We start from the raw sequence: 57,671 nt of genomic DNA, 5'->3' as shown, positions 1-57,671 counted from the left end.
GCCCAGGTCGGCCAGTTCGTTATACAGGAGATTTTCAATGCCTTTCGGGCACGTAGCAAAAAATTGATGTTCGATCATGCGTTATCCTTTGTGTCGCGCGGAAATATGCGCCATCAGCGCGCAGCCCAGTACTCATGCGGGTTTACGATTTGTCAAATCGATTTGCTAGAGTTTTAAGTACTATAGAGCGCGCTGGCTATAAAAATAAAATCGTTCAAAGTACTGCGTTTTTTTGTTGTACTGATCTTCCGCCGTGAACTTATGACAATCGGATGATGTCAACCGAGTACAGTCATCGGCGCCACGGCATGGGTATATGACGTATTACGTCACGGTGATTGTAACTCCTCGTTCCAAACGTGCATTCAACATTCTAGCCATGGAGAGTTGAAAAACGGATGGACACTTCCAACATCTGCAATACAAGGTAAGAAGCATCAAAAAGCGAAACAAAAACTAACCACCGCAACAACCGTTACATAGAGGTGCTATAACTGATGAAACGTCAAAAACGTGACCAAACAGAACGCGCATTCAGTAAAGGGTATAAAGCTGGTATTGAAGGTCGTTCAAGGAGTTTGTGTCCACACGACAGCGGTACCGCTCGACAGCAATGGTTAAATGGATGGCGCGAATCGCGCATTGACCAATGGGACGGTTTAAATCGCATGGCTCAGGTGCAAAAGCTGAGCAATATCCAACAACTTCCTATGAGTACTTGATCAGATACTGACACAATCCCAACCGCGCCCGACGGCTATTCGGGCAATCCTGCCATGACTTCGGTCATGACCAAACGCCCGCTACTCGCGGGCTTCTTTTTTTCAGCCCAGGGTAATCCGATTAATAAAAATACCGGATTGCCGATCATAAAATTCCCTCATTTTTCCATCTGCGCAATAGCGCTGGCAGCCTCGGTAACCACCGCCGGACCACGATAAATAAACCCGCTGTATATCTGCACCAGACTGGCGCCTGCCTTGATCTTCTCTACCGCGCTGGGACCATCAAAGATGCCCCCAACGCCGATAATCGGCAGCTTGCCCCCCAGGTGGCTGTGCAGGCCAGCAATCACACGTGTGCTCTTGTCGCGCACCGGCAAGCCACTCAGGCCACCGGCTTCTTCACTGTTAACGCAGCCTTCCACGCCTTCACGTCCAATGGTCGTGTTTGTAGCAATCACCCCGTCCATGCCCTGCTCGGCCAAGGCAGTTGCTACCTGGGCAATGGCGATATCATCCATATCCGGCGCGATCTTCACCGCGACCGGCACATAGCGTTGATGTGCTTCTTGCAGGGTTAACTGTTCTTTTTTCAGGGTCTCCAGCAAGCGATTGAGGCTGTCACCGAATTGCAGATCCCGTAAACCGGGCGTATTGGGAGAAGATACGTTGACCGTGATGTAATCCGCATGGGCATAGACTTTGCGCATACCGATCAGGTAATCATCCGCTGCATTTTCCACCGGGGTGGTGGCGTTCTTGCCGATATTAATCCCCAGAATGCCCTGATAGCGGCGCTTGCGTACCTGGTCAACCAGATGATCCACGCCTTTGTTGTTGAAACCCATACGGTTGATGATCGCTTCCCGCTCAGGAATGCGGAACAGGCGCGGCTGGGGATTACCCGGTTGCGGGCGGGGTGTCACGGTGCCAATCTCAACAAAACCGAATCCCAGAGCACCCAAGGCATTGAAATAATCGCCATTTTTGTCGAGCCCTGCAGCCAAACCCACGGGATTAGGAAAGCGCAACCCCATCACCTCAACCGGGTTATAAGCCGGTGCAGAGATAAACAACTCCAGCAACTTCAGGCGTTCGGCGGCACCCAGCATATCGAGGCTGAATTCATGGGAAACTTCGGGGTCGAGGCGGAACAGGAGGTTTCTGAGCGTTGAGTACATAGGCGTCATTACAGGCTATTGGAAGGGCTGAAAACTGCGCGCAAGGATACTGGATTCACCCGCCCTAGTCGATTTTTTCAATGCCCTGGAAGCGGTGGTTTTCATCAAACAGGATGCGAAAACGTCCGCGAATCCCCAGATGCGTCACGTAAGGTCGCAGAATCATCGCCGGGAAACGAACCCGTCGGCCATCCACGCTGGTGGCCAGAACATCCCGCACTGCTCCCTGATATAGCCGTTGATATTCATCAGGGGAAATCATGAGGTTGACGATGAGATCGCGCAAAGACATTCCTCGCTACAAAAATAAAAAGTGCTCACTACCAAAACACAGGTTCATCCCCTAGGATAAGGCGAACCCGACGAACAACAGGAAACACATCATATTATGGACGCTGCCCTGCCGCGAAAACTATTACTCGCCATCGCTCTGATTCAAGGCTTTTTGCTGCTTATCCTGCACCAGTCCATCGAATTTAGATTCTGGCCGCATCAAGAACCGCAATGGCTGTTTTGCCTGTACAGCATGGTCATCATCGGCCCCTGGATGTTGCTGTTGTCGTTAGAGTCGGACAACTGGCGAACGATTATTCGTTGGATCTTGCCCTTCACCCTGCTCTGCGGCCTCACAGGATATTATGTCGGCAGTCAGGTGATTCCTCTTGAGCATCTACGCTTCACCGGTTCCTTGGTCGCTTTTGTTTCCACGCTGGGCATCGCCAGCTTCAAATTGTTGATGTATGCCCAGCAACGTGCCACCGGAAACCCTTTCAACTACGCAGATCTATTTCGTTTTTCCTGGCGAAACTTTTTAACACTCGGTCTTGCGCTGTTATTTATGCTGTGCGTCTGGGGCATTCTTAATCTGTGGGCAGAATTGTTCAAGGTGATCAAGATTGACTTCTTTGATGACCTGTTTAAAGAACCCTGGTTTTATTATCCGGCACTGTCACTGGCCCATGGCTTCGGGGTACTTATCTTTCGCAGCCAATACAAGGTTATCGACACCATCACGCGCATCCAGCAAGCCCTGATGAAATTTTTGTTGGTGATTCTGACCCTGGTTTCCATCCTGTTTCTAGTCACCTTACCCTTCACCGGCCTCGACCCTTTATGGGAAACAAACAGCGGCAGCGCATTGATTTTGTGTATGCAGGCATTGATGTTATTTTTCCTCAACGCCGTCTACCAAGACGATCCCGACACCCAACCTTACCCGCTGTTTATCCACCGTTTTATTTATCTCGGCATTGCCCTGTTACCCATCTACAGCGCCATTGCTTTTTATGGTTTGAGCTTACGAGTACAACAATATGGATGGACGGTAGATCGCTGCTGGGGCTTTCTGGTCTGGGGCTTTCTCGCGCTGTTTTCCGTGGGTTATCTCTGGGGCATTATCAAGCAACGCGATGCGTGGTTGCACAGGCTAAGTTGGGTCAATGTGCGGATGGGAATTTTATTGTTGTGCACCATGATACTGATCAATTCACCGCTGGTGGATTTTCGCAAGATATCTGTCAACAGCCAGCTGGCGCAACTGGAGTCAGGCAAAGTGAAGCCCGAGGATTTTGACATTCATTATTTTCGCCGCGATTTGATGAAACCCGGCTATGAAGCCCTACAAAAACTTAAGCAGGATTTTAACGAGAGTCACCCGGCCGTTGCGATTGCCATCGACAGCCTCTATCGCGACCACACGAACAAAACAAATCCGATTGATAGAGACCAGCTTTTCAAAGCCATTCGCGTTCTTCCCGAACACACCATCCCAACCGCACTGGCCGATGCCATCTACGCCGACCTGATCAGCAACCCCTGGCGTTTACGCAATATAAAAGATTACTACTTGATGCCAGTTGATCTGGATGAAGACGGCAGCAACGATTATGTGTTGGTGGATATCACAGAACATTTCCCGAATGTTTCACTGTTCACCCAGCAGGGAGATGTGTGGGAAAAACTCACCCTTAGCCGACTCGACAAGCAAAAGTATGATGCGAAAAAACTGATTGATACCTTGCAGCAACAAACCATCAAAACCGTAACGCCGCGCTGGAAGCATCTACAACTGGGTGACTTCACGTTGCAAGTGAATCAGGACGCAACGCCGTAGGCATAATGCGAGTGGCGCCAGGGTTTTAGTTTCGAACCCCTCATGGGTTCGTTTTGCGACCTAATCATTGTTTAATCAAGTCACGCAATTCGCGCAATGCCACAGAGAAAACCGCAAAATCAGTGTGACTGCCTGCTTGCAATTCATTGATCATCGCGGTCCAGCGTTTAACCTGTGCATCGTTTTGTTCACCCCAGGTGGAAACAACCGCATCGATAGAATCATCACCGGTGATTTCCGGAATCAATTGTGTTGCGAGTGTGCGCAATTGCGTTTCGAGATCATCCATAAAACTTTCGCGCGCCATGGCTTGCCAGTAGTTTTCTACCTTGACCTCCGATAATTGCTCAGCAAACCACGGCAACTCCAGATATTCACCCAGGGTTGCGTATAAGTCGGCTACCGCGAGCAGATCGGTGCCGCTCGTTTGCGCCGCATCCACTACGCTGAGTCCGGAGAATAAATAACCCGGCATGGCCGCACGTTTGGCCAAGGATTCCGGCAAGCCTTGCTCCTGCAAATAAGCGCAGCGTGCTTGCCAATTCTCTAGCGGTTGGCCGCGCAATAATTGCGGCAGATGGCTGGTAATGTCCTGCATACCGCGGGTGAAAATTTCCACTTCTTTGCCGGGATCGAGATGACCGCGTCGATTGCGCAAAAACCAGCGCGTTGCCCGCCGCACCCGGCGCATCATCTTGATCATCAACTCAATTTGCAGCGCTGCCGGTATGTGGTAATCAAGCTGTTCCAGTTCCCGCCAATAACTATCCAACTGAAAAATATTGCGCGCGGTAATGTAGGCAGCGGCGAGCTCGCCCACACCAGCGCCAGTGGACTCCATCAAGCGCTGCGCAAAGCTGATGCCCATATTGTTAACAATATCGTTGGCAATCTGGGTCGCAATAATTTCGCGCCGCAGGCGATGGCGATACAAAGGCTCTTTAAAATCCCGGGCAATTTTCTGTGGGAAAGCGCCTTCGATAAAACCGGCAATATAAGGATCACTGGCGATATCCGTCTCCACCAGATCCTCCTTCAGCGTTGCTTTTGCATAAGAAATCAAAATCGCCAACTCCGGCCGGGTTAATCCTTTGCCGTGAGATTGCCGTTCTATCAGGCTGTCATCGTCGGGCAAAAATTCCAGCGCACGATCAAGTCGGCCTGCGGCCTGGAGCCTGCTCATAAAGCGACGATATTCGGCCCCGCGTTTGAGGGCATCGGCCTGGGCAATGCTGATCGCCTGGGTTTGTCGATAATTATTGTGCAAGACCAACTGCGCCACGTTCTCCGTCATATCCATCAGCAATTGGTTGCGTTGTTTTTGCGTGAGATCGCCTTTGGCAACTACATCATCCAGTAAAATTTTGATATTGACTTCGTGATCCGAACAATCCACGCCGCCGGCGTTATCAATAAAATCTGTATTGCAGGCACCACCGTTCAGGCAATACTCTACCCGCCCCAACTGGGACATACCGAGGTTGCCGCCTTCACCAAATACTTTGCAGCGCAATTCATTGCCGTTAACACGCACATTATCGTTGGCCTTATCACCCACGTCGGCATGACTTTCCTCGGAGGATTTCACGTAAGTGCCAATACCGCCGTTCCATAGCAAATCTACGGGCGCCTTTAACAGCGTATGAATCAATTCACCCGGTGTCAGCTTTTCTTGATCAATCGCCAAGGCTGTTTTCATCTCGGGTGTGATTGCAATTGATTTCAAATCGCGCGGGAAAACACCGCCACCTTTACTGATATGACTCTTGTCATAATCCATCCAGCTGGAACGCGGCAATTTAAATAATCGCTCTCGCTCGCGAAAGCTGCGCTTCGCATCCGGTTGTGGATCGATAAAGATATGCTGATGGTTGAACGCAGCAATTAAACGGATGTGCGGCGATAACAACATGCCATTACCAAACACGTCGCCCGCCATATCACCGATACCAATCACCGTAAAATCCTGCTCCTGAATATTGATATCTTTTTCCTTGAAGTGCCGTTGCACCGAAATCCAGGCACCGCGCGCGGTAATGCCCATAGCTTTGTGGTCATAACCCTGACTGCCACCGGAGGCAAAGGCATCGCCCAACCAAAAGTTATACTCAGCGGAAATGCCGTTGGCAATATCGGAAAAAGTAGCGGTGCCTTTGTCCGCAGCAACCACTAAATAAGGATCATCCTGATCGAAGCACAACACATTCACGGGTTTAACTATTTCGCCACCACGCAAATTATCGGTGATATCCAATAAACCGCGAATAAACATCTTGTAACAAGCGATGCCTTCCTGCTGAATATCGTCACGGCTCGCGCCCACTGGCATTTGCTTGCACACAAATCCGCCCTTGGCACCGTTAGGCACGATGACGGCATTTTTTACCTGCTGTGCTTTCACAAGGCCAAGAACTTCCGTGCGGTAATCGGGCAGCCGATCTGACCAGCGCAAACCACCGCGCGCAACCTTGCCACCGCGCAAGTGCACACCCTCCATACGCGGTGAGAAGACATAAATTTCATACAAGGGTCGCGGTGCGGGAATATCGGGTACCTGGCGCGGACTGAACTTCAAGGACAAGTATGCTTTTTCAGCGCCCTGTGCATCGCGTTGAAAATAATTCGTGCGCAGTGTGGCATCCATCATCGCCAGATAACGACGCAGAATGCGGTCTTCATTCAGGTTGGCAACACCGTCCAACTCCTCCAGGATTTTACTGCGCAAACGATCGATACGTTCACTGGAATCGCGACTCTCGTTAAGGCGCGGATCAAATTTAGCCTTGAACAAGGCAATTAAATTGCGCGTAATGGCCACCTGATTTACCAAGGTATTCGCAATATAACTTTCGGTAAAGTTAAACAGGGTCTGGCGCATATAACTGGCGTAGGCGCGAAACAACATCACCTCGCGCCAATTGAGTCGCCCACTCAAAATCAGGCGATTAAACACATCATTGTCGGTACGTTTGTGCCAAATGGCTTCAAAGGCTTCCTGAAAACTTTTCCTGACCGCATGCACATCAACCGCTTCGGACAAATTATGGGACAAGGTAAAGTCATGCAGCCATACGCTGGAACCATCACGGCGCCGAATTTCATAGGGATTCTCGGTAATAACCCGCAACCCCATATGCTCCAGGATGGGAATCACATCGGACAATTCCAGGGTCGTATTCAAGTGGAATATCTTGAAACGTAAAACGTGATCTTCCGCACCTGCCGGTTGGTAAAAACTCATGGCAATATCGCGAACATCGCGCAGCTCGGCAATAGAGTCAATGTCGTGTACGGCGGTGCGCGAGTCATAGGTTTCCTGATAGGCGGAAGGAAAAGCTTCGCGGTATTGTTGCAGCATTTCCATGGTTTTTTCTTCGCCATGGGCATCGAGCAAGGCATCCTGTAAATCGTCGTCCCAGGAACGGGTAATGGCCACGATGCGCGCTTGCAGTTCCTGCTGGTCGTAATTCAATGGCTGATTCGGGTCGACCTTGAACACCAGGTGCACGCGCGCAAGGATGGACTCGGAAAACCAGGTAGTAAACTCACATTCCTGTGTGCCCAGTGCCTCGCCGATCAAGGCCTGAATCTTCAAGCGCAAACGCGTGGTAAAGACATCGCGCGGCACGTACACCAGGCAGGTAACAAATTTGCCGAATAAATCCTTGCGCATAAACAGGCGTACCATATAACGCTCGTTGATGCGTGCAACGCCGGTGACCAGTTCATATAGCTCGGCGCTGGTGCTGAGAAATAATTCATCGCGCGGAAAATTATCAAGGATCTGCTGCAAGGCTTTGCCGTCGTGGCTGTCGGGGTCCAGTTCACTGCGTTCAAAGACTTTCGCCACCTTGGCACCGATCAAGGGAATCTGGCGCGGACTCATGGTGTAAACCGCTGAGGTATACAATCCGAGAAAACGCGCTTCGCCGCAAATTTCCCCGGCCGCGTTGAAGCGTTTCACCACAATGTAATCCGAGTAGGCCTGGCGATGTACACGGGAACGCACGGACGATTTGGAAAAGGTCAGCACCTGGGGTGCTAAATGAAAGCGCGCCATGCCGTTGTTGAAATGGTGCACATCGCTGACGTTAGGCGCACCGCCTTTGAGCCCGAAGACACCCAGGCGTTTATCTACACGCTCACGCAATAATTTAACGCCATCCTCCTCGCCAAACTCGTATTCGGCGTAGCCGAGGAAGGTGAAATGGTTATCCACAATCCAGCGCAAAAAAGCCTGGCTCTCTTCTACTTGCGCCGCCACCACAGCATGACGCGCCAGGTTGAGATTTTCCTCAGCATCCAGTGCGCATTCGACCAAGGGTTGGTAATCCGCCACCACCACATCGACTTCGGCCAGAACGGAATCAATGCTGGTCACCAGATCGTGCAAGGTATGCTCTTCGGTGCGCAGGCTGATCTCCAGCACGATCAGGGCTTCTTTATCCAGCTCATCGTCTTCGGCCAGTGAGCGGTGCGCGAGTTTCTGTAATTGATGGTGCGCATCGCGCGCGACGGCAACAACCGTACTTTTGATGGCGTGGATGGCGATGTTTCGACGATTCAGTTCAATGCGGATAGAGTCGACGAGGAATGGCATATCGCGCTGCAAGACCACCAACACGGTATACGGACAAACCCAACCGTCTTCTTCAAGATTGGGATTGAATGCACGAATCTTCGGCGCCTTTCGATCATACTGCTGCAAAAACCGCCAATACTGAAACACCGCACCGAATATGTCGCTGAGGTGGCGGCCGGCGAGTTCCTCCAGGGGATAGCGATCAAAGAACTGTTCAGCAAAGGCAAAGAGCGCTTGCTCTTCAGACGGTGACAATTGTTGCGCAGCGTATTCGCGCAGCTCGTGAAAAAAAGTGCTGGAATCTTGCGTACTGGTTAATCGTCTGTCCACAGACACCTCCCGGTGAGTTCAAAAAATAACCACGGGTTATGGGACCGCAAAAATCCCGTTAAATTTTGCGTGCGCGCATTTGCGCTAACACATGTCAGCCCTGTCTTTAAGATTAGCTGAACTATTTGAAGAAAAATTAAGCGGGGCTGAAGATTAACTGAGCAGGGCCAGCGAAGCCGTTGAAAAATCGGGGAACTGCCATCACTATGACAGGTCTATCCAGCGTCGCATGAATCGACCGACGGTCAGCCGACAGGCTGTTAACCAAAGCGCCGCTCGAAGGTGAATAATAAACAACACCGGAATTTTTATTACATCCCTATTCAAGTAACAAACCACAGTAAAAGGTGACCCCTATCCATGCAGGCTTATCAGCAGATCCAAACGCTCTACACCTGGCTCAACAATCAGATCATCGGCCAGGAACACCTGAACCAACGACTGTTGATTGCACTACTGGCCGATGGCCACCTGCTGGTGGAAGGCGCTCCCGGTCTGGCCAAGACCAAAGCCATCAAAACCCTGGCCCAGGCGATTGAAGGTGACTTTCACCGCATTCAATTTACGCCCGACTTATTACCCTCTGACGTGACCGGCACGGATATCTACCGCCCGGAGCACGGCACCTTTGAATTCCAGTCTGGCCCGATTTTTCATAACCTGGTCCTGGCTGATGAGATCAACCGCGCCCCGGCCAAGGTACAGTCTGCGCTGCTGGAAGCCATGGCCGAGCGCCAGGTGAGCGTGGGTAGCCGGACGTATCCGCTGCCGCCCCTGTTTATGGTGATGGCCACCCAGAACCCGATTGAACAGGAAGGCACCTATCCATTGCCGGAAGCCCAGCTCGACCGTTTCCTGCTGCATGTGATGGTGGATTACCCCAGCGTGGACGCGGAACGCCGCATCCTGCAACTGGCACGCAATGAAGCAGCAGCTATTGCACCGGAAGTACCGGCGACCGTCAGCCAGGCAACCCTGGAGCTGGCGCGTAAGGAAATCCTTGCTATGCACATGGCGCCGACGGTTGAGGAATATATTGTCCAGTTGATTAACGCCACCCGCCGTCCCGCACAATACAACGAAGACCTGGCCAACCTGATCGAATATGGCGCCAGCCCGCGTGCCACTATCGCCCTGGATCGCTGCGCCCGTGCTTATGCCTGGCTGCAAGGTAAGGATTTTGTCAGCCCCGATGATGTACAGGCGGTCATTCACGATTGTCTGCGTCATCGTTTGATTCTCACCTTCGAAGCCGAAGCCACTGGTGTTAACAGTGACCAGGCGATTGATCAGTTAATTGCCGTTGTTCCCCTGGCGTAACCCATGAGCAACGCGTTATTGGACAACCTCAACCCCGCCGGAGCCTACAGTGATCTCGCGCAACTGCTGCGCCTGCGGTTTGCCGCACAGGATCTGAAACTCTTCGCCAAACGGCCGGTGCGCAGCCTGCTGACCGGCGGAGAACGCACCCGCTTTCGCGGGCGCGGCATCGACTTTGAAGAAGTGCGCTTGTATCAGCCCGGCGATGATATTCGCACCATCGACTGGCGCGTCACCGCGCGCACTCAGGTGCCGCATACCAAAATTTTTCGCGAAGAGCGTGAGCGCCCGGTGTTTATGGTGGCCGACCAACGCGCCACCATGTTCTTCGGCAGCCAGCGCTGTTTTAAATCCGTGCTGTGCGCGCACATCTGTGCGCTACTCGGGTGGGCTGCGCTAGGCAACAGCGACCGCGTCGGCGGTCTGGTATTTGGCGATCACACGCAACGGGATATCCGCCCGCGTCGCAGCAAGCACGCCATGCTGGAGTTGTTGCATCAATTGCAGGATTACAACCACCGCCTGCAATCCCCGGTCCCGCCCGCTGATAGCGTGAAACTGGTGGATATCCTTGCGGATACTCGCCGCATCGCCAAACCAGGGTGCGCACTATTTATCGTCAGTGATTTCCACGACTTTGATGCAGCGTGCGAGCAACAATTGTTTGAGCTGGCGCGGCATGCTGATGTCACCCTGGTGCATGTGTTTGATCCGCTCGAACGGCAACTGGCCAGCAATTCCGTTTTAACGATTAGCGATGGCCAATCCCGCTGCCGTATTCCAGCTAACGAACGGCGCTTCCAGCAGGCTTACCATGAACATTACCAACAACATCTGCAGGACTTAACCCGCCGTTGTCAGCGCCTGAATCTGTCCCTGCTGTCTTATGCCACCAATGACGACATCCAACATTTGCTGCGCGAGCGCTTCGGCAAAAATAGCCCGCGCCGCCGCTAGGTTTTAGACACGATGGAAAACATGGACCCACTTGCTCAACTGAAAGATATTCACTTGCCCGACGCCGTTGGCCTTTGGCCTTTAGCCTGGGGCTGGTGGGTGTTGTTAATCCTGCTGGTGCTCGTCGCACTGACCGCGTTCCTGATGTTTCGCCGTCACCGGCAACACAACCGCTACCGCGCCGCTGCGCTCGCCGAATTGCAGCGCGCCACGCTCTCTGTAAAAGCAGGGGCCGTAAATCAGGATCAACAAGTCGCCACGTATTTACAGCAACTCAGTATTATTTTGCGCCGCGCGGCGTTAAGCGGTTGTGGCAATAGCTATCAGGCAAACCTCAAAGGTGAAGACTGGCTGCGCTGGCTTGATGATCAATGCCCGGAAGCCCGCGGCGGTTTCAGCAGCGGTGCTGGCCGCGCGTTATTAACCGGTCCTTATGAAGCCAACCCACAAGCGGATATCGATGCCTTGCAACAACTGGTGAGTTTATGGCTGCAAAAACATCGCAACCAATGGCAGAAAACACCGGTCAGAAAAACCGCTGCAAAAACCTTATTGCCGACACGCGCGCAACCAGAAGCCCCCGTTGACAACCAACCTGCTGATAAACACCCCGTGAATAACAAGGAGACCCGCAATGCTTGAGTTGCAATGGCCCTGGTTATTACTGTTGCTGCCTTTGCCGCTATTTGCCCGCTTGCTGCCGGCGCAGCAGCGTCAGGAAGCGGCGTTACGCGTACCTTTTTATCGCAGTGCCGCCGCCTTGCAAGATGCCACCGGTTTGCATACACGCAAAGGCCCGCTGAAGATCCTGTTGTTGTGGTTAATCTGGTTGTGCAGTCTGCTCGCCGCGAGCAATCCGCAGTGGGTTGGCGAGCCGGTGAGTCTGCCCGGCAGCGGGCGCGACCTGCTGATGGCCGTGGATATTTCCGGCAGTATGCAAATTGAAGACATGACCTACCTGGGTAAAAACATCAATCGCCTGCAAGCCATTAAAATTGTCGTCGGTGATTTTGTGGAGCGGCGCAAAAGTGACCGCCTGGGTTTGATCCTGTTCGGTAGTCAGGCGTATTTGCAAGCACCGCTCACCTACGATCGCAACACCGTCAATCAACTGTTACAGGAAACCCAGATCGGTTTTGCCGGCGAGAAAACCGCCATCGGTGATGCTATTGGTCTGGCAGTAAAACGTTTGCGCGCACGTCCGGATGCAAGCCGTGTGTTGGTGTTATTGACCGACGGCGCCAGCAATTCCGGCGAGCTGACACCGCAGCGTGCCGCCGCGTTAGCGCTGAAAGAAAATATCAAGATTTACACCATCGGTTTCGGTGCCGAAGAAATGATTGTGCCCGGATTATTCGGCGCGCGCCGCGTCAATCCGTCGCAAGATCTTGATGAAGACACCATGCGCGAAATCGCCGACCAAACCGGCGGACAATACTTCCGCGCGCGCAATCTCGAAGAATTAAGCAATATCCATCATCAACTGGATTTGCTGGAACCTATCGAATTCGATGAAGAAACCTTTCGCCCGGTGCAGGCATTATTTTACTGGCCGTTAGCTGTGGCGTTTGTGTTGAGTTTATTGTGGGCCCTGGCGAATTGGTGGCAACAACGCGCCACACCGTTCTATGCACAGGATGGCACATCAACAACACGTGGGGAGGTTTCCCGATGAACACCTGGGAGATGATCCTCACGCAATTTCACTGGCTGCGCCCGCTGTGGTTGTTAGCGCTGGTTCCCGCAATTTTATTGGGCATTGCCTTGTGGCGACAAAAGCGCGGCGCGCATCAATGGCAGCAGGTTATCGCACCGGAACTCTTGCCGTTTTTGATTGATGGCGAAACCACGCGCGCGCAGCGCTGGCATATCTGGGCAATTATCGCGGCCTGGATTATTGCCACTCTGGCCTTGGCTGGCCCGGCGTGGGAAAAACGGCCCATGCCCGTGCAAAAAAATGAAAACGCACTGGTGTTAATCCTTGATCTTTCACCGTCGATGTTGACGGAAGATATCAAACCCTCGCGCCTGATTCGCGCGCGCCTGAAGATCGCCGATATCCTGCGTGAGCGTAAAGATGGACTGACCGCGTTGATTGTTTACGCTGGCGAATCCCATGTGGTGACACCGCTCACTGACGACACCGCCACCATCAACAGTTTGTTGACGTCGTTGCATCCCAACATCATGCCCCTGCCCGGCAGCAATACGGAATCTGCCATTACACTTGCGTTGCGGCTATTGCAGGACGCGGGTTTACAACGCGGCGATGTATTGTTGATTACCGACGGTGTGGTGAGCGATGCCCAGTCCGCGATCAAACAGCAGCTCGACAATAATGTGCGCTTATCCATCCTCGGCGTCGGTAGCGATGCTCCCGCGCCGATTCCCGGCAGCAATGGCGGTTTTGTACGCGACAGCAGCCGTGCCATTGTCACCACACAATTGAATAGCAGTGAGTTGCGTTCACTCGCGCAGCAAACCGGCGGACGTTACAGCGACCTGACCAACGACAAACGGGATATCGAAACCTTGCTCGCCCTGCCCTCGCCGTTAGTCGACGAAAGTCGCGCTGTGGATCGTGAGTTTGATACCTGGCATGACAATGGTCACTGGTTAGTTTTTTTATTACTGCCGGTTGTGTTTTTCTGTTTCCGTCGCGGTGTATTGCCGGTGCTGTTATTGGTCCCTGCGCTGTCACTGTATACGCCGAACAGCCAGGCGTTTGAGTGGCGCGATCTTTGGCTCACCCAGGATCAACAGGGCCAGCGCGCGCTTGAACAAGGTGACGCCGCCAGCGCGGCGGAGGAATTTGAATCGCCCGAATGGAAAGGCAGTGCCCAATATCGCGCTGGCGATTACGAAGCCGCCGCCAAAAATTTTGCACAGAGCGATACTGCCCAGGCACATTACAATCGCGGCAATGCCCTGGCCAAATCCGGTAAGTTGGATGAAGCGCTCAAAGCTTATGATGAAGCCTTGAAACGCAATCCCGACCTGGCAGATGCCGCGAGTAATCGCGCACTGGTGGAAGCGTTGAAGCAACAGCAGGAGCAACAAAAAGAACAACAAGACCAACAAAATCAGGACGGCGAGAATCAGGAAGATCAGGACAGCGAACAAAAGCAGGATCAACAACAGAATTCGTCCGAGCAAAACAACGAACAGAAAAACCAGCAGGACCAACAGCAGAATCAAAGCGACCAGCAACAGGACAGTGAGTCCGAACAAGAGCAGGATCAGCAGCAACAGGACCAACAAGATAGCGAACAACAAAACGGACAACAAAGCAGCGCTGCTCAAAGCTCGGCGGCGGGCGACAGTGGCGAGCAGTCCAGCGAGCAAGCCGAGCAGCAGGAAGAGCAAGCCGCCCAACAAAGTTCAACACCCAGCGAAGAAGAGTTGGAAGAAATGCGCGCAGCTTTGGAAGAAGGCTTGAGCGATGAAGAGAAGCAAGCGATGGAACAGTGGTTGCGACGCGTTCCTGATGATCCGGGCGGTTTGCTGCGCAACAAATTCCGTTATCAATATCAACAAAAGCGTGATGAGCGGCATCGCAATATGTGGCAGACACCCACTGAGCAGGAAAATGATCGCTGGTAGCGGGCAATTGTCTTAACAGAACACGCAGAGCGTTACACCGATAAATGAGAGTCAAGGTATGAGCCGATTATTTTTTTCCCCACAGATGATGCGCAGTTTTTTGGGCGGATTGTTTATTCTGTTGGCGTTCAGCGCCGGCGCTCGCGCCGATACCTTGTCGGCCAGTGTGGATCGCGACACTATCAGTTTGCAGGAAACCCTGACGCTCACTCTGCGCTTCTATGCACAAACCAGTGATTCACCGGATTTGACGTTACTGCAAAAAGATTTCGATATTCTCAATACTCAACAAAGCAACCAGATGCGCGTTATCAACGGTGATATGGAATCCTTTACCGACTGGCGCATTGCGCTCGCCCCCAAGCGCGTCGGCACCCTGGAAATCCCTTCGTTTACGATTGAAGGTGCAAGTAGTGATGCGATCCCCATTACAGTGGAATCCCAGAATCGTGCACCACAAAACGCCAGCAGCGACGTCTTTGTTGATGTGAAAGTGAGTAAAGACAGTGTGTACGTGCAGGAACAGATCCTGTTCACGATTCGCCTGTATACCTCGGTGAATTTAAACGGTGCCGAAATGACACCGCTGGAATTACCGGATGCCCTGGTCGTTGATCTCGGTGAGAATCAATACCAGACCAATATCAACGGTCGTCAGCATATTGTGGTGGAACGGGTGTACAGTATTTTTCCACAGCATAGCGGTGAGTTGATTATTCCCAGCCTGACCTACAATGTGTCGGTGCGCAGCGGGCAACGCGATCCCTGGAGCGATCCGTTTGGCAACCGCCGCAATAATCTGTTGCGATTACGCACGGAAGAACAACGCGTGAATGTGAATGTTGCGCCGGCACAATTCAGCGGCCAGGATTGGTTACCCGCTAAAGATCTGCAATTAACTGAACACTGGAGCACCGGCACTGAGCGCTTGAAAGTGGGCGAACCGGTTACCCGCACCATCACGATTACCGCCGATGGGTTGACTGCCGGCCAGCTAACGCCGTTGTCATTACCCGCCGTTGACGGATTAACCTTTTACCCCGATCAACCGCAGAACGATGATCAAACCAGCAACAAAGGTGTAAAAGGTTCGCGTATCGAAACCCTCGCGATTATTCCCAATCGCAGCGGTAAATTTACATTGCCGGCGATGCGTGTGAACTGGTGGGATACCGAAAGCCAGGAGATGAAAACCGCTACCCTGCCAGCGAAAACGGTTCAGGTGGAAGACGCGTTGGGCAACATAACACCGGACCCATTACCCGTGCCCCCTGTGGAAAATCCTCCTGAAACCACACCGATCAATACCGATATGGAAAGCACCACGCCGGATATTCGTGTGGTCAATGTTGCGCCGGTCTGGCTGATTGTTACTGCATTGGTTCTGGGTTTTACCACTTTACTGTTTGCGTGGCTCTACTGGCAGGCGCGCCGTGAGTTGCGTGCGATTCATTCATTCTATATTGCGGAGAAAACCCAGGATCACGCCAACGAAACAGCCGCCTGGAATGAACTCAAACGCGCCGCTGCCAACAAGGATTATCCTGCTACCCGCACGGCAATAATTCATTGGGCCCAAGCTCACTGGCAAGATCCGCAACTGCAAAGCTTGCAGGCTATTGCGGAGCGATCAAACAATGACGCATTGCGTGCACAACTGAAAAAACTGGATGAAATTCTGTATCGCGGCGATGCCGGTAGCGATTGGGACAGCAGTGAATTAGTTCAGGAGATTAACAATTACCGCCGTCAGAAACATCACCGCCAGAAGCAACAGGATAGTTTGGCGCCGCTGTACAAATCATAGCGGGAACGACGAAGCCAGGGATTGCTTAACGACCCTGATAACGCAGTCCTTCGATATATTGATCAAACTGTTCCATAACCCGCTCCAATGAGCGGGTTGCTAACTGAAAATACTCTTTAGGGCTGATGGTGGGCTGGTCTATTACCACATCCTTTTCTATGCAGCGAAGCAACTGCTCAATCTCGGCACAGGTCTGCGGTGAAAGGTGCTCTCCGGTATGAGAAGCAATTTTATTGCGTAAATGATTCAGTTGAATTCGCAACACACTGCTGCACTCGCCTTTTGCTACCACACCCGTACCCAGCGCGCGCGCCTGACCAATCGACTCCGCAATAAATAACAGCGACCGCCACTGGTGTGCAGACGCCGCAGGCGCCTTGCTGTCCAGATGATGGGCATCCGCAATGTCTTCGATGAAATACAATAAATTGGCAATCAATTGATTGTGCTGTTTGAGATTATTCATCGCTTCGCCAGACGCATAATGACTGCTCAGACGCGACCAGTGATCGAGGATGCTTTTCCATTTTTCGTTTGTCTGTACCCACGCACCCAGGTTGCTGACCTCGACAACTTCCTTGCGAATTTTATTCTGTAATGCCTGGATATCTGCCTTGGCTTCATGATTGCCATTGAGGAAACCCGTAGTCAAACCACGATGTTGCTGGATGTGAGTCAACAGAATGCGCATCACCCGCACGTAGTTTAACCCTTGATCCACCAGCCGCCCGATTACAACCCGTCGACGATGCAGACAATAAAATACAAATACAATAAAGGTCAGCGGCAAAAGGATAAATAGCAGCGACAATAAATCAACCATGATCTACTCCGTTAACCGTGTCAGTCGATGCAGGTGCTCGGCAATTTCAGCAGCCTGTATTGCACGCCCACTGTTCTCATTGGCCAGGTTCGCCACAGTTTCAATGTGACGTGAAATCTCATGCGCGGCCTGACTCTGTTGTTGTGCCGCTACCGCAATATCATCAATCAAACTGAATACGTCGCGCGTGCGCAGGTTAATTGAGCCTAATGCTGTTTCAGCACGACCAACCTCCATCATACTTTTACCGGTTTTTTCCACCACTGAACCCATACTGCCGCGCACTTGTTGCATGGTGGTTTGTACTTGCAGAATGTTGGTGGCAATGTCTGCCGCCGAACCCTGGCTGCGCTGCGCCAAGGCACGTACCTCGTCCGCCACCACGGCAAACCCGCGCCCGTGCTCACCCGCGCGCGCCGCTTCAATCGCCGCATTCAATGCTAACAAATTCGTCTGCTCGGAAATCTCACCAATGATGCGCGACATGGCTGTGACCTTAACCATCAATTCTTCCAACGCCGTAATACGTGTTTCCGTTTCCTGCGCAAGCGCGGCAACCTGCTTGACTTCATCACTGGCTGAGACCAACGCCTGAGAACCGCTTTCACTCAACTCACACGCCGCCGTTGCCGCCTCGCGCGCCGACACAATACGCTGACCGACATCATCAATACTGTGGCTGATCTCCGTAATTGCTGCCGCACTGGATGTCGTTGCCTTGGATTGAAACGCCGCACTGCTCGATACGTCGTTGGCATTACCTGCCAGTTCTGACGATGAATAACCCATTTCCTTCACCGCATCGCGAAACTCGGCATTGCGCCGCTGGAAATGTTTGAAGGTTTCGCGCGTGTCTTCAATCAGGGTCGCAAAAGATTTGGAAAGATGAACACCCGAGTCCATCGGCTGCGTCTGGCGAATTGCCAATAAACAGGCACGCATTTGTTCAACGCCGGTGTGGTAACTACTGACCAGTCCGATCAACAATATGGCGGTAGCCACCAAGGGAATAATCAACCAGATCTGATGATAATCAGCTAGTAACGCGAAAATGGGGATGGCAATAAATGCGAGCATCACGCCGCACAATAATTGAATATTGACCGCACTTACCCAGTGCCCAAGCAAACGTCCCATCACTTTCCCTCAATTGCACATTTACCGTGCAAACCAACAATTCAACTTGGTCGAAATGCCCCACACCGGGGCGCAAAAAATTTAGAAAACAAAGGCGGTATCAACAACATCACCTCCCTGCCCTTAAATGGGTAGGTTTAGTGTGTTGTGTTTCAACTTTTGTGCCAAGAACTGGGGAGATATATGTGGAGAGGTATTACGGGTATGAATGAATGCACTTCGTAGTGCGTTTGTCATTAGGGCCTATGTTTCGAAAACGCATGAATACATCCCTGTAGCTCCCTCAAGTCGTCCCTGACTTGAGGGTTTCGAAACATAGGCCCTAACGCCAAACTCGTATTGTGCCAACATCAAGTTTTCATAAACTTTCCGTTTGAAACGAGAAGACCTTGATAATTTCTCTATTCATCAAGCAAGACTTTTACTTACAACCTCATATACATCCTTCGATAATTTAGGTTCAGCAAGGATTCTTTCCAATTCAGCCTTCATCAATGTCTGGCGTTGTGGACTGTATTTTTTCCACTTCGTTAAGGGCACCAGTAAACGAGAAGCGATCTGTGGATTCTGGGTGTTCAAGCGAACGACTTCATCGGCGAGGAAGCGATAACCCTCTGCCTTGCCATCCTGCAACGCGTGGAAGTTAATCGCGTTGGCGTTACAAAAAGTTGAAACAAGCGCGCGGATTTTATTGGGATTTTTTTCATCGTAAGCCGGGTGTTGTTGTAGTAGTTTGACCTTGGCCAAGGTATTGGGCAACGAACAGCTTGCCTGCACGCTGATCCATTGATTGACCACCAGGGATTCGTCTTGCCAACGTTGGTAAAAATCTTCCAGGGCTGATGTAGCGAGCGCTTGCGCGGTTTGCGAACGGCTGTTGACCAGTTGCGCGAGCGCATCCATACGGTCGGTCATGTTGTTTGCCTGACGATATTGTTGTTCACAGGCGTGAATCCATTGGTCGTCTTCCAGGAGCATCAGATAGGCCAGCGCGACATTTTTTAAACTGCGCGCGGCAATCGCCTCTGCGGTGGCGGCGTAGGCTTGTTGGTTGTCGTAGCGCTGGTAGATGCTGGCAAATTCTTCACGCAGTGATTCGGCGATGGCGCGGCGCACGCGTATTCTGCCGTAGTGGATGGCTTCTACATCGATCACATCTGCCAGCTCGCTGAGGTAGGCTTCCGAGGGTAGCGACAACATATAGGCGACCATGGCCTGATCGAGACTTGTGTCTTGCAAGAGGCTGCGGTAGGCGTCGATCAGACGGGCATCAATCGCCATTGAAGCGATATCATCTTTGCGTTGCCAGGCTTGTATAACATCGCCGATCACTTGCAGGGCCAATTGCTGGCTGGCGTCCCAGCGGCAAAAGCCGTCGTCGTCGCGGCTCATTAATAACATCAGCGCTTCGCGGGAATAATCGTAGTGTAATTTCACCGGTGCAGAAAAACCGCGCAACAGTGACGGCACCGGTTTTTCATTGACACCTTCAAAAACAAAGGTGTGTTCTGCGTCGGTTAATTCCAGCACGGTGTGCGTGTTATCTGCGGTTTCAAAATCCGGCACCTGGCCTTTGATTTTTAAGGGCAGATTACCGCCACTGCCTAGCAAGCCCATGGCGACCGGAATATGGAATGGTAGTTTGTTTTGGCATTCCGGGGTCGGTGGACAGCTTTGTTTGATGTGCAAGGTGTACTCGCGCGCATCTTCATCGTAGCTATCAGTCACCTGTAAACGCGGGGTGCCCGCTTGTGAGTACCAACGTTTGAATTGCGTCAGGTCGCGCCCTGATGCATCGGCCAAAGCGGCGACAAAATCTTCGGTAGTAACGGCTTGACCATCATGGCGGTCGAAATACAAATCGGTGCCTTTGCGGAAATCTTCTGGCCCCAATAAATTGGCCAGCATGCGAATCACTTCCGCACCTTTCTCGTAGATGGTCAGCGTATAGAAATTGGAAATTTCAATGTAGGATTCCGGCCGGATCGGGTGCGCCATAGGTCCGGCATCCTCGGCAAATTGGGCGGTGCGCAGCAAGCTGACGTCTTCCACTCGTTTAACCGTGCGCGATCCCATATCTGCTGAAAATTCTGCATCTCGGTAAACGGTAAAGCCTTCTTTCAAGCTCAACTGAAACCAGTCACGGCAGGTAACCCGATTGCCCGACCAGTTGTGGAAATATTCGTGAGCGACCACACCCTCCACACGCTGAAAACCGGCGTCAGTGGTGGTTTCCGGTTTGGCCAGTACACAGGAAGTATTAAAGATATTCAGGCCTTTGTTTTCCATGGCGCCCATATTGAAATCGTCTACCGCAACGATCATAAAGATATCGAGATCGTATTCGCGGCCATATACGTCTTCATCCCAACGCATGGCATTTTTCAGTGAGGTCATGGCGTGGTCACACTTATCGAGATCCTTGGCTTCCACAAAAATCTTTAAAGTCACTTCACGACCAGACGCCGTGGTAAAACGGTCTTCGATGTGTTCAAGATCACCTGCCACCAGTGCAAATAAATAACAGGGCTTTTTAAACGGATCGTGCCAGGTCGCAAAGTGACGGTCACTTTCCGCTTCGCCCTGTTCAATTAAATTACCGTTGGAAAGTAATACCGGGTAGCGTGTTTTATCGGCAACGATGGTGGTAGTAAATTCACTCATCACATCCGGTCGGTCGAGGTAATAGGTAATCTTGCGAAAGCCCTCCGCTTCGCATTGGGTACAGAACATGGTGCGCGATTTGTACAAACCTTCCAGCGATGTATTCACGTGCGGTTTTATGTCGGTTTGAGTTTGCAATACAAATTCTGCCGGCGGGTTGAACAAGGTCAGGTGTTCTTCATCCACCTGATACTCATCCTCCGATAAAGCGCGACCATCTATGCTGATGGAACGCAATTCCATCTCGCAGCCGTCCAATACCAACTGCGCGACGCCGTTGCCAGCGGCAGAGTTGCGACGCAGATGCAAGCTGCTGGTCACCGTGGCATGTTCTTCATACAGATCAACATGCAGTTCGGTTTTATCGATAACGTAATCGGGTACGCGATAATCTTTCAGGTGAATCGCTTGGGGTTGTTGGCTGGCATTCATAGAAAATTCCTGATTAGCAGCTTGCAAAAATAAGGTGGATAAAAACTCTTACAGCCATTTCAGCGGCTTGGGTTCATCCGGATGATCGTGGTCATGATCATCCGTACCGCAATGGGTATGCGGTTCCGGCTCGATATATCCGGTGTGTTGCTCCGGCGGTAAATGTTTCTGCTCGTAGGCAATCATGGCCTGCATGCAAAGCTGACGTTGTTCTGCTGACAATCGATTGCCATCGGGCCACTTGCCCAACTCAACGGCGCGCTTCAAACCGCGATAAATATCCGGCGTTAAACTGGAGAGAAGTTGTTGTACATCCATAAGGCATTCCAAAGAAATTTACGAATCGTGCAAAAAATTACAGGGTGATTGAATCTGTGCGCTTGCCGCGCGCCAGGATGCCCGACACAGCGCCCAGAATCATACCGGCAATCAGCCCGCCGAGATGCGCGGCATTGGCCACACTACCGTCAATAAATTGATCGACAATGCCGGTCATACACAGCACCAGCCAAAACAGCATAAAGCCAATAATACTGGCCGGCACCGCAAACAGCGGATGCGGTGCAAGTTGCTGGCGAATCCATAAAAAGCCCAATAGCGCATAAACCACACCGGACATGCCGCCAAACCAGGGCGAAGCTTCCCAAAAATATTGAGTGAGATTGGCGGCAATAGCCGTAATCACAAAGAATAATACGTACCAGCCTTTACCCAATCCCAGTTCCAACCGGCGGCCGAAATCCCACATCCACAAACTGTTAAACAAAAAATGAAACAACCCGAAGTGTAAAAACGCCGGAGTGACCAACCGCCAGACCTGACCGCCAGCAAGGGTTTCATTCAACGACATAAAGCTGCGTAAATCCGGCGCAACATCGAGCAACAAAAACCACATCGCCCAGACCTGACCGGTTTCGGTATAGATTAACAAGGCACCGACACCGCTGAGCAAAATTAACACCAGCGTAATCGGCGTCATCCAGAAAGGAATACCTCGGGGTTGCGGCTCTGTTTGTTCCATAGCGGAATCTTCCGCTGGCAACTGAACTTCACCGCGCAGGAAACCATCCACCAGTTGCCCCAGAGGTTCGACAAGCTGCGGGTCCTGCACGGCGACAACTTGCTGCCCATCCTCTTCGCTTACACGAAAAGGGAGGCCGCGATGTTCCAGGAAACGGGTCAGTTCGCTTAGATCCTGATCCAGCGGCAAATGTCTTACAGCAATCCAGTTCAACATTCAGTTTTGATACCAAGGTCAGTGTTGTTAGTGGCGCGTGAGTCGACGCAAGATTCCATCAGGGGTCCACATATTCCCACACATATTTGTGCGCACGCAGATGGGCTTCGCCGTCCATTCGATAGGCCACCAAACGCCCGTATTTCACCGCACTGTAATCCAGGCAGGCCACGTTGGGCGCAATGGGTTGCGGTTTTCCCTTGAGCCAGTAGTGCCCCACAAACAGCGGCGGCTGATCTGCGCCGTAATTGACCATCTGCTGGCGATGCTCCTGACTGATAGGTGCCACAGCAATATCCTCTGGCAAGGGATCAGGCTGAAACAGTAATTCCCCATAAGTCTTCGGCCGGGACACCCAAAATTTGGTGCGAAACGCGCTGCGTTCGTAACCGTCGTTGGACACAATTTTCACGCCGGGCGGTAAGGGGAGATCGACGCCGCCGGTGAGCCGTTGCTTGGTGTATGACGCCAGCGTACCGGGCTCGGCGGACGCATGGATAAAGTCCACATCAAAGTGACCACTGCCATACCGTTCTTGATGAGCAGCAATCAGGGCCTCATCCCAGCAGGCATGGACCACGCGAAAACGGCTGAAATCTGCACCCCCATCAATCTCAAGAAACAGCGGCAATGTCTTGAACCAGTCAATGAAGGCGCTCCATTCCTGCGGGTAGTTCGCGAACTGCTCCAGGGTTTCTGCTATCTGGCGTGTGTTGCGCGGCACATGGGGTCGCAGGTAATCGCGGCCACTACCGGACCGCCCCGGCGTACAGTAAGTGATGGCATTGAACTCGTGGTTGCCGATAACCATTTGCGCCTTACCCTGCTCCACCATGTCGTACACCAGATGCAGGGCTTCGCGAATGCGCGGTCCGCGGTCCACGATGTCGCCGACAAAGATAGCCCGACGTTTATCGTGTTGGTAGACGCCGCCGACTTTGTGATACCCCATCCGCTCCAGCAAACGCCCCAAGGTGACGGCACAACCGTGCACATCGCCGATCAGGTCATAACCTGACACGGGCGGTAATCTGTCTGTGGCGGTATCACTCGACATAAATCAATGGTTCAGCAAATGGCCACCCCAGCCTAACTTGGAGCGACAGCGTTCATAGAAATTGTGGTTCAGCGGATGAATCAGTTTCAGTGTGTGGGGTTTCTTACGGATATGGATTTCATCGGACGCGCCGATCTCGACATGCGTCTGACCATCACAAGTGACCATGGGCACGGCAGTATTGTGTTCGCCGACAATAATCTTGATCTCGCTATCCCCGGCGATCACCATGGGCCGACTGCTCAGGGTATGGGGGTTCATGGGCACCAGGACAATCGCATCCAGTTTGGGGTGCATGATGGGTCCACCGCCGCTCAGGGCATAAGCGGTAGAACCTGTAGGGGTCGAGACGATCATGCCGTCCGAGCGCTGGCTGGTAACAAAATAACCGTCGATATACAGCTCGAATTCAAGCATGTGAATAAACTGACCGGGGTGCAGTACCACGTCATTAAGCGCATCGCCACTGCCAATGGCCGCCCCCTGGCGCATAACCGTCATATCCAGCAGGAAGCGATTATCCACCACATATTTACCGTTCATGACTTCTTCCACGCGGGTTTCGATATCTTCCGGCGTGATATCAGTAAGGAATCCCAGACGACCGCGATTCACCCCCAGCAAAGGCACATTGTATTTCGCCAATGCCCGCCCGCTGCGCAACAGGCTACCGTCGCCACCCACCACGATCACCAGATCGCAGGTTTGGCCGAGCTCGTCGATGCCGACAATCTGCTGTGCACCTTCGACCAAATGCACATCGGTAATCAGGGCCGCCGTCTCGGATTCCAGCACAAACCGTTTGCCACGCTGCTGCAAAAAGCGGATCAACCGTTTGATGGAATAGATAGCGCGTTCACTATTGAGGTGGCCGATGAGTCCTACGGTCGAGAAGTGTGTCATGGGGTATCCATTTTCAGGTGTTCTTACAAGGCGGCCATTATAGCGGCTTCGTCGGTTGTGACGATTGAAAAAAGCGGTGGTTCCCGCCCTGAGGATCTGAACACAAATGCGGCTCCGATCACAGAGCTGCAAATTGTCAGACAAATCAGCAGGCAATATGTCACACAATTAATACCGTCTACCAGGGCAGCCGCTACTTTGACGCAGTTAATGCTGCCATCAATAACATGGGCAGCGGTACCGTCAACATCCGCAACGCCGGTGACAGCGGGCCGGACGGCGGTAATGTCTATGCCATCCGCCCGCGCGCAAATCAAATCCTGGACTTCCACGGACACCAGATCAACGCCAATGGTGGTGAACTGGTGGTGCCGATCCATTGTGACCGACGCGACAATATCACCGTCAGAAACCTGAATATTATCGGCAACCCGCGCTACGGTATGTGGTTTCGCGGCTGTTCCAATAACGGCTCTGCCGTGCGGCAATAATCCGGTGTTGTCATATAGATGTTAATGGCTAGCCGTTGTATCACGGGAACGTTGCTCACATAATCTCCGGTATCTGTAAAAGTCATCGGAGATTATGTGATGCGTTTTCAACACCAGGTTATTCGAGATCTCGCCTGGTGTTGTTCCAGCGCACCGCTATTGGCTGACCTGCCCGACCCACACATTGCCATCTGGCCGACCGACGCCATGATGGATATGGCGTGGTTAGTCGACCTCGACCAAAACCCTCAGGCTTTACTCACCGAACTCGCACAACTGAAAAGCACGCGCCTCGGCATCTATTACGAAACCCTCTGGCGGTTTTATTGGCAACAGCATCCGCATTACCACTTGCTGGCGCACAATTTACAGATTACCGATCAAGGCCAAACCCTGGGTGCGTTCGATTTTATTGTGCAAGCTGATGATGCCGTCTGGCATATCGAGACGGCGGTTAAATTTTATTTGGGTATGCCGACGAACGTACATTCCACGAGTGAGTGGGCGCAGTGGATTGGCCCCAACTGCAACGATCGCCTCGATATTAAACTGGCGCGCCTGCTAAACCACCAGCTGCCCTTGCGCTTCAATACAGCGAGCCAGAACACGCTGACCACACTCGCACCACCCGGCAGTAACTGGCGCAGTGCGTTATGCCTGCAAGGTTATTTATTCTATCCAGCCCATCAGGCCATGCCGAAACCACACAATGCTCACATGCACCATCAGCGGGGCTTGTGGTGGTATTTACGATATTTTTTGGATGAAGTTAAGGCACTGGATTATTGGATGGTGTTGCCGCGTCACCAGTGGTTGTCCGCCGCGCAAACCGATGACATCCATGCGCTGCTGTCGCGGGATAACCTGCGGGACTATTTGAGACATTGGGTAGGCGATCTGCATCGGCCGCAGTTGATTGCGGCCATGGAAAAAAACGACGGAATCTGGCAAGAAAAATGTCGCGGCTTTGTGGTGCCCGATCACTGGCCCTGGACTGAGACACCATCCCGCAACACATAATTGTGATGATCGTCCAACAGCGATTCCCAACGGGATTGGCCGAACAATTGCGCGCAATCTGCCAGCGCCAACGCCTTGTATCCCTGTTGTACCAACAAGTGCGCCGCCGCGCGACTGCGCCGCCCAGTGTCACAATAAAAAATATACAGCTTATCCTGGGATAACAAACGCGACTTGATGCTTAACACACGCAAAGGGATATTTACGGCGCGAATTAAATGTTTCTCGCTGTATTCTTCTTCACTGCGCACATCGACTGCCACAGCACCCTCGGCAATCGCTGCTTCAAATTGGTTAAGTTCCAAGGTCGCCACTACCGGTTCTTTCAACAACCGATAAAAATCCTGTTTGTCGAGACGCATCAATACACCATCACTGCGCATGGTGACCGACGCATTGCGCACGGTTTCGTTAACCAATGCGTCCTCCCCGAAGCAGCGCCCCACACTGATGTCGGCAATGTGTTGCCATTTGCCATCGATGTTACGTGTCACTTCAGCGTCGCCTTCCTTGATAAAGTAGCATTGATCGCCCACTTCACCCTGACGAAGAATCACATCACCGGAATACACCACCTGTGGGATCAGGCGCGCGAAAATATGTTCAACGCTGTGCGGAGGAACTTTGAAGAACAGGTTGGATTTCAATACCGTCATCATCCAATCCACGTCTTCATCCAGATCACGCTGGCGGGAAATAATCAATTGGAGATAGTCGGCAACTTCACTCCAGGTCAGCAGCTTATCCAACCGCTCACTGTCAATGCGCAACAGATTGCAATCGGTTTCCGCCACGGCGGTACATAAACGGGGTTGGTGGTGCGCAATGGGCATGAGTGAGGAGCGCCCTTTGATGAGCGTCTTGCTGCCGTCTTCTGCCACCAGCGCTACATCGCCGTGCAGAAGATAAATATGCTGATTGTCGTATTGGCCGTTGGAAAACAAGGTCTGGCCGGCAAACGCGACATCCACGGCGGCGTCATTTAGCAAAGCGAGCAAATGGCTCTCACTCATGTCTTTAAGCGGCACCAGTGTGCGAGTCAAATTCAAATCGAATTCGATGCGGGCGGGTATAGTGTTTTTATGTGCGTGCATGATACGACCTTGCCTCTCACTTCCAGTCTTATTGCTGACTGGCTTTTTTAACATCCGGATAATCGCCGACGGCTTATGGCCTGAATTTCATTTTTACCTGAAGTATTCAGATTTGTAAAAAACACGAGATTACACCAGCTGGCTTTGAAAGCCGCGCCGACCTTGCAGGCCACCGGTATGCACCACCACGAGGCGTGTCTCCGGTGCCCAATAATCCTGTGCAGCCAAACAGGCAATACCCCAAAACATCTTCAAACTATAGACGGGATCTAGCAGTATGCCGGTTTCAGCTTCAAAGTCGCGCCAGAAATCATTCACCCTCGACGGCAACTTCCTGGCATAGCCGCCAGTGTGATAGCCGCTGATCAAGCGCCAACGTCCACCCGATGTAGCGTCAGCGCTCGGAGATAAGCAGCACCGATAAAGGTGATTGATCTCACGCCCTAATGTGCCATCGCCCTTTAACACCGAAAAACCTATGGCAGTCTTATCATTCGGTAATGCGCTGGCCAAGCCCGCCAGGGTACTGCCTGTGCCGCAAGGCACGCAGACGACATCAAACGCATCGCCGAGCTGTTGAGTAATCGCCCAACCCATTACCGCTGCGCCGCGCGCGCCATTGAGATTGGCTCCGCCCTCCGGCACCAACAAGAAGTCGCCATAGCGCTCGCGCAATCGGTCCAACAGCTCATCGTTGTCAGAACGATATTCAGCACGCGGAACAAAACACAATTGCATATCCCAGGCTTCAGCATCCCGCAAGGTCGGGCTTAACTGGGTGGGGCGCTCTCCACGCACGACACCGACAGTGCGTATACCGGCTGCATGGCCTGCCGCGGCCAGCGCGTAAAGGTGATTGGAATAGGCTCCCCCAAAACTGAGTAACTGATTGACGCCCCGTTCGTTAGCCGCACACAGGTTGTAGAACAACTTGTAAAACTTGTTGCCACTCTGGTGCGGATCGATCAGGTCATCGCGCCGCACAATCAACTCAAGGCCATTCTGGTTGAGTGCCGGCCACGCTACCTTCTGCATAGGCACATCCAGCGCGCGCTGGTGCAATACATCGAGGTCCACACCTGCTTTTACCGCATCAATCATCAATCGTTAGCTCAACGTCGTTCAGCAACCAATTGATGCGGCAACACCTGGTGTTGATCACAGCGATCATGTTCACCTTCATGGAACTCCGAGGGCGTAGCCACGCGCGCGAGTGGTTTGTTACAACTCTGTCCGCGATGGTCAACGCCGGTACAGCGGGGTGTCTGGTAATGGGCAAGCCAGGCGGCATAAAGTGTTTCCGTTACACCACATTTGGCGGCAACGTAAGCTTGGGGATTATCGAGGTAACGGCTCATGTCATCCAGAGGTATGGCGATATTGCCGGCCCCCGGGTGAAAGGCCACAAAGTTGATGCCCGCGCGGGCCAGCCGGGCGAGTAGTTGATCACTGCCGTTGTTCAGCAGCGCCTGATTTTCGCGCCGCAGATGGGCAATCTCATCACGCAGATTTTTCTCTTGCTCGTGGCGGTAGAACAGCTCTACCTCACGCATGTCCAGTTTTTCCTGCAGTTCTGCGGAGACTGTTTTAAGCCGGGCTTCCAACTCCAGCGCAAAATTCTCCTGCATCGCCTGAATCTGGCTGTTTTCATCCATCTGCGCCGCTTTCAGTTTGTGACTGAAATATTCGCGCACACCGTCAAGCTTTTGCAGTTGCACATCCAGATCTTCTTTGAGGCTACGATTGCGCTCATCCAATTCCTGTCGGTTTTTTTGTACCTCCAACAACTCCTGCTGATAAGAATGCAAACGCTTTTGGTGTTCTTGCTGGATGCCCTGGATCTTGAGCTTTTGCTGGTTTTCGAGGGTGGCAATACGCAAACGCTGCTCTTTGATGACGTGGGCAAGCCGGTCGCGCAATTCCTTGGAGTATTGTTGATGCAGTTTTTGCTGAATTTTTTCCTGGATTTTCTGCTCGCGCCGTTGCTCCTGTGCGCGCTGCTCCGCCTCGACAGCAGCAGCCTTGTCGGCAGCAGCGGTTTTAAAGATCAGGCCCAGGCGATTGCCTTTAACTGCCTTGCGCATTAACACGAAACTGTTACAACCCGGCTGCATCTGCGGGTCCCACAAATTCTTGCGTTGCCATTCAATAGGACACTGACTGAAACAGGCCAGGCGAATGGTACCAGCGCCCAGATCCGGGCCGCGCGATGCCGCCTCCGCCAACTGCTGCAAAGGCACATTCCAGCGGCGGTCAATCATTCCCTTCGCGTCAAACTCAAGTACAAAGAATACGGCAGCGGTAATACACAGGCGGGAATTAATCCGCACATACACAGCCTTGGCCAGTCGGCCTGCGTAATCGGGCACCGGGATAAAGCCATCGAGAATCGCTTCAAACTCCGAATAAAGCATTTCACGAGTAATATGATCGCCGTCGAACAGGAATACCGCTTCCAACTGTTCCGAGGATTGGGTTTGCATAAAATCGATCCAGCCTGGGCTGTAAGGGGAGCTGTGGATGTTTACCAGTATAAGTCAGATATTAAATCCGCGCGGTTGGGCAAGTCAGGCGGAGCCATATTCCGCAGAATTTGCGACTTGAACGACGGAATTATGGTGCGCAGGTCAGGTTTTTGCTGTGAACCGCTCGGCAGTTATTGGCTTCGCTTATAGATGAAAAATCAGATGGGAGAAAATCAGCGGGAGATACAAGGGGGGAGGTAAACAGGCGAGCGCGCAGCACCAGGCTGCTTCACTCGCATCAGATATCAGAGTAATCCTCTGTTATCTCATCGTCGCCTTCGTCATAAATGACATCCAGCAGGTCTTCGATATAGTCTTGCATGATGATGCTCCTTGGTTAAAGTTCACCGGTTGCACTTCTTGCAGCCAGTGGTCATGTGACATCTCAGAAACTAAAGGATTCCTTTCCAAAAATCTACTCCAGTGATCCCAGATTAATGGCCGATGATGACAATTCTGTGTAACGAGGGAAAGTTTAGCCGCCAAAATGAAGAAAAGAGGAAAATCGGGGGGACCGGAAAAGCAAAAGCCCCGCATGAGCGGGGCTTTTGAAGGGAAATTCGTGGCGGACCGGACGGGACTCGAACCCGCGACCTCCGGCGTGACAGGCCGGCATTCTAACCGACTGAACTACCGGTCCGCAAAACTCTCAATCTACCTTCGTTGTTCAGTAACGAAGTGGTGGGCGGTACAAGACTCGAACTTGTGACCCATGCCTTGTAAGGGCATTGCTCTACCAACTGAGCTAACCGCCCCCGTTGAGAGGTGCGCATTCTACCGAAATCAGATGCCTTGTCAAACACTTTTATGCAAACCGCTATCATGTGCTACAAGCCGCTGATTTTTCTCGCAATTCATATCGCCGCGGACTATGTAATCAAGGCGGCGCACAGCGCTCGCGACGCTCATTTACCCCCTCGACAATTCCCACCGCTTTCCGGTTAGTTTTATTCGAGATTGCTGAGTAGAATGTGCCTTCTTATCTGCCCATTTCTGCGTGGTGTCATGCCCAAGCCTATCAATAACATCAGCGGTATCCTGCTTGCTCATCCTGTTTTTATGCGGCTGGGCGCGGTGGTGTGGCTTTACCTTATCAGCCCCCTGCCCGCGCTGGCCCAGCAAGAAAGTCGCGCTAGCGGCTATAGCAATATCCTGTGGCTGGTTATCACCCTGATGTTCCTGTTGCAAAGCTTGCTGATCATCGGCCTGCAACGCAGCCGCCTTAACAACAAACGGGCGCGCAAGGCATTAAAGGAATCCCAGCGGGAACTGGAGCGCAAGATTGCGGAGCGAACCGAAAGTCTGCATCAAACCAACAACCGCTTGCAGGATGAGATTGCCCGCCACGAAGCCACGGTGTTGTTATTGCGCGAAACCCAGGATTACCTGCACAGCATGATTAACTCCATGCCTTCGGTACTGATCGGTGTTACCCATCAAGGCTATGTGACTCACTGGAACGCTTCTGCTGCATTTAATACCGGCATCTCCGCCGATGAGGCATTGCATCGCCACTTGAACGAGGTTTATCCCAGCCTGCCCATTAGCCTTGCAACCATCAAGAAAACCATTGAAAGCGGTGCACCGCTGGTTAATGAAAACATGCAACAGGGCCAGGGCACAGAGGCACGTTACATGGACATGACCATTTATCCGCTGATTGCGGCCCAAGGCATAGGCGCGGTGATTCGAATCGATGACGTGACCCTGCGGGTCAAGATGGAACACGTGATGATCCAGAATGAAAAAATGTTATCACTGGGAGAGTTGGCGGCGGGCATTGCCCATGAAATCAACAACCCCATCGGGGCGATCCTGCACAGTGTGCAAAATATTTATCGCCGCACGTCCCCTGAGTTGGCATCCAATCACGAGGTGACAAAAAACCTGGGTATCAATGTGGAGCAAGTGTATGAATATTTGCGTGAGCGCAATATTTACAGCTTTCTCGAAGACATCAAAGAAGCCGGCGAACGCGCGGCCAAGATTGTCACCAACATGCTGGAGTTTTCCCATGTAAGCAATCGCAACACCAGCCTGATGGACCTGAAAAGTGTGATTGATCACAGTGTTGAATTAAGCATTAACACCGGTGAAGCAAAAGAACTTAAAGTTAAACCACCGAAGATTGTCAAAGACATTAGCACCGATTTACCTGGCGTGATGGGCTCGGCGCCCGAGATTCAGCAAGTCATTCTCAACCTGTTGCGCAACGCACGACAAGCGCTGGCCAGTGACCTGCAAAATAACGCTGAGCCGCAGTTCAAACCGACCATCAACATTCGCGCCCACGCGGAAGCAACACATGTGGTGATCGAGGTGGAAGATAATGGTCCCGGTATGCCGGACAGTGTTAAAAGTCACATCTTTGAGCCTTTTTACACCACCAAAGAAGTGGGCAAAGGGACGGGCCTGGGGTTGTCGGTGTCTTACTTCATCATCACCGAGCACCACAAAGGAAAGATTGAAGTGGATTCGACGCCGGGCAAGGGAACACGCTTTACGATTCGCCTGCCTTTACCCGATAAAAAAATGTGACCCGGGAGCATCCGTCATGAAAAAAAAGATTACTCGCCTGTTCTCACCGCTGTGTATGGCCGTCCTGTTCTCCGGCTGCGCGCAACAACCTGTTGTGACGCCCACTGAAGATCCGACTCAACTGATTCAACTTGCCACCGACATACTCACCAAAGCGGTTTATACCAATAGTATTTTTAATCAATGCACGCCTTTGGGAGATGATGCCGAACTTGAGGCGGTCACCGTGCAGCAGGATTGGATCGATAAAAATTGGCCCGCCATCCTTGCCGCCGATCACTACTACACGACACAACTGGGTCCACAAGCCATAAATTATGACGGACAAGCTATTTCATTGAACGCCGTTATGCTGGCACACAACGCCAGGAAGCGTGCAATTGATGAATTGAACCTCAAACAACGCACCCTGACTAATCAGCAGAAGACCTGTGTGCGGCGCATTCAGACCATCGCGCAACAAGAGATGGCATTAACCCAGGGCGAGCAGGCACACGTGGATCTGCAAGCACTACAACAACAATATACCGGTGATACCACTAAAATTGTTCCGGTACCCACCCTGGCTGGCGATATAACCACTGAACGGGAAAATGGCCGCTCTTACTTTTTATTATTTGAAGAATTTAAAAAGGAATGTCCGGATGGGCAGTTTATTGTGGTGCATAACCAATGGCCGCACGAAGCCTATGCCTCTTATTGCGGAGAGGCTCCCGTTTCACTGATCAGTTGCGAATGGGGTAAGTGCACCCAGCAACGTTAATGTGTCAAGCCACAGGCTTTCATCACCAAACTCGCGTATCATGGCGGCTTAACGCCGCCTTGTGCAAAATGCTGATTTGCACGCGCTTCAACACCCTTTTATGACCTGACTGCATGACTATTGATTCCTTCTCCCCCGACGCTTACGAACACCAACTTACCGATAAACTCGACCGCTTACAGCAGGAGTTTGCTGAATTTTCATTGCCCGCATTGGAAGTCTTTCGTTCACCGTTAAAACACTACCGGATGCGCGCCGAATTCAAGATGTGGCACGAAGGCGACACCGTCAGCTATGCGATGTTCAAACCGGGTGAATACCGCAAACCCTACCCCATTGAAAATTTCCCTGTGGGTTCCGAACAAATTAACCAGTTAATGCCGCTATTGTTGGCCGCCATTCACCGGGAACCGGTTTTGCGACAGCGACTGTTCCAGGTCGAATTTTTAACCACGCTCAGCGGTCAGGCATTGGTCACCCTGGTTTATCACAAAAATTTGAAAGACGACTGGCGTAAGGCTGCACAACATTTACATCAGGCTTTAGATATCGCTATTGTCGGTCGCAGTCGCGGGCAAAAAGAAATTATAGATCGGGATTACGTCACTGAAACCTTACAGGTAGGCAATAAACCTTTTCATTACCAGCAGGTTGAAGCCAGCTTTACCCAGCCCAACGCGAAAGTGTGCGAAAAAATGCTGACCTGGGCGGTAGAAAAGAGCAACAGTTTTGGTGGCGATCTGGTGGAGTTGTATTGCGGCAACGGCAACTTTACCCTGCCACTGGCACAGAACTTCGGCCGCGTACTGGCCACTGAAGTAGCCACAACGTCCGTGAATTCGGCGCTTTACAATATCAAGCTGAATCAGGTGACGAATGTGGCTGTTGCGCGGATGTCGAGCGAGGAATTTTCTCAGGCATTGAACAAAGTACGGGCGTTTTACCGCCTGAAAGATATCGACCTGGACAGCTATAAATTCAGCACCATCTTTGTCGATCCACCACGGGCCGGTATGGACCCACTGACTACCGGCATTACCCAGGGCTTCGACAATATTATTTATATCTCCTGCAACCCTGATACCTTGCGTGACAATCTGCGGACAATTACCCAAACACACGAGATCACCGACTTTGCGGTGTTTGATCAATTTCCCTATACACACCACCTTGAATGTGGTGCCATCTTACGGCGAAAAAATCTTTCAAAGACTCGCTAAAACTCGCGCCCTTTGATACGCACCGCCGCATCCAGCACGAAGTCGCGATAACTGGCTTCGTGCTTCATGCGCTGTAGATCAAATTGCATCTGCTCCTTGCGGCTCAGTTTTTTCCAACCATCCAGAATCGGAATATGCTCAGTGAGGCTGCGCAGCTGATAAAACGCGGAGAACTCTTCACGCACGCCATCATCCACACCAAGGCTGTCGAGTAAAACCGAGATTCGAATGCAGGCTTCTGTCAGGGTCAAATCTTCGGACTGGGAAGCCTGGGCCAGAATTTGAATACTGCGGTTGATATTCGCACGCTGTTCCTTTATCGCCTGCTCCTTCTCAGCCAATAAAGCGCGCTGCACCTGATTTTTCTGATGTACCTTGTACAAGAGCACGCCGGCAATAGCCGCCAGAATACTCACAATAATCAAACCGATAACCAACAGGATTATTTCAAGACTCATGGGTAAACCTCAATATCAGGTGTTGTTTTCGGGGAGCACATCAGTTGAGTTTTCAACTGAGTCTTCAGGTAGCTCCTCCAGCAATTGTTCGTCGTCCAGCGGCGTATCATCAATCAGTTCACGATCAATACGTTTTTTGGTTTTCGCTCCCAGGCGGCGGATATCGTCCACGCGCTTGACCAGGTTGCCGCGCCCGGTCTGCAAACGTTTGCGCGTTGTGTCATAGGCTTCGCGGGTTTTATCCAGATAGTTGCCGAGACTGTCGAGAGATTCCAGCAACAGCACGAATTGATCGTGTAGCGCACCCGCATCGCGAGCAATACGTTCAGCGTTGCGATTCTGTTTTTCGTATCGCCAGATATTTTCTACCGTGCGCAGAATCGCCAATAAGTTAGTGGGGCTAACAAGGATAATACGCCGATCATAGGCCTCATGGGACAAGCCCGGTTCATGTTGCAAAGCCAGCAGAAAAGCCGCTTCAACCGGCACAAAGATAAACACAAAGTCCAGTGACTTAACGCCATCGAGTTTTTCATAATCCTTCACACTGAGTTGCTTGATGTGGCTGCGCAAAGACGCCACATGCGCGGCTAAGTAGCGCTGGCGTTCCAGATCATCATCGGTATTACAATATTTTTCATAATCGACCAGAGAGACCTTGGCGTCGATGATGATGTCTTTATTCTCCGGCAAATGCACGATCACATCCGGCATACGACGGCTGCCGGATTCGTCGGTAAAACTGATCTGGGTATCGTACTCACGTCCTTTCTGTAGACCGGATTGTTCCAGCAAGCGCTCCAACACCACCTCACCCCAATTACCCTGAACCTTGGAATTGCCTTTCAATGCCTGGGCAAGGTTGATCGCATCTTCACCGATCTTCTGGGTTTGTTTTTGCAGTTCCAGTACCTGTCCCGCAAGGCGGTTGCGGTCAGCGGTTTCTTTTTCGTAAACGTCTTCTACCTTGCGACGAAATTCATTGAGTTGCAATCGCAACGGATCAAGCGTCGTCTCCAGCAAACTCTTACTGCTGCTGGAAAACTGTTGTTGTTTATGGTCAAAAATTTTATTGGCAATATTTTCAAACTCCTTGCTCAAATCCAGCTTTGCATCCTGCAAGAGCTTAAGTTGTTCCGCAAAATTTTGTCGCTCCTGTTCGAGTCGGGTTTTTAATTCAGTCAGTTCATTTTGTGCTGTGTGAGCTGCCTGTTCACTCCGGCGCAACTGTAGTTGCACATCACCCAGAAACTGCAGTTTCTCACGCGCCGCTGCAAATTCCTGCCGTACTTCACCAAGCTGATGCTGCAGTTGCGTTCGCTGTTGGTCGCCATCTCGCAGCACCGACTTCAATTCCTCTTGCTGGCTGCGCAGGTAATCGAGTTCACGAATCAGGCCGGCCTCGCGCAGATCCCATGCGCTCTGACGGCTCGCCAGTTCGGTTTCCAGGTCACGGGTACGGCTGAATACCGCCTCATCCGTGCGTCGGCGCAGTAGCAATGCGCTAAGTATAACGCCCAACAATAGTCCCCCCAGCGCAGCGGCCAGCAGGATGATAGTGTGATTATCCAAAAGTCGTTCCTATTGAACCGGCCGATGAATTGCCGGGTTATTGACCGTCGATACGCCAGCGAGGCGCGCTTTGGTGCGGTAGTTCACCGAATCCGTGGTTGTACTTGTATACCGGGTGAAGGCCCCAATACAATCGCCATCCCACGAACCCGTTTGTTCAAGGTATCATGTCTTCCACTAATCCCGAGCTCACCCGCAAGATCCGTCAGCTTTGTGCTACCGGATACCAGCATTACGATGCCGGCGATTACAAGGCTGCCTTGCGGCTATTCTATCAAGCCTGGCTGCTTCTGCCCAAGCCGCAAACAGATTGTGTTGAAGCGGGCTGGGTGTTGACAGCCATCGGCGATAGCTATTTCCGTTCCGGCCAATACCAGCCGGGTCGCGAGGCCTTGCAGTCGGCCTTATGTTGCCCTCAGATGTCGCAAGCGCCTTTTATACATTTGCGCCTGGGCCAGTGCTTATGGGAATTGGGCTTATATGACAGTGCACGCACAGCTCTTTTATGCGCGTATGACATTGCCCGGATGGATATTTTTTCTGCTGAAGATCGCAAGTATTATTTCGCCATCGCCGGTTTGTTGTCCCGCCAGACGTTAAATGAGCCATCACCGGGAATTTCCAGCGAACAGCACCAAAAACTTTTTCAAACCCGAGGGAATTGAATCGTTACATGAACACCATACAGCACACTCCACGCATCCTGGTCTTTGACTCCGGCGTGGGGGGCCTGAGTGTTATGCGCGAAATCCAGCAACGCTTGCCGGACTGCCAATATCTCTACGCCTCTGACAATGCCGCCTTTCCCTACGGAACAAAATCTGAAGACGAGTTGATCGCACGCGTCGATAAAGTGCTGCACGCATTATTGCAGCACATTGAGCAGGGGTACGGTCCGGTGGATATCATTGTGGTTGCCTGCAACACCGCCAGCACCCTGACATTGCCCCATATCCGCAGTCACTTTACCCAACCCATTGTCGGTGTGGTGCCGGCGATAAAACCGGCTGCCATACACTCTGCAACCAAACTCATTGGCTTATTGGCAACACCGGCCACCGTGGCTCGCCCCTACACGCACGACCTGATCAGGGAATACGCTGGAAACTGCACAGTCATTTCTGTCGGCAGCAGCGAGCTGGTTCACCTGGCAGAGCAAAAATTGCGCGGCGAAACTATTGCGCTGGAAAAAATCGCGGCGATTGTTGCACCCTTTGCTACCGCACCGCGCGCTGCAGAGTTGGATACGTTAGTCCTCGCCTGCACCCACTTTCCGTTGTTACAAGATGAGTTGCGCCAATGCCTGCCAGGCACGATTCAATTCATTGATTCCGGCGAAGCCATCGCCCGCAGGGTTGCGTTTTTATTGCACCAACCACCACCCGTTTCCCGCACAGATTTACGTCATTGTCATTTGGCCTTGTTTACCAAAGCCACCCGTGAAGTGGAATTACTGCGCGCAGCATTGAGCAATTTTTCATTGGAAAAAGTCGACATTGTGGCGTGTTGACATTGTCGATAACCAAGCCTCAGACATAGCCTTAACGATACCCCTGTGCGATGATAACGCCACTTCAATAACCGATTATTTACACAGGTTTCGGCATGGTCGCTGCATTGTTTGATATCACTCCCCTGCTGCCCGCCTTGTCCCAGGGCGATTTAATTCTCACGGCCAATAATCGCCTGCGCAACCACATACTGCGCGCTTATGGGGTTTACCAGCAAACACAAGACAAGAGCGTATGGGCAGCACCAGCTATTTACCCGTTGAATCAATGGCTACGGGAATGTTGGCACCAATTGCAAGATCAAGCCTATGAGCCTAGTCAGGTGATGATTGCCAGCGCCTTGCAACGCCAATACCTGTGGGAAGATGTCATCACCCATTCCAGTGTCAGCGATGCGTTGCTGCAACCGGAGTCGTTGGCCCAAAGTGCAGACAGTGCGTTACGCAATCTCGCGTTATGGCGTTTGGATGAAAAGGCACTGCACGGATTTGAAAATCAAAACACGCAACATTTTGTGAGCTGGCTACAGGAATTCAATACGCGTCTCGCACAAATGCAATTGATCACCGAGGAGAAATCTTTCGATATTGTTGCCGATGCCTTCGCTAGCAATATACTGGCGCGCCCAATGCGCATTTACCTGCAAGGCTTTGATGATATTCCGCCGCTGATTAATCACGTGTTAAATCTGGCCAGCCTGGACATTATTCCGTTGCCACCACAACGCGTTACCCACAATAAAATCGACCGTGTCAGCGCAACAGATGATGAAACGGAAATCAACGCTGCTGCGCTCTGGGCAAAACAGATATTGGAACATGATGCGGATGCGGTGATCGGTATTATTGTGCCCAACCTCGGACAATGTCGCGATCAAGTAGAGCGCTTATTTACCGATGTCTTTGAACCCCTGGCAAAGCTGCCGGATAAACCGCGTTACACCTTGCCATTTAACTTCTCCGCCGGTACGCCGCTGGCAGCGACGCCGATCATTTATGCTGCATTGGAATTATTGAACCTCACGCGCGGTCCCTGGGAATTGGACAGCTTGTGCGATCTGATGCAATCCCCGTTTTTCAGCGACGCTGATAACGAATGGACGTTGCGTGCCAGCATTTGTGAACGGCTGCGCAAGCAAGGCAAATTTATGATCAGTGCAGCGGATTTGCATTACCACTCGCGCAAAATCTGCGATGCCTTGAAGATAATCTCAACAGATAATCTTGCTACACGGCTTATCGCACTGGAAAATCAACGCCGCGCCAGCCTCGGCCAACACGCGGCAGGCTATTGGGTGGATTTTTTTCAACAACAATTAAACCTACTGGGTTGGCCTGGAACGCGTCGACTGGATAGCCAGGAGTTCCAGCAAGTCAAACTCTGGCATCAGGTGCTGGATGATTTTGCCACCCTGGACAGCACCGGGTTGCGACTTGATCATCATCAAGCGTTGAAACAACTGCGCAACCTCGCCGGTAAAACGCCGTTTCAGGCACAGACACCGGATTCCCCCATTCAAATCCTGGGTGCGCTGGAAGGCGCCGGCCTACATTTCAGTCATTGCTGGGTCATGGGCCTGCATCATCGCCAATGGCCGCCGGTACCCGCACCCAATCCGCTGCTGCCGATGGCCTTACAACGCGACCATCAAATGCCTCACGCCAGCGCTGAACGTGAACTGGTTTTTGCGCAGGCGCTGACGGAAAATTATCGCCACTGCGCAGCGCAGGTGGTGTTCAGTTCAGCTCATAGTGATACGGAAAATGAATTGCGTCCCAGTGCCTTAATTCGTGCTATTCCGGAGACAGCGTTAACTGATCTGGTGCTCACCCGTGTCAGCTGCACGCAACACAATGCACAGACCATCACAGCGGTAAAACAATGGCAACTGGTGCAGGTTTCACGCGGTCCGCAATTATTACTGAATGACAAACCGGTGCGCGGCGGCAGCAATGTATTTAAACAACAGGCAGCCTGCCCCTTTAATGCCTTTGCGCGCTTGCGCCTCGGTGCAGAACAGATCAACGAACCAGTGGCCGGTTTCTCTGCCATTGAACGCGGCAATATTCTGCACAATGCGCTGGCCATTATCTGGCGCAAACTGAACAACTCTCACCAGTTACTCGCCTTGTCCGATGATGAATTGCACAAACTGATCAACACAGCGGCAGCGGAAGCCATTCGCCCGGCACAGCAACAACGCCCGGCGGAATTAGGGCCTTTTTATTGCTCGCTGGAACAGGAACGACTTGTGCATTTATTACATGAGTGGCTGGAGCAGGAAAAAACGCGGCCGCCGTTTACCGTGATAGCCATCGAAGAACAACGTACCGTCAATTTTGCGGGCCTGACATTGCAGCTACGCATTGATCGCATCGATCAACTGGAATCCGGTGAATTGTTATTGATTGATTACAAAACCGGTTCACCCAAAATCAAAAGCTGGCTCGGCGAACGTCCCGATGAACCGCAGTTGCCGCTCTATGCTGTCAGCCACCATGAACCAGTGGCCGCCATTGCTTTTGCGCAACTCAATGCCAAAGCCGTGCAATGGCTCGGCACCGGGCATTTGTCGGTATTCCACGAAGGCATTCAGCCACCGCCCATGGAATGGCCTGAACAACTGGCGCAATGGCAAAGTTGCTTGCAACAACTCGCCCAGGATTTTATCGCGGGCGATGCGCGGGTCGACTTTAAAGACCCATCCGCCATGCAATACGCAACGGATTTAATTCCGTTAAACCGATTGTTGGAAGCCGATACCATCGGTGCGTTGGTTGATGCCGGAAACATATCGGTCGTGAGGGAATTGCCATGAACCTTGAGCAATTACCGCACGCCAGTTTTTCGCCCGACTCACCACCAGACATCGACGCCCGTCGCGCCGCATTGGACCCCACCCAATCCTTTGCAGTGTCAGCGCCAGCCGGTTCAGGTAAAACCGGACTATTGACCCAGCGAGTATTAACCTTGCTGGCGTACTGTGACGCGCCGGAAGAAGTTCTCGCCATCACCTTTACGCGTAAAGCCGCCGGTGAAATGCAGGACCGGATATTACAAGCCTTATGGCAGGCAGCAGAACAGCCGGAACCGGACAACCCTCACGCACGCCTTACCTGGAAACTGGCGCAAGCTGTACTGCAACGCGATCGTGAATTGAATTGGAATTTATTATCCAGCCCGCAACGTTTGCGCGTGCAGACTATCGACAGTTTATGCCGTTCTATTACCAAACAGTTGCCACTGGCCAGTGGTCTGGGCGCGCAACCCGACACCCTGGAAGATGCCAATAAAGCGTATCGTCTAGCCGTGCGCGAATTTTTTGCGTTGTTGGAACAGGATTCACCGTTACGTGATGACCTCGCCCGCCTGCTGCGCCATCTCGATAATAATCTCGCCAGTATTGAAAATTTACTGGTAGCGCTGCTCGCGAAACGTGAACAGTGGTTGGAAGTGTTACTGCAAGCGCGCCAGCAACATGCGCGGGATTATCTTGAACAAACCTTGCACCAGGTGATTGTCGAACACTTGCAACAGGTGCAAGCCTGCTTGCAACTGCACGCCAGCGAGTTATGCGCGATCGCCGATCAGGCCGCAAAAAATCTTGAGCAGGAAGCGCCGCAGAAACATCGCATTCGCGAATTATTAGGTATTACCGGCTTACCCTTATGTGAACCCAATGCTGTTGAACAATGGGTTGCGTTTACTGATCTATTACTGACCAACACCGGCACCTTTCGTGCACGCCTGACAAAAAACGAAGGCTTTCCTGCAGGCAAGGAAAATACGCTGTTAAAAGAGCGCTTTGCAAAGTTGATCGATACATTGCAGGAAACCCAACCAGAATGCGCCGCGCTACTCCAGGGTATTCGCGGCTTGCCAACATCAACGTATGAAGACCAACAATGGCAATTGCTCGATAGCCTGACCCGATTGCTGCCCTTGCTAGTTGCACAATTAACACTCGTGTTTAAACAACTCGGCGCAACGGACTACAGTGCAATTTCGCAAGCTGCTTTACTGGCGCTGGGGGATGAAGATGCGCCCACGGATATTGCCCTGCAACTGGATTACCGCATTCGTCACATCCTGGTGGATGAATTTCAGGATACCGCCAGCCCACAATTGCGCTTGCTAGAAAAACTCACGGCGGGCTGGCAGCCCGATGACGGACGCACACTGTTTATCGTGGGCGACGGTATGCAATCCTGTTACGGTTTTCGCAATGCCAACGTCGGCTTGTTTCTCGATGCACGTCGACGCGGGATAGGCAGTGTTGATTTGCAAGCCCTGGACTTGCGCGTTAATTTTCGGTCGCAGGCGGGGATTGTGAAGTGGGTAAATCATACCTTTCATTGTGCATTTCCAGCGCAGGATGACATCAGTCGCGGCGCGGTAAAATATTCGCCGTCTATCGCCTTTAATCAGGACTTACCTGACCCTGCGGTGAGTTTTTTTGCATGCGCTTACGTTAACGACACCAACAACGCGAAGGGCGAGAAAACCTTTGACGAAAATGGTGATAATGACAATTATCCGGGCAAACAAACGGCGCAGCACAATGAAGCGGATCAGGTCGTGCGACTCGTGCAACAAGCGCGTGCTGAAGATCCCGAGGGCACAGTAGCGATCCTGGTTCGCACGCGTTCACATCTCGCACAGATATTACCGGCATTAACTGCAGCAGGCTTACGTTGGCAAGCCACCGACATTGACAGCCTCGCCAGTCGTATGGCAATTGTGGATTTAATGTCGCTGACACGCGCATTGCTGAACCCCCAGGATCGCATCGCCTGGCTCGCGATTCTTCGCGCGCCCTGGTGCGGTCTGGATTTACATGACCTTCATGCACTCGTCAATGTCGATGTAGGTGAGCGTAGTCCGCGCGTGAAAGAAAATGGCTATCCCGTGATCTGGCAACAATTGCAGCACCATATCCATATCGACGCCTTAAGTGCTGAGGGAAAAAAATTAATCGCACGGTTGATGGCAAGGTTACAGCCCGCCTTGCGCCAGCGCCGCCGCAAGCCCTTGCGCCAGTGGATCGAAGGCGTGTGGTTGGCGTTGGGCGGACCGGCTGTTTTACTGGACAGCAACGACAGCGATAACGCAGCCAGTTATTTTGCGTTGCTCGAACGCTATGACGAAGGCGGCGGTATCCGCGATTGGCAAGGGTTTGATACGGCCGTACAAAAACTGTTTGCCAAACCGCGCGCCGATGCCGATCCGCGTTTGCAGGTGATGACGATTCATAAATCCAAAGGGCTGGAGTTTGATACGGTCATTATTCCCGGGCTTGATCGTTTGCCGCGTCGCGACGACAACGAACTATTGATGTGGCAGGAACGACTGGATGCCCAGGGCGAAAACCAGTTGTTGCTCGGCCCGCTTGCCGCCACTGGCGAGGACCACAGCGCTATTTATCGTTTTATGCGTGCCGAAAAAGAAAAACAACAACATTACGAAGCCACACGTTTGCTCTATGTGGGTTGTACCCGCGCCATCAAACGTTTGCATTTGCTTGCGTGTGTAAAACAAAAAGATGATGCCCTTACTACACCCAATAAAAATTCGCTGCTATCCAGTATTTGGACGGAGGTAAAAGAAGATGTACACGTATCCTCCGCAAAACCAATGGCGCCTGCCCCGCAATTAGCGCTGAATATTGAGCAACCGGGTCTGCAACATATCCTGCGGTTGACGCCGGATTGGCAGCTGCCCGCCTTAGCGGACGTTGGTTTGCTCAAGCAGTATCGCGGCCACGAATACGATGATGAAGAGAACTTACCGGAGTCGGAAACACGCAGCAATCGCCTGGCGCGCCACACCGGCACGCTGATTCATCGCACTTTGCAAGTCATCACCGAGAGCAATCAGGTGCATGAATTAACCGGAGAAAATATCAATATCTATTTAACAAGCCGGACGCCTTTTTGGCAGATTCAATTGCGCCAATCCGGTTGGCAGGACGCCGAATTGAATTTGGCTATTGAAAGAGTAAACCGTGCATTAAGGCAAACACTAAGTGATTCGCGCGGCCGATGGTTGTTGGATAATTCCCATGAGTACAGTGCCTGCGAATTGGCACTCTACCAGCACAGTGATCGTTTGCGGGAATCGATTGTTGACCGCACATTTGTTGCCGAGGGCGTGCGCTGGATTGTGGATTACAAAAGCAGCGAACCTATGCAAAATCAGACCGAAGCGGAATTTATTGCGCAGGAAACCGAGAGTTACCGGGAACAATTGGCGCGCTATCGGGAATGGTTTGGTGTGATGGATGGGCGTGAAACGAAGACGGCGTTGTATTTTCCGTGTTTGAAGGATAACCGTTGGGTTGAGGTGTTTTGGTAATTATTGTGGGGAATGTATTGCTGGAAAAATAAAGTCGGATTGTGTGGGGCAATCCGACTTGTATTTTTTTGGCAGGACAGTGTCGGATTACGCTACGCTAATCCGATCTACGGGTGTTTATTAATAGGCTTGGGATTGCTTTTCCAGTTTTTCGCGTAGCTTTTTTTCCTGCTCAGCGATTTCCGGGGTGACGACCTCACCGAAATCTTCCAGTTCATACACCGGGCGGATGTCGATATCCGAATCTTCCAACATCGGGTTCGGGCAGCGCTTTACCCACTCGATGGCTTCTTCCATGGATTTCACTTGCCACATCCAGAAACCAGCGATTAATTCTTTCGTTTCCAAAAAAGGACCGTCGGTCACGGTGCGGTTGTTGCCGGAAAAATGTACGCGCACGGCTTTTGAGCTGGGTTGTAAACCGTCGCCTGACAACATGATACCGGCGTCAACCAGCTCTTCATTAAATTTCCCCATGGCTTCCATCAATTCTGTGCTGGGCATGATGCCGGCTTCGGAGCTGGGCGTTGCTTTTACGATTACCATGACTTTCATTGTGTCGTCCTCTTTAATGGATTATGGAGCTAATTGTAGTGCGCATCAGCACGCAATGACAAAACTCATAACCTAGTCGAATGGTAGATGCTGGATTCGACAACCGGTAGGAAATTTTTTAGAACGAATACGTCACACTTGCACCGAACTCCTGCTCCGGATAACCGGCAACATCGAGATAATCATTCACATAAGCGCGCACGCGGAATTTTTCGAACATTCGCACATTCGCGTAAGCCGTCAGCCACTCCACATCCTCACCACCGGGAATGTAGGCTTGTTGCGTGTTGGCACTGGCGCCCAGAGTTAACCAAGGCGTGAATTTGTAGCCGCCATCAACCGTGGCATAGGCGTAATTATCGTAGCCGTAATTAATCACTTCACCCTCTTCATCACCGGGCTCCGAGTAAGCCACGCCACCGGAAATCCATACATAACCCACGGCAACATAACCCAACCAATTACCTTGTAAACCACTAAGGGTCAAATCCAGCGTCGTGTCCCGGGTGCCGCTGCCGATGCCGGTGTCTTCATCGCCGTTGTCCCATTTGTAACCTAGCCCGATACTGCCCAGCCAAATACCTGCGTCATCCAATTGCGTCGTACGGCGAGCGAACAGGGAGATATCGCTCATGCCCGACACCGAATCACTCACCGTTTCCGGCTCCGTCGTTTGCTGGTCACAATAATCCAGTTGCTCACCAGTCACCCGACCGCGATTGATCAGTAGTTGCCGCTGCAAATCCGTCAGCGAACTTAACCGCTGACAAATGCGCGATGGCGTCGGTTGAAAGCCGTTAACAAAATATTCACCTTCGATACTTTGCCAGGGCAAGCTCAGGCTGATGTCCCATTTGCCCGCCTGCACGTAGGGCAGCAGGCTGATGGTGTTCAGATCGGCGTCGCTGTTGTCGAAGCTTTGGTGTTCGCGTTGTGCACGCACGTCCATACCCCAATGCACAAGGTCATCGCTTTGTGCCAGTGTCGGTGTGCTTACACAAACCAAACCCAAGGTTAAACAATATTTCCAGGAAGTGACTTTGTTATTCATGGTGAAACTCCTGTTGTTATACAAATTTAAAGCAAACGGGTTCTGTGGGAGTGAACTTCCACTCCCGTTTTAATGTGATGTTCGGGTTATTGCCGCAGACGCGGCAGGTTCAGCAAGCGTTCGCGTGTCAATTGACGCTGCTCGCGATTGAGATCGCGAAAGCGCTCACGCAATTGATCGCGCTGCTCCTGGGTCAGGGATTGCCAACGGTTACGCAAGGCATCCTGTTGTTCCACCGGTAATGATTGAAACCATTGGAAACGCTTGCGCAAATCCTCCTGTTGCTCCGGCGACAGATTTTTAAAGGTTTCATAGCGCGCCCGCAGCGTTGCTTTTTCTTCATCCGACAGTTGTTGCCAGCGCTGGAAGCGGTTCATGAGGTTTTGTCGTTGTTCCGGTGACATGGTCTCGAATTTTTCCGCGCGCACCAGTAATTGCTGGCGCTGCTCAACCGAGAGTGAATCCCAGCGCGGTTGCATCGCCTGCAACAACTGTTGTTGTTCTGCGCTCAGGTTTTTCCAGTCGGTATCCTCAGCCGCCCAGGCGCAGTTGATACCGGTTAACACGATAATAATCAGCATAAAAATTTTCATGATGGTCATTCCTCCGCAGCAACTGATGAGTGCGGATTGCTGGTTGAAGAGTCTGCGGTTCGGGTTGCGTCCGCGTTATCCGGTAATTGTTGCAATTGGGCAAACTCCATGGGGTCAATGACCTCACCTTTTTCGTTGCTGAATTCCAGCATGTATTGCCAGAATTCGGCGGAAGGTGCTTGCACATCTGCCGCGTAAACGACGGAGCCGCTTAAACACAAATAAAAACCGATATGCAGGTAATTAGCTTTCAATGTCACTCTCCCCGATGGCTAATAACATCTCCATATCGAGCAGCATTTGCGGATCTTCCTGCAAATAACTCATGCTGAGATCCTGTGCATCCGGCTGGGGATTTGCCTGATCAAACTGGCCGACCATCGGCACCACAACCAACGCCGCCACACTGGCCGCGACTGCCAGGCCGCCCATCCATTCCCGTTTATAGGAGCGATGGTTGACCGCCGTGCGGCGCGCTCGCGCCAATTGCGCCAGGGTGTGCTCGTCCAGATCATCAAGACTGCGCTCCAGCGAGTCAGCCACCTGGCGACTGAGTTGCTCGTCGCGCTCGCTCGTGGGTTGATGAGGATCGTTAGTCATGGTTTTTCTCCGCCGGGGTTGTTCTGCTGTGATGCTTCATCGTCACTCAATGCGGCGCGCAGACTTTGCAGCGCACGAAAATAATGGGTCTTCACACTGCCTTCGCTGCATTCCATTGCCTGCGCCGTCGCGGCTACATCAAAACCTTCCCAGGCGCGCAGTGTGAAGGCTTGTCGCTGCCGCAGAGGCAAGGCTTCCAGCAAATGGATAACCCGCTCCACATCCCGCGCCCGGGCCAATAAATCCGCCGGATTGATGTCCTTTTCATCGGCGACTGCCAGCATAGGATCATCGGATTCGTCATCATCCACCCGTGCTGATTGCCAAAACCATTTACGCTGCCGTGTTTGCTGCCGGTGCCAATCCATCAGGCGGTTATTCAGAATTCGTTGAAACAGCAAGCGCCACTCTTCCTGCGGGCGGGTGCGGTAATACTGCACCAATTGCAACATTGCATCCTGCACAATATCGAGCGCATCCGCCGCGCGTCGGGTTGTCATCAATGCTGTGCGATACGCGCGACGCTCTACCTGAGCAAGAAAGCCATCCATGGTTTGCGGTTGTCCTTCCGGTTTAGCGGCTGCCGCATTGATGGGTGTTATTCTGGCAAGCATTCTGGTTCCGTAAGTGAGATTGAACTAGCACTATTGACCGACAGTTTAGCGACTATTTCTGTTGCGCGCGCCGCACTGTTTCCCCAGGTATCCGGGCACGACAGCTGCCTGCCGTGCCCCGTGTTTTACTCGGCCGCGTCTACACTGCGTTCACGTTTGACGCTGGTGGTGGTGCTGGCCTGGCTGTTGGGTCCGGAAGCCATCACCGTTTTGGTCAAACTCCTCTCGTCTTTATTGACGCTGACATCGGCCGAGTGAGTGCGGGTATTGCCATTGGCGTCGGTATGGCTGGAATTGCGGGTAAACCCGTCCTCGGTGCGCGCCAGCAGACTTTCGCCAGACACACTGGTGGTTTCTCCCGCACTATTGGTGCGTGTTGCCGACATTTCCTTGCTGATGGTGCCTGCCTCTTTATCGACGGTTAGCGAACCTGAACCGGAGCGGCTATTGCCGTTGGAATCGCTGTAGGTGCTCACCCGTTCCAGGCCATTTTCCGTGCGGCTTATTACCCGCTCACCAGCATAGGATGTGCCGTCAAAGGCAACACCGGAGACTGTACGTGTGGCGACGCCGGCTTCATTGTCACGCACGATGGCGCTGCTGTGGGTGGCGGTTTCGCCTTGGGCGTTGGTGCGCGTGACTTCACGGGTTGCACCGCTGTCGGTGGGGCGGCGTTCGATCTGACGGGTGATGCTGCCATTGGCGGTGGCATTGATGACGGTGCGGTCGAGGATATTGCGTCGCTCAGCCTGGGCGCTGGTGGCGGCGACAGTGAGGACCAATGCAATTGATAGGATGGACTTGTTCATGGTGATTCTCCTGGTGGTTTCGGTGGATGCGCGAGAGGTTTTTCGCGCTTTCAGGGGGATTAACGAAGTCGGGGGGAATCGGTTGACAGGGAAGTGAAAAAATTTTTGCGGGGCAGGAGTATGGGGTAGAGGGTTCGGGACACGCCGTGAATACTTCCCTGTAGGCTCAACGTCGGCATCCATGCCTCCGATGGTCCCGAACCCTCTACCCCATACTCCTTCAGTGCCATCGAATAAGCGTTAGTTTTATGTGTAGGTCCGGAGGGAAAGAGCAGGCAAGACCCACAGCAATGACTATTAAGAACTTTTATTTGATTGCTACTCCCTATATATTCCATTGATAAAAACATCCACAATCAACGCCAGTTTTTCAGTAGAATAGCCGCGTACTTACCTTTTTCGACGGACGCATGTAATGACAGACGCACAAGTAGACGATCTCAACGTGGTATCTCAGGAATTGTTAATCTCGCCCGCTACACTCAAGCAGGAACTCCCTTTGAGCGATAAAGCCCGTGCCGTTGTGACGCAAGGCCGCGCTACTGTTCGCAATATTCTGGATCGCAAGGATCACCGTATTTTTGTGGTGATCGGCCCCTGCTCTATCCATGATGTTGAGGCGGCGAAAGATTATGCCCAACGTTTGCAAAAGCTCGCTGAGGAAGTCAGCGATACTATTTATATCGTCATGCGCGTCTATTTTGAGAAGCCTCGTACCACCGTGGGCTGGAAGGGTTTGATCAATGATCCGTATCTGAATGATTCGTTCAAGATTCAGGAAGGTTTGCATATCGGCCGCAAGTTGTTGCTGGATATTGCCGAAATTGGTTTGCCTACCGCTACCGAGGCGCTGGACCCGATTTCGCCGCAATACTTGCAGGATTTGATCAGCTGGTCAGCTATCGGTGCACGGACGACAGAGTCCCAGACACACCGCGAGATGGCCAGTGGCCTGTCGTCGGCAGTAGGTTTCAAGAACGGTACCGATGGTGGCCTGACGGTAGCGATCAATGCCCTGCAATCCGTATCCAAACCGCACCGTTTCCTGGGTATTAATACGGAAGGTCAGGTGTCGATCATCCACACTAAAGGCAACACCTACGGTCACGTGGTGTTGCGCGGTGGGAATGGCAAGCCGAATTACGATTCGGTGAGCGTGGCGGTGTGTGAGCAGGAGCTGGCGAAGGCCAAACTGGTGCCGAATATTATGGTGGATTGCAGCCATGCCAACTCCAACAAGAACCACGAGTTACAGACCCTGGTGATGGAGAATGTGGCTAACCAGATTCTGGAAGGTAATCAGTCGATCATCGGTTTGATGGTGGAAAGTAATATCGGTGCGGGAAATCAAAGTATTCCGGCGGACTTGTGTGATTTGAAATACGGCGTATCGATTACCGATGCCTGTATTGATTGGGAAACCACTGAAAAAGCCGTGCGCAAGATGCGCGATACCATCAAGGATGCGTTAAAGAAACGTACCGGTGTTTGATGGGTAAACGGTGATAAAAAAGCCCTCGCTTGTCGGGGGCTTTTTTATGAATCCAGCATGTAGGTCGTATTAGCCAAAGGCGTAATCCGACATTCGCCAGTGAAATATAAATCCGGTTTATAAATTTAGGGTGGCGCCAAGTTTCAACAAGGTTCTGGTTAGCGCATCAAGCGCAAGCGCCACATCTTCCACCATCACCGATTCATCCGGGTGATGACTGACCCCGCCTTTACAGCGAACAAAATACATGGCCACGTCAGTAATCTCGGCCATAGCCATGGCGTCGTGACCGGCACCGCTCATCAGCCGCACCGGTTCGAGATTCATGTCTTCCAACACTTGAGCCTGCACACCCTGAATCCAGTCAGCGCATAACACTGCCGGCGCGTTGTGAATTTCAGTCCAATTGCAAGCCAGTTGCCGGCTTTTACAAATATCGGAAAATTCATGTTGAATTTTTGCGAGGGTTTCATCGCGCCGATCATCATCACCCGAGCGGATATCAATCGAAAAACGGGCACGACCGGGAATCACATTTACTGCACCGGGCCAGACTTCCAGTTGCCCGACCGTCGCCACCACACCGTTTTCGCGGGCAAGTCGCTCGATTAATTCCACACCCAATGCCGCACCCAACAACGCATCTTTGCGCATATGCATCGGCACCGTGCCTGCATGACCGGCATAACCTTTTACATCAATATGAAAACGACGTGCGCCAGCAATGGAAGTCACAATTCCCAAGGCATGGTCCGTGTCTTCCAGCACCGGGCCCTGTTCAATATGCACTTCAAGATACGCGAGTAAGTCCGCATTTTTTAACGCTGCTGTGCCGATGTGGTCCGGCTGTAAACCAAATTCCTTAAACGCATCCGCGAGCGAAATACCGTCGCGATCAGCGAGCGACCACCAGGCTGGATTCCAGGTACCCGCCAGGGCGCGACTACCCAACAGCGTGCTACCAAAACGAGTGCCCTCTTCATCACCAAAGCCGACAACTTCGATAGCAAACGGCAATTTAATATTGTCCGTGTGCAACTGTTCAACAGCCGCAATCGCCAACAGCACACCGAGGATACCGTCGTAACGACCGGCGTTGGGAATGGAATCCAGATGGGAGCCCAACAATAAAATTTTTGCATCATCCGTTGCACCGGCGTAATGCCCGAGCAAATTACCCGCCGCATCCGTCCAGGTGGTCATGCCGGCCTGCTCCATCCACTCCGCCACTTGCTCATTGCAACGGCGATGTTCCGGCGTCAAATAAAAACGGCTGATGCCGTCCGGGCTCGCACTGATCGCGGCCAATTGATCGCACCAGTTCATGACCCGCGCAGCAAGGATATTGATATCAAGCATGAATTAACTCTTAATGCGTTACCGCATAATCCCGAAGCTGTTTAATGAAGTGTGTTTTTTCAGCATCGCTGATAAAACTGGCCGTAAAACTGTTATGGGCCAACTGCAATGCCTGTGCGCGCGTCATCGGAAACGCATCGGCCAGTGCAAAGAAATTATCATTCAGATAACCGCCAAAATAGGTGGGATCATCCGAATTCACCATCACCCGCAACCCCGCATCCATCAAGGTAAATAGATTGTGATCCTGCATCTTGTCGTATACACATAAACGAACGTTAGACAACGGGCAAACCGTCAACGGGATTTGTGTTTCGCGCAGATATTCCATCAACGCCGGATCTTCATCCGAACGTACACCATGATCAATGCGATCCACCTTCAGCAAATTAATCGCCTCCCAAATATACGCCGGCGGCCCCTCCTCACCCGCATGAGCCACCACCCGAAACCCCTCCTCCCGCGCACGGGCAAACACCGCAGTAAACTTACTCGGCGGATGCCCCATTTCAGAACTATCCAGCCCCACCGCAATAATCTTATCCTTCCACGGCAACGCCTGCTCCAGCGTCTGCATCGCATTCTCTGCACTTAAATGCCGCAGAAAATCCATCACCAATTTAGAACTGACCCCCCACTCCTTCCGCGCATCCTCCATCGCCCGCAAAATCCCGCTGATCACCGTATCGAAAGCAATACCGCGCTCGGTGTGGGTTTGTGGATCAAACGACAATTCAGTATGAACAACATTATCTTCTTTACACTTGGAAAAATAATCCCGCGTCAGATCATAATAATCCTGCTCGTGCTTAAGCACAGAAGCGCCTTGATATAACAAATCAAGAAAACTTTGCAGGTTAGTAAACTGATAGGCGGCTTCAATTTCTGCGACGGATTTATATGGTAATTTGACTTGATTCCGTTCACCCAGCGCGAACATCATGGCTGGTGAGAGTGCTCCATCAATATGCATATGCAGTTCTGCTTTAGGCATACCCGCCAAAAACTCTTTAGTGGCAATTTCTTCCAACCTGCCCAGACCATGTAAATCCGCGTTTAAATTTCTCATTTCAACACTCCAATCTTGCCGACATGAATTCGGTACTTACCATGGTGACCATCAGCGACATGGATGTCGCTGTTGAGCCTACAGGGATGTATTCACGGCGTGTCACCATGGTAAGTACCGAAGTCATGTTCACGCAAAAGTAAAAAAATTAGTACGTACAAAATCGGGTTTATATATCTTAGGTAGTGCGTCAGGGAGTTCGGCATTTGTTATTGCGACACGCCGTGAATACATCCTTGTAGGCTCAACAGCGGCATCCCTACGCGCTCCCGGCGCTTCGGGAAACTTCCCACATCCATGTGGGTCGTCCTTGCCGCTGATGGTCGCAATAACAAACACCGAACTCCCCCTAAGCTATTCCGCTGTAAGCGAGACAGAAAAAAGCAAAAGCGTTAAAGCCCTTCTTCAACATAAATAGCGAGTGCCCGATCAACACCGGCATTCGCCGTCATCCCATGCCCCTGCCGCCGCAACACCGCCTCCAGCGCCACCAACGTCTGCAACACCGCATCCTTCCGCGCGTTATAACCCATCGTCCCCACGCGCCAGATTTTTCCGTGCAAAGGCCCAAACGACGTACCAATTTCAATACCAAAATCATTCAACATCGAACCGCGCACCGCCTCGCCTGCTACGCCATCCGGAATGTAAACACCTACCACATTATGCATTTTGTGTGACTGATCGCCGAAGAGTTTCATGTTCATCGCGGCCAAACCTTCGGTCATGGCACGGCCGTGGATGCGGTGGCGTTCGATGGCGTTGTCTACGCCTTCTTCCAATAAGATGCGTGCGCATTCGCGGGCGCCGTATAGCATGGTTGTGGCTTCGGTGTGGTGGTTGAGGCGTTCTTCGCCCCAGTAGTCCATGATCATGCCCAGATCAAAATAGTTGGAGGCGATGCGTAAGCCGCTGCCGTCTTTGTGGTGTTCGTTGCGAATGCCGGCTTCAACGTGGCGGCGTTTGCGAATGGTTTTTACGGCCTTGTCGCTTAAGGTTATGGGTGCGCTGCCGGAGGGGCCGCATAAACATTTTTGCAGGCCAACGGAAACAGCGTCGAGTTTCCAGTCGTCGGTGAGGAATGGATTTCCGCCGATGGAAGCGGTGGCGTCTGAGTAAAATAAAACGCCGTAACGCTCGCACATCTCGCCGAGGTGTTGCAGTGGTTGCAGCATGGTGGTGGAGGTGTCGCCTTGTACGACGGCCAATAATTTGGGTTGTACATTTTTAATCGCGGCTTCAATTTCTTCCGCCGAAAAAACGTCGCCCCAGGTTTTCTCGATGCGATGCACTTCTGCGCCGCAACGTTCGGCAATTTCACACAACAAGTGGCCGAAGCGACCGAAGATCGGTACAAGAACTTTGTCGCCAGGCTCAAGTAATGAAATCAATACGGCTTCAATACCTGCACGTGACGTACCGTCAATTAATAATGTCCACTGATTGTCTGTTTTAAAAACACTGCGATACAGCGCCATGGTGTCGTTCATACATTGGGTCATGGCCGGGTCGTATTGGCCGACCAGTTGCGCGGACATGGCGCGCAGTACGCGCGGGTCGACAGTGATGGGGCCGGGGCCCATCAAGAGTCGCGGTGGTGGAGAAAATGGGGTTAATAAATTGGCAGCAGGTTGAAAACGGTCGGACATGTCACACTCCAAAAAGCTGCATCAACATGCGACCGCCGCTGATGCATAAAAAAATCGCGAATACTCTTTTTAACATCACCGCATCCAGCTTTGCGCCCAGCCAGGCGCCCACCGGTGCGAGTAAAACGGTCAAGGGAACAATCAGTGCAAAGCCCGGCAGGTTGACCATGCCGATCATGCCTTCCGGCGCATCCGCCGGTGTGGCGGCCAGGAGCATGGCGATGGCGCCGGGGATGGAGATCAATAATCCGAAGAAGGCTGCTGTGCCCACCGCACGATGGGATGGATAATTACAGGAAGTCAGTAGCGGAACGCCCAAGGTGCCGCCGCCCACGCCCATCATCACCGAGAAAAACCCCACGCTGCCCGCCATCACACCCTGCCCGACCATGCCTGGCAATTGCTGCACGATGGGTGCGGCCTTGGCGCGAAACAGCATATTGGCCGCCACCAACACCGCGACCACACCGAACACGCCGCTGACGATTTCGCCGTTTACGCGCAAGGCTACGGTGCTGCCACAGATCACACCAATCACCATAAACGGCCACCAGCGTTTCAGCAGCGCGCAGTCGACATTGCCGCGTTTATGATGTGCGCGCACCGATGAAATACTGGTCGGCACAATCACCAGCAAGGAAGTGCCAGTGGCAATCAGGATAGCGCTGGCTGCGCTAATGCCCAGCGTCTGCAATACAAAATACAGCACCGGGACGATGACAATACCACCGCCCACGCCGAGTAACCCGGCCAGGATACCCGCACAGGCACCGGTGCCGAGCATGACGAGTATCAGGGGCAGCCACTCCCATAAAAATTCACTCATCCAGCCACTCCGACAGCCTCGCCCACTAACCCGGCGCCATTGCTGCGCGGATCACTGGCCGCGGCAACCCGGCCATCGGCGGTGTGGACCACGGCACCGGCGTGGCCCATTAATTCGCTGTGTGCAGGGATAGGTTTGATCATGTGTCCGCGCGCGCTTAGGGAATCCCCCAGAATATCCACCAAGTCTTGCTCCATCTTCAAATCGTGATTGTTGTCGCCCCAGGTGCGGCCCAGTAACCAGCGACCGCGACTGATGGCCTGCTCCAGGGATAGGCCGTCATACAGATAGCGGGTCAGCAGTGCAGCCTGGGTTTGTGGTTGGCCTTCGCCACCCATGGTGCCGTAACTGATACGGCGACCGTCATCCAACAGCATCATGGCCGGGTTGAGCGTATGAAAGGGTTTGTAGCCCGGTGCCAGAGCGTTGGAGTGCTGTGGGTCCAGACTGAAGCTCACACCACGATTGTTCCAGACCAACCCCATGTCGGGAATGACTACGCCGGAGCCGAATTCCCAGTAAATGCTCTGGATAAAACTCACCATGACGCCATTTTTATCCACACAACCCATCCACACGGTATCGCCCGGCGCAGCGGGTTGCGGCCATGGCAAGGCTTGCAAGCCTACCTGCCCCGCCAGTTGTTCGACGTGGCTGTCGGACAATAGCGCCGGCCAACGCTCGCTCAGGCGGCGCGGGTCAAAGACTTCACGATCCCGCACCAGAAATGCCTGCTTGGTGGCTTCGATAAGCGCATGGACCCGCACTGATTCATCCCAACCCGGCTGGAATAACCGGTCGTAGATCGCCAGGATCAGCAATGACGCCAGCCCCTGGGTGGGTGCGGGTAAGTTAAAACACTGACCGAGGCGGGTGGTTACCGAGAGGGGTGCTACTTCCTGGGCGCGATAGCCGTGCAAATCGTCCAGTCGCAGCGGACTGCCGACGGCCGTCAGAGCGCTGGCGATGTCGTTAGCCAGTGCGCCACGATAAAAATCGTCCAGACCGGCGTGGGCCAATTGCGCAATAAAGTCGGCCAGGTCCGGATTGGTAAAGGTCTGGCCGGCTTCCAACAACTGATTGCCCGGCGCGAATACCCGCTGAAACTCTTCCAGGCGGGCCATCTCCATCATCACCTTGTGACTCGCAGCGGCCAGACTGTCGGTCACGCGAATGCCCTGCTTCGCCAGACTGATGGCCGGCGCCAGCAGTTCAGGCAAAGGGATATTCGCCTGGGTTTCTGCGGCAATATCCCGCGCTCGCTGCCATCCGCCCAAGGTTCCGCCGACGGTCAGGGCGGCCAGCGGACCGCGTCCCGGAATCGTCGTTTGCTTTTGATACTGATACCACTCGATACTCGCCAGCCCCGCCGCCGGGCCGCACGCATCAATGGCGCGCGGCGCTTCGCCGGGTTTATGAATCAGCCAGAAACCATCGCCAGCCAGGCTGTTCATGTGGGGATACAGGACGCTGATCGCCGCCGCCGCCGCAATCATGGCATCGATCGCACTGCCGCCTTCACGCAGTACTGCCAGCCCTATTTCAGACGCTTGATAATGCGGTGCGGAAAATCCGATAGCTGTCATAGCATCACCTGTGCAATGCGCAACGAGGCCGCCCGATCCAGATGGGCTGCCAGCTCCAGCAAGGCCCGGTCAAAACCGGCTTGCCCCAACAGAGAGACGCCGGCCGGCGCCCCCGCCACACTGAGTACCGGTAGATGGACCTGCGGCAAACCGGCCAAACCAGCAGGCGCGGTGAGGCCCATCAACTGACTGCGGTAGTGATCCATCCAGGCGGTATCGGCTCCTAATAGCGGCGCCGGGCCAGGCGTGGTTGACAACAACAATAGGTCGATACCTTCAAACCAATCCTGGATCTCTACCTGTAACGCAAGGCGCTGGATTTGCGCTTCGCGTTCCTGCGCTGGCGTTAACTGGCTGCACCAGTCAAAGCGCGCGTGAATGTCGGGCGCAAAATGCGGTTGGCGTTCACTGATCCATTGACCGTGGGTTTGCCAGATGGCGCGGCCCTGCAAGGTGCGAAAGCATTGGCTGGCCCGTGCCAGCCAGTCGGCGGACAAGCTCAGACGTTTGAATACATTCAGGCCTATCTGATGGGTCAGCCAGGCTTCGTGATCCTCGGTCCACAGGGCTAAACCCTGAATCTCCGGCTCGATCACACCCACCCGTAAAGGACCTGCTGACCACTGCGGCAGATCTTCCGGCAGGAGTACTTTGCCGACGGCTTCCAGCAATGTGCCGTCCGCCGTCATCCAGCCAACGGTATCGAACAGCGGCGCCAGGGGCACCATGTGTTCCCGACTCAATAAACCATGAGTAGTGCGAATACCAAATAACCCGTTGTAACTGGCCGGCACACGGATGGAGCCGCCGGTGTCTGTGCCCAGGCCGATATCAATCTCACCGGCGGCCACGGCCACGGCCGAACCGCTGCTGGAACCACCCGGCAGGCGATCAGGGCACTGGGGATTGAGGGGCGCGCCGTAATGAATATTCAGGCCGTTGAGGCTGTAAGCCAATTCGTCCGTCTGGGTCTTGCCGGCCAATTCCGCACCGGCCTGCATAAGATCGAACACTATGGGTGAAGTCTGTTGCGGCAGCGGATGGCTGGCGAGCC

Annotated in this window: 47 protein-coding genes and 2 tRNA genes (2 of these 49 only partly in view); 18 read left to right on the top strand and 31 right to left on the bottom strand. The window is 52.5% G+C overall.

Translation table 11 applies throughout. The features are described 5' to 3' along the window. Positions 1-78, bottom strand: the 5' portion of a protein-coding gene (gene rlmKL, locus CBR65_RS01800; RefSeq protein WP_232461312.1) for a bifunctional 23S rRNA (guanine(2069)-N(7))-methyltransferase RlmK/23S rRNA (guanine(2445)-N(2))-methyltransferase RlmL. 2,178 nt of this gene lie to the left of the window's left edge; 78 of the gene's 2,256 nt are visible here — the first part of the coding sequence; its start codon is at positions 76-78; its stop codon lies off the left edge, out of view. A gap of 419 nt (positions 79-497) precedes the next feature. Between rlmKL and rmf the strand changes: the two genes are divergently transcribed. Next, the gene (gene rmf, locus CBR65_RS01795) at positions 498-722 is read left to right on the top strand and encodes a ribosome modulation factor (RefSeq protein ID WP_087465274.1); all 225 of its coding nucleotides are present in this window, start codon (positions 498-500) and stop codon (positions 720-722) included. 158 nt (positions 723-880) lie between these two features. Here rmf and CBR65_RS01790 read toward each other — a convergent pair whose 3' ends face one another. Together CBR65_RS01790 and CBR65_RS01785 are read right to left on the bottom strand one after the other, a co-directional pair. Next, positions 881-1,903, bottom strand: a complete 1,023-nt coding sequence (locus tag CBR65_RS01790) for a quinone-dependent dihydroorotate dehydrogenase (RefSeq protein ID WP_087465273.1) — start codon at positions 1,901-1,903, stop codon at positions 881-883. 64 nt (positions 1,904-1,967) lie between these two features. Then, positions 1,968-2,195 (bottom strand): DUF2835 domain-containing protein, encoded by a 228-nt coding sequence (locus CBR65_RS01785; protein ID WP_087465272.1) that lies wholly within the window; start codon positions 2,193-2,195, stop codon positions 1,968-1,970. A 96-nt stretch (positions 2,196-2,291) separates the two neighbouring features. On the opposite strand from CBR65_RS01785, the gene CBR65_RS01780 reads away from it, so the two are divergent. Further along, the gene (locus CBR65_RS01780) at positions 2,292-4,016 is read left to right on the top strand and encodes a DUF4153 domain-containing protein (protein WP_087465271.1); all 1,725 of its coding nucleotides are present in this window, start codon (positions 2,292-2,294) and stop codon (positions 4,014-4,016) included. A gap of 64 nt (positions 4,017-4,080) precedes the next feature. Here the strand turns inward: CBR65_RS01780 and CBR65_RS01775 are convergent, their stop codons facing one another. Beyond that, entirely contained in the window at positions 4,081-8,928 is a 4,848-nt protein-coding gene (locus tag CBR65_RS01775; protein WP_087465270.1) for an NAD-glutamate dehydrogenase, read from the bottom strand. 360 nt (positions 8,929-9,288) lie between these two features. Between CBR65_RS01775 and CBR65_RS01770 the strand changes: the two genes are divergently transcribed. Genes CBR65_RS01770 through CBR65_RS01745 form a run of 6 tightly spaced genes read left to right on the top strand, consistent with a single transcriptional unit; the run spans position 9,289 to position 16,615 of the window. Further along, positions 9,289-10,248, top strand: coding sequence for a MoxR family ATPase (locus tag CBR65_RS01770; RefSeq protein WP_087465269.1), 960 nt, complete (start codon positions 9,289-9,291; stop codon positions 10,246-10,248). 3 nt (positions 10,249-10,251) lie between these two features. Continuing rightward, entirely contained in the window at positions 10,252-11,205 is a 954-nt protein-coding gene (locus CBR65_RS01765; protein ID WP_087465268.1) for a DUF58 domain-containing protein, read from the top strand. A 21-nt stretch (positions 11,206-11,226) separates the two neighbouring features. Further along, a complete protein-coding gene (locus CBR65_RS01760) occupies positions 11,227-11,847 on the top strand; it encodes a DUF4381 domain-containing protein (protein WP_157671944.1) in 621 nt (206 codons plus the stop codon). Beyond that, positions 11,840-12,880 (top strand): VWA domain-containing protein, encoded by a 1,041-nt coding sequence (locus CBR65_RS01755; RefSeq protein WP_087465266.1) that lies wholly within the window; start codon positions 11,840-11,842, stop codon positions 12,878-12,880. Before CBR65_RS01760 ends, CBR65_RS01755 begins: the two co-directional genes overlap by 8 nt. Further along, entirely contained in the window at positions 12,877-14,808 is a 1,932-nt protein-coding gene (locus CBR65_RS01750; protein ID WP_232461311.1) for a VWA domain-containing protein, read from the top strand. The genes CBR65_RS01755 and CBR65_RS01750 overlap by 4 nt, the downstream gene beginning before the upstream one ends. Positions 14,809-14,866: 58 nt before the next feature. Then, on the top strand, positions 14,867-16,615 hold the full coding sequence (locus CBR65_RS01745) for a BatD family protein (RefSeq protein ID WP_087465265.1): 1,749 nt from the start codon (positions 14,867-14,869) through the stop codon (positions 16,613-16,615). A gap of 25 nt (positions 16,616-16,640) precedes the next feature. Here the strand turns inward: CBR65_RS01745 and CBR65_RS01740 are convergent, their stop codons facing one another. From CBR65_RS01740 to CBR65_RS01710, 7 genes are all read right to left on the bottom strand, one after another. Beyond that, the gene (locus tag CBR65_RS01740; RefSeq protein WP_087465264.1) at positions 16,641-17,438 is read right to left on the bottom strand and encodes a nitrate- and nitrite sensing domain-containing protein; all 798 of its coding nucleotides are present in this window, start codon (positions 17,436-17,438) and stop codon (positions 16,641-16,643) included. A gap of 3 nt (positions 17,439-17,441) precedes the next feature. Further along, complete coding sequence (locus CBR65_RS01735; RefSeq protein ID WP_087465263.1) at positions 17,442-18,575, bottom strand: methyl-accepting chemotaxis protein; 1,134 nt, start codon at positions 18,573-18,575, stop codon at positions 17,442-17,444. Positions 18,576-18,983: 408 nt separating this feature from the next. Next, positions 18,984-21,671 carry an aminopeptidase N gene (gene pepN / locus CBR65_RS01730; protein WP_087465262.1) on the bottom strand — a complete coding sequence of 896 codons (2,688 nt, stop codon included), beginning with the start codon at positions 21,669-21,671 and terminating at the stop codon, positions 18,984-18,986. A gap of 48 nt (positions 21,672-21,719) precedes the next feature. After that, positions 21,720-21,989 carry a YeaC family protein gene (locus tag CBR65_RS01725; protein WP_087465261.1) on the bottom strand — a complete coding sequence of 90 codons (270 nt, stop codon included), beginning with the start codon at positions 21,987-21,989 and terminating at the stop codon, positions 21,720-21,722. A gap of 37 nt (positions 21,990-22,026) precedes the next feature. Next, entirely contained in the window at positions 22,027-22,908 is an 882-nt protein-coding gene (locus tag CBR65_RS01720) for a rhomboid family intramembrane serine protease (RefSeq protein ID WP_232461310.1), read from the bottom strand. 58 nt (positions 22,909-22,966) lie between these two features. After that, on the bottom strand, positions 22,967-23,965 hold the full coding sequence (locus tag CBR65_RS01715; protein WP_087465260.1) for a metallophosphoesterase: 999 nt from the start codon (positions 23,963-23,965) through the stop codon (positions 22,967-22,969). Between the two features lie 3 nt (positions 23,966-23,968). Beyond that, complete coding sequence (locus CBR65_RS01710; protein ID WP_087465259.1) at positions 23,969-24,868, bottom strand: NAD(+) kinase; 900 nt, start codon at positions 24,866-24,868, stop codon at positions 23,969-23,971. Between the two features lie 227 nt (positions 24,869-25,095). Between CBR65_RS01710 and CBR65_RS01705 the strand changes: the two genes are divergently transcribed. Together CBR65_RS01705 and CBR65_RS01700 are read left to right on the top strand one after the other, a co-directional pair. Further along, the gene (locus tag CBR65_RS01705) at positions 25,096-25,359 is read left to right on the top strand and encodes a hypothetical protein (protein ID WP_087465258.1); all 264 of its coding nucleotides are present in this window, start codon (positions 25,096-25,098) and stop codon (positions 25,357-25,359) included. A 99-nt stretch (positions 25,360-25,458) separates the two neighbouring features. Next, positions 25,459-26,379 (top strand): DUF1853 family protein, encoded by a 921-nt coding sequence (locus CBR65_RS01700; protein ID WP_087465257.1) that lies wholly within the window; start codon positions 25,459-25,461, stop codon positions 26,377-26,379. On the opposite strand, the gene CBR65_RS01695 is transcribed toward CBR65_RS01700, so the two are convergent. From CBR65_RS01695 to CBR65_RS01675, 5 genes are all read right to left on the bottom strand, one after another. Further along, positions 26,340-27,473, bottom strand: coding sequence for a cyclic nucleotide-binding domain-containing protein (locus CBR65_RS01695; protein ID WP_087465256.1), 1,134 nt, complete (start codon positions 27,471-27,473; stop codon positions 26,340-26,342). The two genes, CBR65_RS01700 and CBR65_RS01695, sit on opposite strands and share 40 nt — an antisense overlap. Positions 27,474-27,602: 129 nt before the next feature. After that, positions 27,603-28,574, bottom strand: coding sequence for a 1-aminocyclopropane-1-carboxylate deaminase/D-cysteine desulfhydrase (locus tag CBR65_RS01690; protein WP_087465255.1), 972 nt, complete (start codon positions 28,572-28,574; stop codon positions 27,603-27,605). 11 nt (positions 28,575-28,585) lie between these two features. Beyond that, positions 28,586-29,956: a hypothetical protein gene (locus tag CBR65_RS01685; protein WP_087465254.1), complete on the bottom strand. Its 1,371-nt coding sequence runs from the start codon at positions 29,954-29,956 to the stop codon at positions 28,586-28,588. A 605-nt stretch (positions 29,957-30,561) separates the two neighbouring features. Continuing rightward, positions 30,562-30,638 (bottom strand) — tRNA-Asp (locus CBR65_RS01680). Between the two features lie 39 nt (positions 30,639-30,677). Beyond that, a tRNA-Val gene (locus CBR65_RS01675) sits at positions 30,678-30,753 on the bottom strand. 250 nt (positions 30,754-31,003) lie between these two features. Here CBR65_RS01675 and CBR65_RS01670 point away from each other — a divergent pair. The 3 genes from CBR65_RS01670 (at position 31,004) to trmA (ending at position 34,519) form a co-directional block, all read left to right on the top strand. Beyond that, complete coding sequence (locus tag CBR65_RS01670; RefSeq protein ID WP_232461309.1) at positions 31,004-32,536, top strand: nitrogen regulation protein NR(II); 1,533 nt, start codon at positions 31,004-31,006, stop codon at positions 32,534-32,536. A 16-nt stretch (positions 32,537-32,552) separates the two neighbouring features. Next, a complete protein-coding gene (locus CBR65_RS01665) occupies positions 32,553-33,299 on the top strand; it encodes a hypothetical protein (protein ID WP_087465253.1) in 747 nt (248 codons plus the stop codon). Between the two features lie 113 nt (positions 33,300-33,412). Then, positions 33,413-34,519: a tRNA (uridine(54)-C5)-methyltransferase TrmA gene (gene trmA, locus CBR65_RS01660; RefSeq protein ID WP_087465252.1), complete on the top strand. Its 1,107-nt coding sequence runs from the start codon at positions 33,413-33,415 to the stop codon at positions 34,517-34,519. Here trmA and CBR65_RS01655 read toward each other — a convergent pair. Then, entirely contained in the window at positions 34,516-34,977 is a 462-nt protein-coding gene (locus CBR65_RS01655; RefSeq protein ID WP_087465251.1) for a DUF2489 domain-containing protein, read from the bottom strand. The genes trmA and CBR65_RS01655 overlap by 4 nt on opposite strands. Positions 34,978-34,992: 15 nt before the next feature. Continuing rightward, on the bottom strand, positions 34,993-36,549 hold the full coding sequence (gene rmuC, locus CBR65_RS01650; protein WP_232461308.1) for a DNA recombination protein RmuC: 1,557 nt from the start codon (positions 36,547-36,549) through the stop codon (positions 34,993-34,995). A 167-nt stretch (positions 36,550-36,716) separates the two neighbouring features. On the opposite strand from rmuC, the gene CBR65_RS01645 reads away from it, so the two are divergent. From CBR65_RS01645 to CBR65_RS01630, 4 genes are all read left to right on the top strand, one after another. Then, entirely contained in the window at positions 36,717-37,214 is a 498-nt protein-coding gene (locus tag CBR65_RS01645; protein ID WP_087465250.1) for a tol-pal system YbgF family protein, read from the top strand. Positions 37,215-37,222: 8 nt separating this feature from the next. After that, positions 37,223-38,059 carry a glutamate racemase gene (murI, locus tag CBR65_RS01640; RefSeq protein ID WP_087465249.1) on the top strand — a complete coding sequence of 279 codons (837 nt, stop codon included), beginning with the start codon at positions 37,223-37,225 and terminating at the stop codon, positions 38,057-38,059. 95 nt (positions 38,060-38,154) lie between these two features. Then, the gene (locus CBR65_RS01635) at positions 38,155-40,878 is read left to right on the top strand and encodes a PD-(D/E)XK nuclease family protein (RefSeq protein WP_087465248.1); all 2,724 of its coding nucleotides are present in this window, start codon (positions 38,155-38,157) and stop codon (positions 40,876-40,878) included. Beyond that, positions 40,875-44,414 carry an exodeoxyribonuclease V subunit beta gene (locus CBR65_RS01630; protein WP_087465247.1) on the top strand — a complete coding sequence of 1,180 codons (3,540 nt, stop codon included), beginning with the start codon at positions 40,875-40,877 and terminating at the stop codon, positions 44,412-44,414. The genes CBR65_RS01635 and CBR65_RS01630 overlap by 4 nt, the downstream gene beginning before the upstream one ends. Before the next feature lie 120 nt (positions 44,415-44,534). On the opposite strand, the gene CBR65_RS01625 is transcribed toward CBR65_RS01630, so the two are convergent. The 7 genes from CBR65_RS01625 to CBR65_RS01595 all read right to left on the bottom strand — a co-directional run bounded on the left by CBR65_RS01625 (position 44,535) and on the right by CBR65_RS01595 (position 48,636). Further along, complete coding sequence (locus tag CBR65_RS01625) at positions 44,535-44,969, bottom strand: YciI family protein (RefSeq protein WP_087465246.1); 435 nt, start codon at positions 44,967-44,969, stop codon at positions 44,535-44,537. A gap of 118 nt (positions 44,970-45,087) precedes the next feature. Further along, positions 45,088-46,020 (bottom strand): hypothetical protein, encoded by a 933-nt coding sequence (locus tag CBR65_RS01620; RefSeq protein WP_087465245.1) that lies wholly within the window; start codon positions 46,018-46,020, stop codon positions 45,088-45,090. A gap of 86 nt (positions 46,021-46,106) precedes the next feature. Then, positions 46,107-46,613 carry a DUF3106 domain-containing protein gene (locus CBR65_RS01615; protein ID WP_157671943.1) on the bottom strand — a complete coding sequence of 169 codons (507 nt, stop codon included), beginning with the start codon at positions 46,611-46,613 and terminating at the stop codon, positions 46,107-46,109. Positions 46,614-46,618: 5 nt separating this feature from the next. Beyond that, on the bottom strand, positions 46,619-46,867 hold the full coding sequence (locus CBR65_RS01610) for a hypothetical protein (protein WP_157671942.1): 249 nt from the start codon (positions 46,865-46,867) through the stop codon (positions 46,619-46,621). Then, positions 46,857-47,213: a hypothetical protein gene (locus CBR65_RS01605; protein ID WP_087465242.1), complete on the bottom strand. Its 357-nt coding sequence runs from the start codon at positions 47,211-47,213 to the stop codon at positions 46,857-46,859. Before CBR65_RS01605 ends, CBR65_RS01610 begins: the two co-directional genes overlap by 11 nt. Further along, positions 47,210-47,827 carry an RNA polymerase sigma factor gene (locus tag CBR65_RS01600; protein WP_087465241.1) on the bottom strand — a complete coding sequence of 206 codons (618 nt, stop codon included), beginning with the start codon at positions 47,825-47,827 and terminating at the stop codon, positions 47,210-47,212. The genes CBR65_RS01605 and CBR65_RS01600 overlap by 4 nt, the downstream gene beginning before the upstream one ends. A gap of 125 nt (positions 47,828-47,952) precedes the next feature. Next, on the bottom strand, positions 47,953-48,636 hold the full coding sequence (locus CBR65_RS01595; protein ID WP_087465240.1) for a hypothetical protein: 684 nt from the start codon (positions 48,634-48,636) through the stop codon (positions 47,953-47,955). Positions 48,637-49,051: 415 nt separating this feature from the next. Between CBR65_RS01595 and CBR65_RS01590 the strand changes: the two genes are divergently transcribed. Then, the gene (locus CBR65_RS01590; protein WP_087465239.1) at positions 49,052-50,128 is read left to right on the top strand and encodes a 3-deoxy-7-phosphoheptulonate synthase; all 1,077 of its coding nucleotides are present in this window, start codon (positions 49,052-49,054) and stop codon (positions 50,126-50,128) included. Between the two features lie 117 nt (positions 50,129-50,245). Here CBR65_RS01590 and CBR65_RS01585 read toward each other — a convergent pair whose 3' ends face one another. The 6 genes from CBR65_RS01585 to CBR65_RS01560 form a co-directional block, all read right to left on the bottom strand. Further along, positions 50,246-51,487 carry an allantoate amidohydrolase gene (locus CBR65_RS01585; protein ID WP_087465238.1) on the bottom strand — a complete coding sequence of 414 codons (1,242 nt, stop codon included), beginning with the start codon at positions 51,485-51,487 and terminating at the stop codon, positions 50,246-50,248. A 10-nt stretch (positions 51,488-51,497) separates the two neighbouring features. Then, entirely contained in the window at positions 51,498-52,556 is a 1,059-nt protein-coding gene (locus CBR65_RS01580; protein ID WP_087465237.1) for an adenosine deaminase, read from the bottom strand. A gap of 392 nt (positions 52,557-52,948) precedes the next feature. Further along, positions 52,949-54,205, bottom strand: coding sequence for an alanine--glyoxylate aminotransferase family protein (locus CBR65_RS01575; protein ID WP_087465236.1), 1,257 nt, complete (start codon positions 54,203-54,205; stop codon positions 52,949-52,951). Between the two features lies 1 nt (position 54,206). Continuing rightward, positions 54,207-55,031 (bottom strand): sulfite exporter TauE/SafE family protein, encoded by an 825-nt coding sequence (locus CBR65_RS01570; protein ID WP_087465235.1) that lies wholly within the window; start codon positions 55,029-55,031, stop codon positions 54,207-54,209. Next, entirely contained in the window at positions 55,028-56,617 is a 1,590-nt protein-coding gene (locus CBR65_RS01565) for a gamma-glutamyltransferase family protein (protein WP_087465234.1), read from the bottom strand. The genes CBR65_RS01570 and CBR65_RS01565 overlap by 4 nt, the downstream gene beginning before the upstream one ends. Further along, a protein-coding gene (locus tag CBR65_RS01560; protein WP_087465233.1) for an amidase crosses the window boundary here: on the bottom strand, positions 56,614-57,671 show its 3' portion. The gene runs 145 nt beyond the window's last position; only the last 1,058 of its 1,203 coding nucleotides appear in the window; its start codon lies off the right edge, out of view; its stop codon occupies positions 56,614-56,616. Before CBR65_RS01560 ends, CBR65_RS01565 begins: the two co-directional genes overlap by 4 nt.

The sequence above is a fragment of the Cellvibrio sp. PSBB006 genome (genome assembly GCF_002162135.1).
In the GTDB taxonomy this organism is placed as follows: domain Bacteria; phylum Pseudomonadota; class Gammaproteobacteria; order Pseudomonadales; family Cellvibrionaceae; genus Cellvibrio.
Note: the sequence above shows the minus strand (reverse complement) of the source record. Positions and strands in the feature narration are given on the sequence as shown.

What these genes read in the sequence shown, in the direction of transcription:
- CBR65_RS01725 (WP_087465261.1), bottom strand. Translation starts at nt 21,989, where the DNA reads ATGGATGTACAACAACTTCTCTCCAGTTTAACGCCGGATATTTATCGC.
- CBR65_RS01720 (WP_232461310.1), bottom strand. Translation starts at nt 22,908, where the DNA reads ATGTTGAACTGGATTGCTGTAAGACATTTGCCGCTGGATCAGGATCTA.
- CBR65_RS01770 (WP_087465269.1), top strand. Translation starts at nt 9,289, where the DNA reads ATGCAGGCTTATCAGCAGATCCAAACGCTCTACACCTGGCTCAACAAT.
- CBR65_RS01595 (WP_087465240.1), bottom strand. Translation starts at nt 48,636, where the DNA reads ATGAACAAGTCCATCCTATCAATTGCATTGGTCCTCACTGTCGCCGCC.
- CBR65_RS01735 (WP_087465263.1), bottom strand. Translation starts at nt 18,575, where the DNA reads ATGGGACGTTTGCTTGGGCACTGGGTAAGTGCGGTCAATATTCAATTA.
- CBR65_RS01585 (WP_087465238.1), bottom strand. Translation starts at nt 51,487, where the DNA reads ATGCTTGATATCAATATCCTTGCTGCGCGGGTCATGAACTGGTGCGAT.
- CBR65_RS01565 (WP_087465234.1), bottom strand. Translation starts at nt 56,617, where the DNA reads ATGACAGCTATCGGATTTTCCGCACCGCATTATCAAGCGTCTGAAATA.
- CBR65_RS01645 (WP_087465250.1), top strand. Translation starts at nt 36,717, where the DNA reads ATGTCTTCCACTAATCCCGAGCTCACCCGCAAGATCCGTCAGCTTTGT.
- pepN (WP_087465262.1), bottom strand. Translation starts at nt 21,671, where the DNA reads ATGAATGCCAGCCAACAACCCCAAGCGATTCACCTGAAAGATTATCGC.
- CBR65_RS01700 (WP_087465257.1), top strand. Translation starts at nt 25,459, where the DNA reads ATGCGTTTTCAACACCAGGTTATTCGAGATCTCGCCTGGTGTTGTTCC.
- CBR65_RS01575 (WP_087465236.1), bottom strand. Translation starts at nt 54,205, where the DNA reads ATGTCCGACCGTTTTCAACCTGCTGCCAATTTATTAACCCCATTTTCT.
- CBR65_RS01750 (WP_232461311.1), top strand. Translation starts at nt 12,877, where the DNA reads ATGAACACCTGGGAGATGATCCTCACGCAATTTCACTGGCTGCGCCCG.
- murI (WP_087465249.1), top strand. Translation starts at nt 37,223, where the DNA reads ATGAACACCATACAGCACACTCCACGCATCCTGGTCTTTGACTCCGGC.
- CBR65_RS01655 (WP_087465251.1), bottom strand. Translation starts at nt 34,977, where the DNA reads ATGAGTCTTGAAATAATCCTGTTGGTTATCGGTTTGATTATTGTGAGT.
- CBR65_RS01760 (WP_157671944.1), top strand. Translation starts at nt 11,227, where the DNA reads ATGGACCCACTTGCTCAACTGAAAGATATTCACTTGCCCGACGCCGTT.
- CBR65_RS01705 (WP_087465258.1), top strand. Translation starts at nt 25,096, where the DNA reads ATGGGCAGCGGTACCGTCAACATCCGCAACGCCGGTGACAGCGGGCCG.
- CBR65_RS01785 (WP_087465272.1), bottom strand. Translation starts at nt 2,195, where the DNA reads ATGTCTTTGCGCGATCTCATCGTCAACCTCATGATTTCCCCTGATGAA.
- CBR65_RS01765 (WP_087465268.1), top strand. Translation starts at nt 10,252, where the DNA reads ATGAGCAACGCGTTATTGGACAACCTCAACCCCGCCGGAGCCTACAGT.
- CBR65_RS01665 (WP_087465253.1), top strand. Translation starts at nt 32,553, where the DNA reads ATGAAAAAAAAGATTACTCGCCTGTTCTCACCGCTGTGTATGGCCGTC.
- CBR65_RS01755 (WP_087465266.1), top strand. Translation starts at nt 11,840, where the DNA reads ATGCTTGAGTTGCAATGGCCCTGGTTATTACTGTTGCTGCCTTTGCCG.
- CBR65_RS01635 (WP_087465248.1), top strand. Translation starts at nt 38,155, where the DNA reads ATGGTCGCTGCATTGTTTGATATCACTCCCCTGCTGCCCGCCTTGTCC.
- CBR65_RS01715 (WP_087465260.1), bottom strand. Translation starts at nt 23,965, where the DNA reads ATGTCGAGTGATACCGCCACAGACAGATTACCGCCCGTGTCAGGTTAT.
- CBR65_RS01620 (WP_087465245.1), bottom strand. Translation starts at nt 46,020, where the DNA reads ATGAATAACAAAGTCACTTCCTGGAAATATTGTTTAACCTTGGGTTTG.
- CBR65_RS01740 (WP_087465264.1), bottom strand. Translation starts at nt 17,438, where the DNA reads ATGGTTGATTTATTGTCGCTGCTATTTATCCTTTTGCCGCTGACCTTT.
- CBR65_RS01685 (WP_087465254.1), bottom strand. Translation starts at nt 29,956, where the DNA reads ATGCAAACCCAATCCTCGGAACAGTTGGAAGCGGTATTCCTGTTCGAC.
- rmf (WP_087465274.1), top strand. Translation starts at nt 498, where the DNA reads ATGAAACGTCAAAAACGTGACCAAACAGAACGCGCATTCAGTAAAGGG.
- trmA (WP_087465252.1), top strand. Translation starts at nt 33,413, where the DNA reads ATGACTATTGATTCCTTCTCCCCCGACGCTTACGAACACCAACTTACC.
- CBR65_RS01695 (WP_087465256.1), bottom strand. Translation starts at nt 27,473, where the DNA reads ATGCACGCACATAAAAACACTATACCCGCCCGCATCGAATTCGATTTG.
- CBR65_RS01570 (WP_087465235.1), bottom strand. Translation starts at nt 55,031, where the DNA reads ATGAGTGAATTTTTATGGGAGTGGCTGCCCCTGATACTCGTCATGCTC.
- CBR65_RS01615 (WP_157671943.1), bottom strand. Translation starts at nt 46,613, where the DNA reads ATGAAAATTTTTATGCTGATTATTATCGTGTTAACCGGTATCAACTGC.
- CBR65_RS01630 (WP_087465247.1), top strand. Translation starts at nt 40,875, where the DNA reads ATGAACCTTGAGCAATTACCGCACGCCAGTTTTTCGCCCGACTCACCA.
- CBR65_RS01710 (WP_087465259.1), bottom strand. Translation starts at nt 24,868, where the DNA reads ATGACACACTTCTCGACCGTAGGACTCATCGGCCACCTCAATAGTGAA.
- CBR65_RS01580 (WP_087465237.1), bottom strand. Translation starts at nt 52,556, where the DNA reads ATGAGAAATTTAAACGCGGATTTACATGGTCTGGGCAGGTTGGAAGAA.
- CBR65_RS01790 (WP_087465273.1), bottom strand. Translation starts at nt 1,903, where the DNA reads ATGTACTCAACGCTCAGAAACCTCCTGTTCCGCCTCGACCCCGAAGTT.
- CBR65_RS01625 (WP_087465246.1), bottom strand. Translation starts at nt 44,969, where the DNA reads ATGAAAGTCATGGTAATCGTAAAAGCAACGCCCAGCTCCGAAGCCGGC.
- CBR65_RS01745 (WP_087465265.1), top strand. Translation starts at nt 14,867, where the DNA reads ATGAGCCGATTATTTTTTTCCCCACAGATGATGCGCAGTTTTTTGGGC.
- CBR65_RS01670 (WP_232461309.1), top strand. Translation starts at nt 31,004, where the DNA reads ATGCCCAAGCCTATCAATAACATCAGCGGTATCCTGCTTGCTCATCCT.
- CBR65_RS01590 (WP_087465239.1), top strand. Translation starts at nt 49,052, where the DNA reads ATGACAGACGCACAAGTAGACGATCTCAACGTGGTATCTCAGGAATTG.
- CBR65_RS01690 (WP_087465255.1), bottom strand. Translation starts at nt 28,574, where the DNA reads ATGATTGATGCGGTAAAAGCAGGTGTGGACCTCGATGTATTGCACCAG.
- CBR65_RS01605 (WP_087465242.1), bottom strand. Translation starts at nt 47,213, where the DNA reads ATGACTAACGATCCTCATCAACCCACGAGCGAGCGCGACGAGCAACTC.
- CBR65_RS01600 (WP_087465241.1), bottom strand. Translation starts at nt 47,827, where the DNA reads ATGCTTGCCAGAATAACACCCATCAATGCGGCAGCCGCTAAACCGGAA.
- CBR65_RS01780 (WP_087465271.1), top strand. Translation starts at nt 2,292, where the DNA reads ATGGACGCTGCCCTGCCGCGAAAACTATTACTCGCCATCGCTCTGATT.